The 57,174-nt window shown below is 65.2% G+C and carries 53 protein-coding genes (2 of these 53 running past the window's edge); 20 read left to right on the top strand and 33 right to left on the bottom strand.

Annotated elements, in window-relative coordinates:
- From FHS47_RS02205 to FHS47_RS02215, 3 genes are all read right to left on the bottom strand, one after another.
- Nucleotides 1–74, bottom strand: partial view of an Arc family DNA binding domain-containing protein gene (locus FHS47_RS02205; protein WP_167022349.1) — the 5' portion only. 115 nt of this gene lie to the left of the window's left edge; the window shows 74 of its 189 coding nt (coding positions 1–74); it begins with the start codon at nt 72–74; its stop codon lies off the left edge, out of view.
- 7 nt (nt 75–81) lie between these two features.
- A complete protein-coding gene (locus FHS47_RS02210) occupies nt 82–948 on the bottom strand; it encodes an SPFH domain-containing protein (protein WP_167022352.1) in 867 nt (288 codons plus the stop codon).
- A 64-nt stretch (nt 949–1,012) separates the two neighbouring features.
- Nucleotides 1,013–2,509 carry a transglutaminase-like domain-containing protein gene (locus FHS47_RS02215; RefSeq protein WP_167022355.1) on the bottom strand — a complete coding sequence of 499 codons (1,497 nt, stop codon included), beginning with the start codon at nt 2,507–2,509 and terminating at the stop codon, nt 1,013–1,015.
- 124 nt (nt 2,510–2,633) lie between these two features.
- Between FHS47_RS02215 and purT the strand changes: the two genes are divergently transcribed.
- The 5 genes from purT to FHS47_RS02240 all read left to right on the top strand — a co-directional run bounded on the left by purT (nt 2,634) and on the right by FHS47_RS02240 (nt 9,379).
- On the top strand, nt 2,634–3,815 hold the full coding sequence (gene purT / locus FHS47_RS02220) for a formate-dependent phosphoribosylglycinamide formyltransferase (RefSeq protein WP_167022358.1): 1,182 nt from the start codon (nt 2,634–2,636) through the stop codon (nt 3,813–3,815).
- Between the two features lie 66 nt (nt 3,816–3,881).
- Nucleotides 3,882–5,591, top strand: a complete 1,710-nt coding sequence (locus tag FHS47_RS02225) for a hypothetical protein (protein WP_167022361.1) — start codon at nt 3,882–3,884, stop codon at nt 5,589–5,591.
- Nucleotides 5,592–5,599: 8 nt separating this feature from the next.
- On the top strand, nt 5,600–6,433 hold the full coding sequence (locus FHS47_RS02230) for an NAD-dependent epimerase/dehydratase family protein (RefSeq protein WP_167022365.1): 834 nt from the start codon (nt 5,600–5,602) through the stop codon (nt 6,431–6,433).
- A 172-nt stretch (nt 6,434–6,605) separates the two neighbouring features.
- Nucleotides 6,606–8,864, top strand: a complete 2,259-nt coding sequence (gene mrcB / locus FHS47_RS02235) for a penicillin-binding protein 1B (RefSeq protein ID WP_167027543.1) — start codon at nt 6,606–6,608, stop codon at nt 8,862–8,864.
- Nucleotides 8,865–8,866: 2 nt separating this feature from the next.
- Nucleotides 8,867–9,379, top strand: coding sequence for a tetratricopeptide repeat protein (locus tag FHS47_RS02240; RefSeq protein ID WP_167022368.1), 513 nt, complete (start codon nt 8,867–8,869; stop codon nt 9,377–9,379).
- Nucleotides 9,380–9,531: 152 nt separating this feature from the next.
- Here the strand turns inward: FHS47_RS02240 and hemE are convergent, their stop codons facing one another.
- The 4 genes from hemE to FHS47_RS02260 form a co-directional block, all read right to left on the bottom strand.
- Complete coding sequence (gene hemE / locus FHS47_RS02245; protein WP_167022371.1) at nt 9,532–10,602, bottom strand: uroporphyrinogen decarboxylase; 1,071 nt, start codon at nt 10,600–10,602, stop codon at nt 9,532–9,534.
- A complete protein-coding gene (locus FHS47_RS02250) occupies nt 10,592–10,855 on the bottom strand; it encodes a WGR domain-containing protein (protein ID WP_167022376.1) in 264 nt (87 codons plus the stop codon). The genes hemE and FHS47_RS02250 overlap by 11 nt, the downstream gene beginning before the upstream one ends.
- Before the next feature lie 133 nt (nt 10,856–10,988).
- Nucleotides 10,989–12,065, bottom strand: a complete 1,077-nt coding sequence (aroB, locus tag FHS47_RS02255; protein WP_167022379.1) for a 3-dehydroquinate synthase — start codon at nt 12,063–12,065, stop codon at nt 10,989–10,991.
- Nucleotides 12,065–12,604 carry a shikimate kinase gene (locus FHS47_RS02260; protein WP_208381743.1) on the bottom strand — a complete coding sequence of 180 codons (540 nt, stop codon included), beginning with the start codon at nt 12,602–12,604 and terminating at the stop codon, nt 12,065–12,067. Before FHS47_RS02260 ends, aroB begins: the two co-directional genes overlap by 1 nt.
- Nucleotides 12,605–12,637: 33 nt before the next feature.
- Between FHS47_RS02260 and FHS47_RS02265 the strand changes: the two genes are divergently transcribed.
- Nucleotides 12,638–13,504: an NAD-dependent epimerase/dehydratase family protein gene (locus FHS47_RS02265; protein ID WP_167022382.1), complete on the top strand. Its 867-nt coding sequence runs from the start codon at nt 12,638–12,640 to the stop codon at nt 13,502–13,504.
- A gap of 99 nt (nt 13,505–13,603) precedes the next feature.
- On the opposite strand, the gene FHS47_RS02270 is transcribed toward FHS47_RS02265, so the two are convergent.
- Nucleotides 13,604–14,434, bottom strand: a complete 831-nt coding sequence (locus FHS47_RS02270; RefSeq protein WP_208381744.1) for a hypothetical protein — start codon at nt 14,432–14,434, stop codon at nt 13,604–13,606.
- 12 nt (nt 14,435–14,446) lie between these two features.
- Here FHS47_RS02270 and pdxH point away from each other — a divergent pair, with 12 nt between their 5' ends.
- Genes pdxH through FHS47_RS02285 form a run of 3 tightly spaced genes read left to right on the top strand, consistent with a single transcriptional unit; the run spans nt 14,447 to nt 16,315 of the window.
- The gene (gene pdxH, locus FHS47_RS02275) at nt 14,447–15,034 is read left to right on the top strand and encodes a pyridoxamine 5'-phosphate oxidase (protein ID WP_167022385.1); all 588 of its coding nucleotides are present in this window, start codon (nt 14,447–14,449) and stop codon (nt 15,032–15,034) included.
- A gap of 19 nt (nt 15,035–15,053) precedes the next feature.
- Entirely contained in the window at nt 15,054–15,494 is a 441-nt protein-coding gene (locus FHS47_RS02280; protein ID WP_167022388.1) for a secondary thiamine-phosphate synthase enzyme YjbQ, read from the top strand.
- Nucleotides 15,494–16,315: an ABC transporter substrate-binding protein gene (locus FHS47_RS02285; RefSeq protein ID WP_167022391.1), complete on the top strand. Its 822-nt coding sequence runs from the start codon at nt 15,494–15,496 to the stop codon at nt 16,313–16,315. Before FHS47_RS02280 ends, FHS47_RS02285 begins: the two co-directional genes overlap by 1 nt.
- Here the strand turns inward: FHS47_RS02285 and FHS47_RS02290 are convergent.
- The 5 genes from FHS47_RS02290 to FHS47_RS02310 form a co-directional block, all read right to left on the bottom strand.
- Nucleotides 16,312–17,013, bottom strand: a complete 702-nt coding sequence (locus FHS47_RS02290) for an arginyltransferase (RefSeq protein WP_167022394.1) — start codon at nt 17,011–17,013, stop codon at nt 16,312–16,314. The two genes, FHS47_RS02285 and FHS47_RS02290, sit on opposite strands and share 4 nt — an antisense overlap.
- An 88-nt stretch (nt 17,014–17,101) precedes the next feature.
- Nucleotides 17,102–18,613, bottom strand: coding sequence for a GAF domain-containing protein (locus tag FHS47_RS02295; protein WP_167022397.1), 1,512 nt, complete (start codon nt 18,611–18,613; stop codon nt 17,102–17,104).
- Nucleotides 18,606–19,274: a biliverdin-producing heme oxygenase gene (locus FHS47_RS02300; protein ID WP_167022400.1), complete on the bottom strand. Its 669-nt coding sequence runs from the start codon at nt 19,272–19,274 to the stop codon at nt 18,606–18,608. Before FHS47_RS02300 ends, FHS47_RS02295 begins: the two co-directional genes overlap by 8 nt.
- Nucleotides 19,275–19,667, bottom strand: coding sequence for a hypothetical protein (locus FHS47_RS02305; RefSeq protein WP_167022403.1), 393 nt, complete (start codon nt 19,665–19,667; stop codon nt 19,275–19,277).
- Between the two features lie 10 nt (nt 19,668–19,677).
- Nucleotides 19,678–20,946, bottom strand: a complete 1,269-nt coding sequence (locus tag FHS47_RS02310; RefSeq protein WP_208381746.1) for an ectonucleotide pyrophosphatase/phosphodiesterase — start codon at nt 20,944–20,946, stop codon at nt 19,678–19,680.
- Between the two features lie 52 nt (nt 20,947–20,998).
- Here FHS47_RS02310 and FHS47_RS02315 point away from each other — a divergent pair, with 52 nt between their 5' ends.
- Nucleotides 20,999–21,409: a hypothetical protein gene (locus tag FHS47_RS02315; RefSeq protein WP_167022406.1), complete on the top strand. Its 411-nt coding sequence runs from the start codon at nt 20,999–21,001 to the stop codon at nt 21,407–21,409.
- A 57-nt stretch (nt 21,410–21,466) separates the two neighbouring features.
- Nucleotides 21,467–23,137: a urocanate hydratase gene (gene hutU, locus FHS47_RS02320; protein WP_167022409.1), complete on the top strand. Its 1,671-nt coding sequence runs from the start codon at nt 21,467–21,469 to the stop codon at nt 23,135–23,137.
- Between the two features lie 12 nt (nt 23,138–23,149).
- Here the strand turns inward: hutU and msrA are convergent, their stop codons facing one another.
- Entirely contained in the window at nt 23,150–23,824 is a 675-nt protein-coding gene (gene msrA / locus FHS47_RS02325; RefSeq protein ID WP_167022412.1) for a peptide-methionine (S)-S-oxide reductase MsrA, read from the bottom strand.
- A 161-nt stretch (nt 23,825–23,985) separates the two neighbouring features.
- On the opposite strand from msrA, the gene FHS47_RS02330 reads away from it, so the two are divergent.
- Together FHS47_RS02330 and FHS47_RS02335 are read left to right on the top strand one after the other, a co-directional pair.
- Entirely contained in the window at nt 23,986–25,233 is a 1,248-nt protein-coding gene (locus FHS47_RS02330) for an HD-GYP domain-containing protein (protein WP_167022415.1), read from the top strand.
- Nucleotides 25,230–26,480: a bifunctional diguanylate cyclase/phosphodiesterase gene (locus FHS47_RS02335; RefSeq protein ID WP_167022418.1), complete on the top strand. Its 1,251-nt coding sequence runs from the start codon at nt 25,230–25,232 to the stop codon at nt 26,478–26,480. Before FHS47_RS02330 ends, FHS47_RS02335 begins: the two co-directional genes overlap by 4 nt.
- 201 nt (nt 26,481–26,681) lie before the next feature.
- Here the strand turns inward: FHS47_RS02335 and coaE are convergent, their stop codons facing one another.
- The 4 genes from coaE to pilB all read right to left on the bottom strand — a co-directional run bounded on the left by coaE (nt 26,682) and on the right by pilB (nt 31,369).
- Entirely contained in the window at nt 26,682–27,287 is a 606-nt protein-coding gene (gene coaE, locus FHS47_RS02340) for a dephospho-CoA kinase (protein WP_167022421.1), read from the bottom strand.
- Entirely contained in the window at nt 27,284–28,153 is an 870-nt protein-coding gene (locus FHS47_RS02345; protein WP_167022424.1) for an A24 family peptidase, read from the bottom strand. Before FHS47_RS02345 ends, coaE begins: the two co-directional genes overlap by 4 nt.
- A 78-nt stretch (nt 28,154–28,231) precedes the next feature.
- Nucleotides 28,232–29,497: a type II secretion system F family protein gene (locus FHS47_RS02350; RefSeq protein WP_167022427.1), complete on the bottom strand. Its 1,266-nt coding sequence runs from the start codon at nt 29,495–29,497 to the stop codon at nt 28,232–28,234.
- Nucleotides 29,498–29,641: 144 nt separating this feature from the next.
- Nucleotides 29,642–31,369 carry a type IV-A pilus assembly ATPase PilB gene (pilB, locus tag FHS47_RS02355; RefSeq protein WP_167022430.1) on the bottom strand — a complete coding sequence of 576 codons (1,728 nt, stop codon included), beginning with the start codon at nt 31,367–31,369 and terminating at the stop codon, nt 29,642–29,644.
- A gap of 167 nt (nt 31,370–31,536) precedes the next feature.
- On the opposite strand from pilB, the gene FHS47_RS02360 reads away from it, so the two are divergent.
- From FHS47_RS02360 to FHS47_RS02370, 3 genes are read left to right on the top strand one after another with little or no spacing between them, the layout of a single operon-like run.
- Nucleotides 31,537–32,394, top strand: coding sequence for a glycosyltransferase family 2 protein (locus FHS47_RS02360; protein WP_167022433.1), 858 nt, complete (start codon nt 31,537–31,539; stop codon nt 32,392–32,394).
- Complete coding sequence (locus FHS47_RS02365) at nt 32,391–33,545, top strand: glycosyltransferase family 4 protein (RefSeq protein ID WP_343203510.1); 1,155 nt, start codon at nt 32,391–32,393, stop codon at nt 33,543–33,545. The genes FHS47_RS02360 and FHS47_RS02365 overlap by 4 nt, the downstream gene beginning before the upstream one ends.
- A complete protein-coding gene (locus tag FHS47_RS02370) occupies nt 33,545–34,288 on the top strand; it encodes a class I SAM-dependent methyltransferase (protein ID WP_167022439.1) in 744 nt (247 codons plus the stop codon). The genes FHS47_RS02365 and FHS47_RS02370 overlap by 1 nt, the downstream gene beginning before the upstream one ends.
- Here the strand turns inward: FHS47_RS02370 and FHS47_RS02375 are convergent.
- The 10 genes from FHS47_RS02375 to FHS47_RS02420 all read right to left on the bottom strand — a co-directional run bounded on the left by FHS47_RS02375 (nt 34,240) and on the right by FHS47_RS02420 (nt 46,471).
- Nucleotides 34,240–35,184 (bottom strand): glycosyltransferase, encoded by a 945-nt coding sequence (locus FHS47_RS02375; RefSeq protein WP_167022442.1) that lies wholly within the window; start codon nt 35,182–35,184, stop codon nt 34,240–34,242. The two genes, FHS47_RS02370 and FHS47_RS02375, sit on opposite strands and share 49 nt — an antisense overlap.
- Nucleotides 35,181–36,410: a CDP-glycerol glycerophosphotransferase family protein gene (locus tag FHS47_RS02380; RefSeq protein ID WP_167022445.1), complete on the bottom strand. Its 1,230-nt coding sequence runs from the start codon at nt 36,408–36,410 to the stop codon at nt 35,181–35,183. The genes FHS47_RS02375 and FHS47_RS02380 overlap by 4 nt, the downstream gene beginning before the upstream one ends.
- Nucleotides 36,407–37,141 (bottom strand): FkbM family methyltransferase, encoded by a 735-nt coding sequence (locus FHS47_RS02385; RefSeq protein ID WP_167022448.1) that lies wholly within the window; start codon nt 37,139–37,141, stop codon nt 36,407–36,409. Before FHS47_RS02385 ends, FHS47_RS02380 begins: the two co-directional genes overlap by 4 nt.
- Nucleotides 37,138–38,511 (bottom strand): 2-C-methyl-D-erythritol 4-phosphate cytidylyltransferase, encoded by a 1,374-nt coding sequence (ispD, locus tag FHS47_RS02390; protein WP_167022451.1) that lies wholly within the window; start codon nt 38,509–38,511, stop codon nt 37,138–37,140. The genes FHS47_RS02385 and ispD overlap by 4 nt, the downstream gene beginning before the upstream one ends.
- The gene (locus tag FHS47_RS02395) at nt 38,508–39,794 is read right to left on the bottom strand and encodes an oligosaccharide flippase family protein (protein ID WP_167022454.1); all 1,287 of its coding nucleotides are present in this window, start codon (nt 39,792–39,794) and stop codon (nt 38,508–38,510) included. The genes ispD and FHS47_RS02395 overlap by 4 nt, the downstream gene beginning before the upstream one ends.
- Nucleotides 39,791–41,716 (bottom strand): hypothetical protein, encoded by a 1,926-nt coding sequence (locus tag FHS47_RS02400; RefSeq protein WP_208381749.1) that lies wholly within the window; start codon nt 41,714–41,716, stop codon nt 39,791–39,793. Before FHS47_RS02400 ends, FHS47_RS02395 begins: the two co-directional genes overlap by 4 nt.
- Complete coding sequence (locus FHS47_RS02405; protein ID WP_167022457.1) at nt 41,713–43,533, bottom strand: tetratricopeptide repeat protein; 1,821 nt, start codon at nt 43,531–43,533, stop codon at nt 41,713–41,715. The genes FHS47_RS02400 and FHS47_RS02405 overlap by 4 nt, the downstream gene beginning before the upstream one ends.
- A 220-nt stretch (nt 43,534–43,753) precedes the next feature.
- A complete protein-coding gene (locus FHS47_RS19665) occupies nt 43,754–44,221 on the bottom strand; it encodes a pilin (RefSeq protein WP_167022460.1) in 468 nt (155 codons plus the stop codon).
- A gap of 301 nt (nt 44,222–44,522) precedes the next feature.
- A complete protein-coding gene (locus FHS47_RS02415) occupies nt 44,523–44,960 on the bottom strand; it encodes a pilin (protein ID WP_167022463.1) in 438 nt (145 codons plus the stop codon).
- Entirely contained in the window at nt 44,957–46,471 is a 1,515-nt protein-coding gene (locus tag FHS47_RS02420; RefSeq protein ID WP_167022466.1) for a hypothetical protein, read from the bottom strand. The genes FHS47_RS02415 and FHS47_RS02420 overlap by 4 nt, the downstream gene beginning before the upstream one ends.
- A gap of 52 nt (nt 46,472–46,523) precedes the next feature.
- Here FHS47_RS02420 and FHS47_RS02425 point away from each other — a divergent pair, with 52 nt between their 5' ends.
- The 3 genes from FHS47_RS02425 to FHS47_RS02435 all read left to right on the top strand — a co-directional run bounded on the left by FHS47_RS02425 (nt 46,524) and on the right by FHS47_RS02435 (nt 50,364).
- Complete coding sequence (locus FHS47_RS02425; RefSeq protein WP_167022469.1) at nt 46,524–48,614, top strand: S9 family peptidase; 2,091 nt, start codon at nt 46,524–46,526, stop codon at nt 48,612–48,614.
- A 606-nt stretch (nt 48,615–49,220) separates the two neighbouring features.
- Complete coding sequence (locus FHS47_RS02430) at nt 49,221–49,694, top strand: hypothetical protein (protein ID WP_167022472.1); 474 nt, start codon at nt 49,221–49,223, stop codon at nt 49,692–49,694.
- Between the two features lie 136 nt (nt 49,695–49,830).
- Nucleotides 49,831–50,364, top strand: coding sequence for a hypothetical protein (locus FHS47_RS02435; protein ID WP_167022475.1), 534 nt, complete (start codon nt 49,831–49,833; stop codon nt 50,362–50,364).
- 966 nt (nt 50,365–51,330) lie between these two features.
- Here FHS47_RS02435 and FHS47_RS02440 read toward each other — a convergent pair.
- Nucleotides 51,331–52,299: a magnesium and cobalt transport protein CorA gene (locus tag FHS47_RS02440; RefSeq protein ID WP_167027557.1), complete on the bottom strand. Its 969-nt coding sequence runs from the start codon at nt 52,297–52,299 to the stop codon at nt 51,331–51,333.
- A 262-nt stretch (nt 52,300–52,561) separates the two neighbouring features.
- On the opposite strand from FHS47_RS02440, the gene FHS47_RS02445 reads away from it, so the two are divergent.
- Nucleotides 52,562–53,947 carry a hypothetical protein gene (locus FHS47_RS02445; RefSeq protein WP_167022478.1) on the top strand — a complete coding sequence of 462 codons (1,386 nt, stop codon included), beginning with the start codon at nt 52,562–52,564 and terminating at the stop codon, nt 53,945–53,947.
- Between the two features lie 20 nt (nt 53,948–53,967).
- Here the strand turns inward: FHS47_RS02445 and FHS47_RS02450 are convergent, their stop codons facing one another.
- From FHS47_RS02450 to FHS47_RS02465, 4 genes are all read right to left on the bottom strand, one after another.
- Nucleotides 53,968–55,164, bottom strand: coding sequence for a DUF4105 domain-containing protein (locus FHS47_RS02450; RefSeq protein WP_167022481.1), 1,197 nt, complete (start codon nt 55,162–55,164; stop codon nt 53,968–53,970).
- Between the two features lie 173 nt (nt 55,165–55,337).
- A complete protein-coding gene (locus FHS47_RS02455) occupies nt 55,338–56,189 on the bottom strand; it encodes a transporter associated domain-containing protein (protein ID WP_167022484.1) in 852 nt (283 codons plus the stop codon).
- An 80-nt stretch (nt 56,190–56,269) separates the two neighbouring features.
- Entirely contained in the window at nt 56,270–56,740 is a 471-nt protein-coding gene (gene ybeY / locus FHS47_RS02460) for an rRNA maturation RNase YbeY (protein WP_167022487.1), read from the bottom strand.
- Nucleotides 56,737–57,174, bottom strand: the 3' portion of a protein-coding gene (locus FHS47_RS02465) for a PhoH family protein (RefSeq protein ID WP_167022490.1). It continues 543 nt past the right edge of the window; the window shows 438 of its 981 coding nt (coding positions 544–981); the start codon falls outside the window, past its right edge; the stop codon is at nt 56,737–56,739. The genes ybeY and FHS47_RS02465 overlap by 4 nt, the downstream gene beginning before the upstream one ends.

The raw sequence follows: 57,174 nt of genomic DNA on the forward strand, positions 1-57,174 counted from the left end.
TCCGACCATGCCTGCATGGCTTCGAGCACGGCCGCACTGATACGCAGCGGGTATGCTTTTTTCTCGGCCGCCACGCGGGAGTCAGCTGTAGAGGCTGCCGGCGTTGACCACCGGTTGCGTGGCGCGGTCGCCGCAGAGGACCACCAGCAAGTTGGATACCATGGCGGCCTTCCGTTCCTCGTCGAGCTCCACAACGCCTTCGGCGCGGAGCCTGTCCAGCGCCAGGGCCACCATGCCCACGGCGCCTTCCACAATGCGCTCCCGTGCGGCGACGATGGCGCTGGCCTGCTGTCGCTGCAACATGGCCTGGGCGATTTCCTGCGCGTAGGCAAGGTGACTGATGCGCGATTCGATCACCTGCACGCCGGCCTTCTGCAGTCGTTCCTCGATCTCCTGGCGCAGATGGTTGTTCACCTCCTCGCCATGGCTGCGTAGCGAGGGCTTGGTGTCGTCGTGTGCGTCGTAGGCATAACTCTGCGCCATCTGGCGAAGGGCGGATTCGCTCTGGATCTGCACGAAGTTCTCGTAGTCGTCCACGCAGAACACGGCTTCCGCCGTATCCACCACCTGCCAGACGACAATGGCCGCGATCTCGATGGGATTGCCGTCGCTGTCGTTCACCTTCAGCCGGCTGCTTTCGAAGTTGCGCACGCGCAGGCTTACCGGCCGGCGGGAATAGAACGGGTTTGTCCAGCGCAGGCCCTCGCGACGCTCGGTGCCCGCGTACTTGCCGAACAACTGCATTACCTGGCCCTGGTTCGGCTGAACCTGGAAGAAGCCTTTGGCCAGGAAGGCGAAGACAGGCACGAGCACGATGCTGGCAGCTGCGAGGGGGTTGCCGTCATGGGCCACCTGGCCCAGCACGGCTCCCGAGATGAGAACGATAAGGACGATGAAGCCGAAAAGGGCGGGAATGCCCGGGAGGGAGGCGGCGGCGCGCTCGTTCATGACGATGGACCCCTGGTTGGTTGAGCAACGATATCACTTTGATATCACATTTCAACCAACCGGATTACGGAGCGTCGCGTCCCGCCGGCATGACGGGTCCATCGCTGGGCGCTGGCAGGTCCATGAGGTTCGACGACGGAATGGCCCGGTCGATCCGGATCCGGGTGAGTGCGTTCATCGCCGAGAAGAACCGCCACGGCTCGCCGCTGCCGGTGCCCAGGGCGATATGCGTGGAGTCGAAGCGCCGCTGCGCCGAGTCGAAGCTGACCCAGCGGTTGTTTATCCATGCCTGGGTCCAGGCATGCGGCACGAACACGCGCGTCGCGCCGCCCATGCGCTCCGCGTACACGATGCCGGTGACCACGCGCGCGGGAATGCCCAGGGCACGCGCCATGGCGGTCAGGAGCACGGCATGTTCGGTGCAGTCGCCGCGGTGTGTCGACACGGTTTCGAGGGCCGAGGCGTAGCCGACGTCCAGGCCCTTGGCGTCGATGTAGTCGGAAAGGAATGAGCGCAGGCGTCGCATGCGCTGCAGATCCGTCGAGGCATCGCCGGCCGCGCGACGCGCCAGCGCCACGACCTCCGGGCTTTCCGACTGCACCCAGGCATTCGGCGCCATGTCCTCGGGAAGCGGCCCCGGCTCGTCGCTGTGGCGCATGCCGAAGCCCACGTCCACGATGTACACGCCATCGCCCAGCGAACGCACCATCTGCTCGTCGGTGTCGACGAAGGGGTTGGCACCGGCATCGGAACCGCGCACGGTGATGGTGTAGCGCACGGGCGCTATTCGCAGCGCGGCCACCATCGGTCGCGGCGAACTGATCATCGCGGCGCGAAGCAGGTCGATGTCCTGGTCGGGCGCCTGCGCGCAGGCGGCGCTGCACGAGGCCATTTCCAACCGGAAGCCAAGCAGCGGCGCGAGGCTCCGGCGAATGAAGCCCTCGTTGTCGACCCAGATGTCCACGGCCCGGTCGGCACCCGCCCCGGCGATCGACTGGCGAAGGTGGTGCAGGGTCTCCCTGCGTTCGTCGGGCATGACCACAACCTCGTCGCCGAGCACCTGCACGTCGACGTTGGCGACCTGCTGCCGGACCGAATCGAAATTGCGCAGTCGGTAGGTGGTGCCGGCCTTGAAGCCATTCGCCACCATGGCCAGCCGCTGCCCTTCGGCGAGCGTCGCGCCTGTCGGCCAGATCAGCAGATTGACCTTCGACTGGCCGCCGACGGTGTTGGCCACCTGGAACAGGCCGTCGCCACGCACCTCGCCGGTGGCGAGGTTTTCCTGCGACGACATGCTTGTGCTGGCATAGAACGCCAGGGGAGCGCCGGACTGGGACTCGGTAGAGCGGAGTTCCGTGCGCAACGTCATCGGTGTGCGCGAGCGGGTCATGCGGAAGTCCAGGACCTGCGAAGTGACCACCTTGTCCGGCTGCACCTGGCGGTCGATGCGTAGGCTTCCGACCTTGCGGCCGTCCAACAACACGGTCATCCAGCGATCTTCCGCCGTGGAAACGGCAGGAACGGCGCACAGTACGGCGAGGACGGCAAGAAAGCGTCTCATGAGCGTACTTCCGGATTGTTGGGGACGCCGCCATCACAGCACGTTCGCGGCGCCAGTCAAGTGCCCCTTTGGTGGAATGCCGGGCAGGATAGAATCGCCCCCATCGCCTGCGAGGACGCTTTTCGTGAAAACTTTCGGCACGCCGCACTCCCATACGGCCTTCAAGGTCCTTCTGCTCGGTTCGGGCGAACTCGGCAAGGAGGTGGCCATCGAGCTGCAGCGCTTCGCCGTCGAGGTGGTGGCGGTGGACCGCTATGCGAACGCGCCGGCAATGCAGGTGGCCCATCGCAGCCACGTCATCGACATGCTGGACGGAGCGGCGCTGCGCGCACTCATCGAGCAGGAGAAGCCGGACCTCGTGGTGCCCGAGGTGGAAGCCATCCACACGCCGACGCTGGTCGAGATGGAAAAGGAAGGGGTCAAGGTGATCCCCACCGCGCGCGCGGCGTGGCTCACGATGGACCGCGAGGGCATCCGCCGCCTCGCCGCGGAAGAACTCGGCCTGCCCACGTCGCCGTATCGCTTCTGCGACGACCGCGAGAGCTTTCTTGCCGCCGTGGCCGCACTGGGCACGCCCTGTGTCGTCAAGCCGGTGATGAGTTCGTCCGGCAAGGGGCAAAGCGTGGTGCGGCACATCGAGGAAGCGGGAGCCGCATGGGATTACGCCCAATCGGGTGGCCGGGCAGGCCGTGGGCGCGTCATCGTGGAGGGGTTCGTCGACTTCGACTACGAGATCACCCTGCTCACGGTTCGCCACCGTGACGGCGTGTCGTTCTGCGCGCCGATCGGGCATCGCCAGGAGGACGGCGATTACCGCGAGTCGTGGCAACCGCAGCCGATGAGCGAGGCCGCTCTGGCGTCCGCCCGGCGCCAGGCGGACGCGATTACAGCCGCTCTGGGCGGGCGCGGCGTCTTCGGCGTGGAATTCTTTGTGCGTGGCGACGAAGTGATCTTCTCGGAAGTGAGCCCGCGGCCGCACGACACCGGGCTCGTTACGCTGATCTCACAGGACCTGTCGGAATTCGCGCTGCACGCCCGCGCCATCCTCGGCTTGCCCGTGCCCGACATCCACCTGTTCGCGCCCGCCGCGTCCTGCGCCGTGCTGGTCGATGGCGAAGGCACGGCGCCGAGGTATCACGGCGTTGCGGAAGCCCTGGCCGAGACCGGCACCATGCTTCGCATCTTCGGCAAACCGGAGGTTCGGGGCCGGCGGCGCATGGCCGTGACGCTGGCGCGTGCCGCCACGGTGGAGGAGGCGCTCGCGAAGGCCACGCGCGCGGCCAGCCGCATTCGCGTGGAGCTGTAGAGGGCCTACAACGACCGTTCACGCCCAAATGTTAAGCTGCAACGCTCCTATGGACGATCCAACCTCATGAGCGGACGCAGAGATTCCAACGACCGCGAGCTCCGCGGTCGCACCGAACCCACCCTGGGCCGGCTCGACGACCTCGACAAGCCGGCTTCGTCGATCGACGACGGGCTGCCGCACATCGTCGTGGACGCTCCTCGCCGCCGAACGGCGCCGCCGCCGGCATCGCCGCGCGGACCGCGAAAGCGCGGCTGGCTCATTCCTGTCCTCGTGCTGGTGCTGATCGGCGCAGTCACGGGCCTTTGGTTGCAGCAGGACCGCCTGCGCAACATGATGCCCGCCACCGAACTCAACGACACGCTGGCCCAGGCCAATCGCGCGCTCGACGAAGGCCGCCTGGACGGCACGAACGGCGACAGCGCGCGCGAACTGTTCGAAAAGGCGCGCGACCAGCAACCCGACAGCGACCAGGCACGCGACGGCTTGCGCCGCGTCGGTCAGGCGGAGGTGGCCAGGGCCGACGCCGCCCTGACGGCGGGGAATCTCGACCAGGCCGAGGCCGCGCTCAATGTCGCCCGCGAACTCCTGGGCGGCGGAGCCGACGTGGAGCGGCTTTCGGAGCGACTTTCGCAGGCCCGAAATCCGGAAGCGCGCACCGAAACGCTGATCGATGAGGCGCAGCAGGCGCTGGCCGCCGGACGCCTCGACGGCGAAGACGGAGCGGGGGCGCTGTACCGCCGTGTGCTCGATGCCGACAAGACCAACGCTGTGGCCGCGCGTGGGCTCGACAAGGTGGGCGACGCACTGGCCGCCCAGGCCCGTCAGGCGATCGCCGCCAACGACAAGGAAAAGGCGAACGCCATCGTCGACCGCATCGCCATCCTCGTCCCCCGCTATGGCGATCTCCCTTCCTTGCGCGCGGCACTGGCGGAAACGAAGAAGCAGGACGGTCAGGCCGTTGCCACGCTGATCCAGCAGGGCAACGAAGCGCTGCGCGCAGGACGATTCGTCGGCGACGGCGACGACAATGCGCTGTCGCGCTTCCAGGCGGCACTCGCGGCCGATCCCGACAATGCCGAGGCAAAGGCCGGGGTAGGGCGGGTAGCGCAGGCGCTGATCGTGCAGGCGAACGCGGCCATCGACAGCGAGGACGACGATCAGGCCACTCGGTTGCTCGACCGCGCGGCGAAGCTCGCGCCCAAGTCGGCGGAGTTGGCCGCGGCCCGTGCGCGCATCGCCGGTGGCGACCGGCATCCGGGTGGTGCCGACGACAAAGTAGGCGCCACTACCGGCGACGACGCCATTCCCGAAGCGTCGATGGCCGTGAGCCCGGAGCAGAAGGCGAAGGTGGCCGATCTGGTCCGGCGCGCGCAGGTTGCCGCCGCGCGGGGCGACATCATGGATCCCCCCGGGGACAGTGCCTACGACCTGTACCGCAACGCACTTGCCATCGACGGAAACGATCCGGCGGCACGCGCGGGGCTGCAGGGCCTTCCTACCCAGGTGGAGAAGCAGATGCAGCAGGCCGTGGCGAACGGCAACGTGCAGCGCGCCGAAAACCTCTACGGCACGCTGTCCGACCTGGCGCCGGGCGATGCCACCCAAGGCGAAGCACGCCACCGGCTCGGCAGCGCCTGGATCGACAATGCGTTGCAGCGCGCGGCACAGGGCGACCGCCAGGGCGCGTTCCAGGCGCTCGACCGTGCCCGCCGCTACGCGCCGGATGACCCTCGCCTGCAGAGCGCGTACGAGCGCATCGCGACGGGCCGTTGAACGCGGGCATGACGGTTCTGGTGATCGGAGCATCGGGGCAGATCGGACAATTCCTCCTGCCGCGCCTGACCGAGGCCGGCTTCGATTACCTGGCACTGAGTCGTCGGGCGACAGGAAACGATCCCCGCTGGATATGCGGCGGCCTTCCCGATGCCATGCCCGAGCTTCCGCCGCTGCGTGCGGTGATCAGCCTCGGTCCGCTCGATCACCTGGCGCCGTGGCTTGCAGCCACGCGGCTTGCCGGAACGCCGCACCTCGTGGCCACCTCGTCGATGAGTGCGGAGACGAAGCGCGACTCGGCCGTCCCTGCCGAGCGCGAACTGTCGCGCCGGCTGCGTGATGCGGAAACCACCTTGGTTGCCACCTGCGCGTCCCGTGGCATGCCGTGGACCTTGTTGCGGCCGACCCTGATCTACGGGGCTGGCGTCGACAAGAGCCTGACCCCGATCGTGAGGGCCGCCTTGCGCCGCAAGGTGTTCCCTCTGCCGGCGGGACGTGGGCTGCGGCAGCCGGTGCATGCCGACGACATTGCGGCAGCCGTCGTCGCCGCGCTCGGCTCGCCGTTTGCCCGTGGCAAGACCTTTCCGATCGGCGGGGGCGAGCGCATGAGGGCACGGGAGATGTTCGGGCGCGCACGGCGCAGCGCCGGCGCCGCCACCCTGCCTGTGCCGATCCCGCGCCTGGCCCTGCGCCTCGCCTCCCTCGTCGTACCCGGCCTGCGCGGACCGGTGGAGCGGCTCGACGACGACCTCGTCGCCGACAACGGGGAACTGGAGCGCGTCCTGGACGTTCACCCGCGCCCCTTCAGGCCCTCTCCGGACACGTGGCGGCCACGCCCCTGAGCCCCGTCGCCACACCCTTGCCAGCATCCGTTCAGATGGGTGCCGGGAAAGTGCCCCTATCATCCCCGCACGTCTTCTTCCCCAGGACTCCTCCGCGTTGGCCCTCCTGAATCGTCTCGGCTCCCTCCTGCGCGCCAGCTGGCCCTGGCTGCGCGTTCCCTTCTGGCTGTTGATGGGCCTCGTCTTTGGCTTCCTGCTGCCGTATACGCTGGTACTGAACGCACGCCTGCAGAACCGCTTCAACGACCTCGTGTTCGCCGTGCCGACGCGCGTCTATGCGCGGCCGCTGCCGCTGGCCCAGGGCCTGCCGATGACGCCGGCCGCGCTGGAGCTGGAACTCACCTTCGCGGGCTACACCACCGAGGGTGGCGGCAAGATCCAGGGCAGCTATTCGAAGAACGGCTCCCGCTTCCTCATCGCGTCGCACGGCTATGCGGGACCGGATGGCGGCGAGTTGCCGCATCGCATCCGTGTCGCGTTGTCCGGCGGCCAGGTGGCCTCGGTGGTCGACGACACGAACGACAAGCCCATCAAGGCGATCCACCTCGACCCCGCGCGCATCGCCACCCTGTACGGCGCGCAGCAGGAAGAGCGCCGCATCGTGCGCCTGGAAAACGTACCGCCGTTGCTCGTGCAGGGCCTGCAGGCCGTGGAAGACCGCGACTTCAAGAATCACATCGGTCTCGACTTCTCGGCCATCCTCCGCGCGTCGTTTGCGAACCTGCGTGCGGGCCACACGGTGCAGGGCGGCTCCACGCTTACCCAACAGTTGGTACGCAACCTCTTCCTCGACCGCAGCCAGAACATGCTGCGCAAGGTGAACGAGGCCATCCTTTCGCTGCTGATGGAAGCGCACTACTCGAAGGGACGCATCCTCGAGGCCTATGTGAACGAGGTGTTTCTCGGACAGCAGGGCAACCAGGCCGTGCACGGGTTTGCCGCCGGCGGCGAGTTCTTCTTCGGGCGCCGCCTCGAAGACCTGCGCCCGCAGGAGATCGCGCTGCTCATCGGCTTGGTGAAAGGGCCCAGCTATTACGATCCGCGTCGTTACCCGGAGCGTGCGCTGGCGCGCCGCAACCTCGTGCTACAGCAGTTCCACGACACAGGCCTGCTCGACGATGCGCAGACGAAGGCGGCGCAGGCCACGCCGCTCGGCATCGCGGCGAACGCGCAGTTGCCGCACAACCGTTTTCCGGCCTTCATGCAGTTGGTCCGCTCGCAGATCACCGCCGACTTCGACGAGGCGGCCCTGCGCGACGGCAGCCTTTCCATCTTCACCACGCTGGATCCCGCGGCCCAGCTGTACACCGAACAGGCGATCCTCACCACCACGAAGGCGCTGGGCAAGCGCGGTGCGGCGGCGCAGGCGGCGGCGGTGGTCACCGACACCACCAACGGCAGCGTGCTGGCCGTGGTCGGCTCGCGCGATCCGGGCGACCAGGGTTTCAACCGGGCGCTCGACGCGCGTCGGCCCATCGGTTCGCTGGTAAAACCGCTGGTGTACCTCGTAGCGCTGGCGCAGCCCTCGCGCTGGTCGCTGGCGTCCATCGTGGACGACACGCCGATCAACATGCGGCAGCCCGACGGCACGCCATGGACGCCGCAGAACGACGATCGCCAGATCCATGGCCAGGTGCCCATGCTCGACGCACTGGTGCATTCGTGGAACCTGGCCACGGTGAACCTGGGCTTGCAGGTGGGCGTGCAGCGCATCAAGGGCTTCCTCGAATCCTTCGGACTGGAGAACGTGAATCCCAGCCCGTCGCTGCTCCTCGGCGCGGTGGATCTGTCGCCCTTGCAGGTCGCGCAGCTTTACGAATACATCGCCGCCGACGGCCACGCGCTGCCCCTGGTGGCGGTACGTGGCGTCATGGATGCCAAGGGCCAGGCGATCAAGCGCTACGAGGTGAAGGGCGGTGAGGGCGAGTACCAGACCGCGGCGCGGCTCACCACGTGGGCCATGCAGCAGGTGGTGAACAGCGGCACCGCCGCGGCCATCGGCAATTCCGGCCTCTCGTGGCTGCATGCGGCCGGCAAGACCGGCACCAGCGACAGCCAGCGCGACAGCTGGTTCGCGGGCTTCACGAGCGACCGCCTCGCCATCGTCTGGATGGGCCGCGACGACAACAAGCCGACAGGGCTCTACGGCGCCACCGGCAGCATGCGCGTGTGGCAGGAACTGTTCCGCAAGATGCCCACGCGCCCGTTGCCCACGACACTGGGCGACGGCCTGGAAATGGCCTATGTGAACCCGCAGAGCGGCAAGCGCACCGACCCCTCCTGTGAAGGCGCGCGGCAGTTCCCCTTCGTGTCGGGTTATGTGCCGGAAGCGGAAGAGGGCTGTTTCTGGCAGCGATTCAAGGGTATGTTCGGCGGCGACGCCGAGCCCGCAGCGCCGGCGTCCCCGGTACCCAGTAATCCTACGGATTGACCATGCATCGCTTTCGTCTTTGTGCCATCGCCACCGTGACGCTCGTCGCCGCCTGCAGCCAGCCCGCGCCGCCGCAGGCCACCCGCCCCAGCAAACCCACTTACGACATCGTGGCCCAGGTTCGCGCCGCGGGCGAAAGGGAGAAATCCGCCATCGAGGTCGCGCCGCTGCGCGATCCGGGCGTGCAGGGCCTGGAGCAGGCCGCCCAGGCCGACGAACGCGCAGGCAAGTACGACGAAGCCGACGCGAAGCTGGTGCAGGCGCTGAAGCTGGCGCCGGAAGCTCCGGAACTCATCCAGGATCGCGCCGAGATCGCCATCCGCCGGCAGGACTACCCGCTGGCCGAGCAGCTATCGAAGCAATCGTTCGAAATGGGCCCGAAGTCGGGCAGCCTGTGCGCGCGCAACTGGCAGACCGTGGTGGAAATGCGGCTCCAGGCCGGCGACGCCAACGGCGCGAATGCCGCGCGCGGGGCGCTGGCGAAGTGCCATATCGCCGGGCCGAACCGGTTCTGATATTCCTGAGAATGGGGGAGCCGGCTATGCCGGCGATCCCGCGGCAGGGCAGGATGTGGGAGCCGGCTTCGCCGGCGATCCCGCGGTAGCGGGCAACCTTGCCGCGAGCACCCATCGCCGCTGAAGCGGCTCCCACACAAAGCGCGGTCGCATCAGCCTTTTCTGATCACCCGTCCGTGCTCATGCACGGCGTCCACCAGCACCTTCACGTTCTCCGGATTCACCTCCGGCGTGATGCCATGGCCGAGGTTGAACACATGCCCCGGATGGTTGCCGAAGGCGTCGAGCACGGCACGCGCCTCGCGCGCCACGATTTCCGGCGACGCCAGCAGCACCGCCGGGTCGAGATTGCCCTGTAGCGCTACGCGGTCGCCCACGCGTCGGCGAGCTTCGCCGATGTCGAGCGTCCAGTCGACGCCCAGGCCGGCACAGCCGGTATCGGCGAGTGCTTCCAGTTGGCCGCCCGCGCCCTTCGAGAAAAGAATCACGGGCAGGTCGCGGCTGGCCGCGTCGGCCTTCAGCGCCTCGACCACGTGTGCCATGTAGCGCAGGGAGAACTCGCGGAAGGGCCCCGGGCCCAGCAGGCCGCCCCATGTGTCGAAGATCATGAGGGCCTGGGCACCGGCATGGGCCTGGGCGACAAGGTAGGCGGCGACGGCACGGGCGATCGTATCCAGCAGTCGGTGGGCGAGTGCGGGCTGGTCCCACGCCAGCGCCTTCACCCGCGCGAAGTCGCGCGAGCCTTGCCCCTCCACCATGTAGCAGGCCAGTGTCCACGGGCTGCCGGAGAATCCGATCAGCGGCACGCGGCCGTCCAGTTCCCGGCGGATCAGGCGCACCGCGTCCATCACGTAGCGCAGTTCGCCGTCCATGTCGGGCACGGCAAGTGCCTCGATGGCGGCCGCGTCGCGCAACGGGCGCGCGAAGCGCGGGCCCTCGCCCTGTGCGAAGGACAGCCCAAGGCCCATCGCGTCAGGGATGGTGAGGATGTCGGAGAACAGAATGGCGGCATCCAGTTCGAACCGTTCCAGCGGCTGCAACGTGACTTCGCACGCGTACTCCGGATTCGTCGCCAGCCCCATGAAGCTGCCCGCGCGGGCACGCGTGGCCCGGTATTCCGGCAGATAGCGGCCGGCCTGCCGCATGACCCAGATGGGCGTGGTGTCGGTGGGTTGGCGGCGCAGCGCGCGAAGGAAGCGGTCGTTGCGGAGTTCAGCGGCCATGCGCCGACTCCTGTCCCTGGCTGAACATCACTTTGAAGCCTTTCTTGATCTGGGCGTCGCGCGCTTTGGTGAACGCGGCCAGCGCGGCGTCGCGGTCGACGAAGACCTCGCGCTTGAGCATGGCCTTGCCGCCCTGCACGCCGCTCTCGCGGTACAGGGTCCAGCCGCCGAGCAGGTCCTGCTCGAGCGTGATCTGCACGTACCGGGGCGACTCCGCCCCCGCTTCGGGCATGGTTTGCAGGTAGATCCGCATCAGCGATCCGTGACAGGCGCAGGGCCGATCATTGTAGTGCTTTTTGTAGGAGCCGCTTCAGCGGCGATGGGTGCTCGGGGCAAGGTTGCCCGCTGCCGCGGGATCGCCGCTGAAGCGGCTCCCACAGGATGAGTCATCCGTGTGCGAGCAAGACGGCAAGTATTTCTTCGGCGGGGATGTTGGACACGATCTCCGCCTTGCCGATACCGCGCCAGAGGATGAGCCGCAGCGTGCCCGCGCTGTTCTTCTTGTCGAGCCGCATCAATTCGACCAGCTGGCTCGCCGGGTACTGGCGTGAGGTTTCGGTCGGAAGGCCCAGCCGGCGGAGCAGGGTGACCAGCCGTGTGGTGTCTTCGGCAGCGGACATACCCAGGCGCTCGGAGAGCCTCGCGGCCAGCACCATGCCCACGGCCACGGCCTCGCCGTGCAGCAGTTCGCTGTAATTCCCCGCGGTTTCGATGGCATGGCCGAAGGTATGGCCGAGGTTGAGGAGGGCGCGTTCGCCCTGTTCGGTTTCGTCGCGCGACACCACGCCCGCCTTGTAAGCGCATTTGCGCGCTATCGCCTCGATGAGGGGCGCGGTCTCGCGGGCGGCAAGCGCGTCGGCATGGGTTTCGAGCCAGGCGAAGAAGGCGGGATCGCCGATGGCCGCGCCCTTCACGACTTCCGCCAGGCCCGCGCGGTATTCGCGCTGCGGCAGCGTGTGCAGCAGATCGATGTCGGCAACCACGGCGCGCGGCTGATGGAATGCCCCGGCGAGGTTCTTGCCTACCGGGAGGTTCACGCCCGTCTTGCCGCCGACCGAGGAGTCGACCATCGCCAGCAGGGTGGTGGGCATCTGGATGAAGTCGATGCCGCGCATCCAGCACGCTGCGGCGAATCCGGCGAGGTCGCCCACCACGCCGCCGCCGAGGGCGACGACGCAGGCGTCGCGCGTGGCGCCGAGCGCGCCCAGGGCTTCGAGCACCTTGCCCACGTTTGCGAACGTCTTGTGCGTCTCGCCGTCGTCCAGCAGGAACGAGGACCAATGCAGGCCCTCCAGCCCTTTCGCCACCCGGTCGAGGTAGAGCGGTGCCACGGTGGTGTTGCTCACCACCAGCACGTGCCTGCCGCGGATGAGGGCTCGCCAGTGAGCGTGGTCTTCCAGCAGGCCCGGGCCGATCCAGATCGGATAACTGCGACCGGCGAGGTCGACGTGCAGGGTTTCCATCAGGTGCGTTTCCAGTGGCGGTCGAGGAGGGCGATGGCGCGGGGAACCGCTTCGTCGACGCTTTCGCGGCGTCCGCGGAAGATCAGGTCCGCGATTTCCTCGTACAGGTGATTGCGGTGTTCGGCCAACGATTCCAGCCTGCCCCTGCGGTCGCCGCCGGCGATCATGGGGCGAGCCGTGTCGTGCTGGAGCCGGTCGAGCTGTTCCTCCACGTCCACCCCCAGCATGAGCACGGTGCCGCGCGACATCAGCGCTTCGCGATTCGCCGGATCGAGCACGGCGCCCGCGCCGGTGGCGAGAACGATGCCCTGGCGCAGGCTGGCCTCGCCAAGCTGCGCGCACTCGCGGGCGCGGAAGGCCGCTTCGCCCTCGGCCGCGAAAAGTTCGGCGATGGTCGTGCCGCAGCGCGCTTCGATCTCCACGTCGAGATCGACGAAGGGCAGTCCGTAATGGGCCGCGAGGCGCTGTCCGATCGAGGTCTTGCCGGCGCCCGTGGGCCCGACGAGAAAGAGGTTGGGCGAAGGATTCATTACGCCCATGATAGGGCACTCCGTTCGAATGTCGCAGGCGCCATGTCCGCAGAAAGCACCGCCGAAAGGCCAGTCCCACGTTCCGTGCTGATCGCGGGCGCCGGCGACGTGGGCACGCGGCTGGCCCACCGCCTGCTGGCGAAGGGGCGCAAGGTGTTCGCCCTCCGCCGCGGCGAAACGGCCGGCGGCGATGGCATCCACTGGCTTCGTGGCGACCTGACCCGGCCGGGCACGCTTTCCGGCTTGCCGGCGGTGGATGCGGTGGTCTTCTCGCCGAGTCCCGACGCCCGGGACGAAGCCGCGTATCGCGCGGTGTTCGTCGATGGACTCCGCCACCTGCTGGACGCGCTGCCGGTGCCGCCGCAGCGGACCTTGTTCGTTTCGTCGTCCGCCGTCTATGGCGAGCACGGGGGGGAGTGGGTGGACGAAGACACCGTGCCGAACCCGCCGGGCTTCAACGGCCGTGTATTGCTGGATGCGGAGCGTAGCCTTGCCGCGCGGCAGGTGGGCGGTGTGTCCTTGCGGCTGGCGGGCCTATACGGCCCCGGCCGCACGCAACTCTTCAAACGCCTGCGCGAGGGCAAGGCGGCGGTGCCGCGCGGACGCGAGGTTTACGCCAATCGCATCCACGTGGACGACGCCGCAGCGGCGCTCGCCTTCCTCCTGGAACTACCCGCGCCGGAAGCGGTGTATGTTGGCGTGGACGACACGCCGCTCCCGATCGACGCGCTTTACGATCACCTGGCCCGGCTCATCGATGCGCCGCGGCCGCCCGACGGCCCCGGTCCAGCCGGGATCGGTAACAAGCGCCTTTCGAACGCGCGCCTGCGCGCTGCGGGCTTCAGATGCGCGTGGCCCGATGCGCGCGAGGGCTACGCCGCACTGCTCGATTCGCACCCAGAAGGGTAGGAGCGCCCCCTGCGCGCGACAGCTCTTCGCGCCAGTCTGCAAATTCGCGCGCCAGTTCCCGGTCCCGGCCTCAAAACATGTCGCGCGCAGGGCGCGCTCCTACCCCGGGGCGATGGCATGACGGCGCGCATCCAGGTGGATCACGAGGTCCGCTTTCGCGCTCAATGTCTCCAACGCCCTGCGGCTGATCCGCTCGTAGTGCTGCAGGAAACGCGACAGCGCGGCAGCATCCATCGCTGCCGGATCCCCACGCCGGCGCAGGAGCTCCTCCGCTTCGTCGCGCCATGTCGCCACGATGTCCCACGAGGGCGCCTGAAGGAGCACGAGCGCATCGATGCGAGCCCAGATCGGCAGGTACGCGGCGAGACGCCCGTCGACCCATCGTCGCCACCGGCCGTCGGCGTCCTCGACACGTTCCAGTGCATTGGCTGGCTCGACCAGCTCGGAGGTATCCGTGGCAGGTTCCACGCCCAGGCACCATCCCTCGAACACTACAAGTCGCGGCGGTTGCGTTACGGCGGGCCACGACGACGGCTCCTGACGGTCGTCACGGCCCTTGTCGAAACGCGGGAGGCGCACCGGCGCATCCGGCGATGCCTTGCCGAGGCCGTCCAGGGTGGAGGCGAGCAGCGCGAGGTCGTGCGTGCCGGGTACGCCGCGGGTGCGCAGCAGCGGGTGAACGTCGACGGCGAGCGCCTCGCGCTCGGCCCGGGTCAGGTACACGTCGTCCAGCGATAACGACACGGCGTCCCAGCCACGCTGGCGCGCGGCATCGACGAGGCTGGCCGCAAGCGTACTCTTGCCGCTGCCCTGCAAACCCGAGATGCCGAGCACAAAGGGACCTTTCGCATGCCCGATGGGTGCGGCAAAACGATCGAGGACAGCCGCCGCCTGCGTGCTAGCATCGAAGGACTCCATGGCCGACAGCATAGTCCCCTCGTCATGCTTACTCCCATCATCCTCGACACCTTCCGTGGCCTGCTCGACGAAGCCAGGGGCAGCGGCGATCCCGAGCCCACCGCGATGAACCTGTCCACCGTCGACGCCGGCGGCAGGGTGCATTCGCGCATCGTGCTGCTCAAGGCCATCGACGAGCGAGGGCTGCGCTTCTTCACCAATTACGAGAGCGCCAAGGCCAACGAGATCGCGCAGCATGGGCAGGTGGCGCTGTGTTTCCACTGGAAGCAGATCCGCGAGGGCATCCAGGTGCGCTTCGAGGGGCGCGCCACGAAGACGGATGCCGCCGAATCGGACGCCTATTTCGCGACCCGGCCGCGCGGCAGCCAGATCGGCGCCTGGGCTTCGAAGCAAAGCCAGGAACTACCCGACCGGCAGACCTTCGAAGACAGGGTGGCGCATTACGAGAAGGAATTCGCCGGCCGCGACGTACCCCGACCCCCGCACTGGGGCGGTTACCTCGTGGAACCGGACCGCGTGGAGTTCTGGTACGGCGCCACGTTCCGCCTGCATGAACGCATCGTGCACGCTGCGGACGGTACACACTGGACCAGCTGCCTGCTTTATCCGTAACGCATCCCGGGAGTTCGCCGTGAGCCGAGCCCAGCCTGTCCAGCACATCGCGCAGAGCACCTTCACGGTGCACACGCGGGGCCGTTCCCTCACCGAGGTGACCGCTCGCATCGCCGAGGCCATCGTCGCGAGCGGCGTCGGCACGGGTATCGCGCACGTTTTCGTGCAGCACACGAGCGCATCGCTGCTTGTGGGCGAGAATGCCGACCCGACCGTCGTGGCCGACCTGGAACGTTTCTTCGCGCGCCTCGTGCCCGACGGCGACCCGTTGTTCCGCCATCGCGATGAAGGTCCCGACGACATGCCTGCGCACGTGCGCACGGTACTGACGGGCGTGTCGCTCTCGCTGCCCGTGCACGGCGGCAAACCGCTGCTCGGCACCTGGCAGGGCGTGTTCCTCTACGAGCACCGGCACGAGGCGCACCAGCGGAAGATCACCGTCACCGTTTCAGGTCATTGATGTCCGACGCCTATCCGCAGCGTATCGTCTGCCTCACCGAAGAACCGACCGAAGTCCTCTACGCGATCGGCGAGGATCATCGCATCGTCGGCATTTCCGGCTTCACCGTGCGGCCGCCACGGGCCCGCAAGGAAAAACCGAAGGTATCCGCGTTCACCAGCGCGAAGATCGGCCAGATCCTCGACCTGAAACCGGACCTCGCCATCGGTTTTTCCGACCTGCAGGCCGATATCGCGCAGGAACTCATCCGCGCGGGCGTGGAGGTATGGATCAGCAACCATCGTAGCGTGGACGGCATCGTTGCCTACATTCGCCGCCTGGGCGCGATGGTCGGGGCGACCGCGAAGGCTGAAGCGTTGGCGCAGCGCGCGGAGGAGCACCTCGCCAGCGTGGCGGCGCAGGCCGCCGCGTTGCCGCGCAGGCCAAGGGTCTACTTCGAGGAGTGGGACGAGCCGCTCATCACCGGCATCCGCTGGGTCGGCGAACTGGTGCGTATCGCCGGCGGCGACGACGTATTCCCCGAGCTACTCGAAGAACCGCTGGCGAAGCAGCGCATCCTGGCCGACCCCATGGAAGTGGTGCGCCGTGCGCCCGACATCGTTTTCGGTTCCTGGTGCGGCAAGCGGTTCCGACCGGAACACGTGGCGGCTCGCCCTGGCTGGGCCGACATGCCCGCGGTGCGCGACAGCGAACTGCACGAGATCAAGTCGCCGATCATCCTCCAGCCCGGGCCCGCCGCGCTGTTCGACGGCATCGACGCGTTGCACTCGGCGATCGCGCGCTGGGCGCACCGCCAGGAACAACCTTCCCAGGGGGCCTAGGGCATCGGAATCCAACGGCCGTGCCTGCGGATCTCCAGCGGCTTGAAGCGCCGTTTGTAATCCATCTTGGGATGCCCGGCGATCCAGAAGCCCAGATATACATAGGGGATGCCGCGGCGCCGTGCCAGTTCCACTTGCTGGATGATGCCGAAAGTGCCGAGGCTGCGCGCGTCCTCCTCGGGGTCGAAGAATGTATAGACGGCCGAAAGCCCCGCCAGTGTAACGTCGGTGACTGCGACGCCCAGCAATCGACTCCCGGCCCTGAATTCGAGGAATAGCGTCGGACTCCAGGGGGCCGCGAGGAAACGCTGGAAATCCTCGGCGTCCGCGGCATCCATGCCGCCGCCGCTGTGCCGGGCGTGCAGGTAGCGCCGGTAGAGTGCATGGCGCTCGCGTGTGAAGCCGGGCATCTGCTCGCTCACTTCGATGTCGGCATTGCGCTTCAGGCAGCGGCGCTGCGAGCGATCGGGAGAGAAGGCGCCCACGTCGATGCGACACGGTACGCATGCCTGGCACGCAGCGCACTGCGGCAGGTACAGATGACCGCCGGCGCGGCGGAACCCTTTTGCCAACGCGGGGCCGTACAGTCGGTCGAGGTTCGGCGCGGCCGGATCGACCACGAGGTTCTGCGCCGTCCGCTCGGCAAAGTAGCCGCAGGTGTGCGGCAAGGTCTGGAACAGGCGGACGCGATCGGTCATGGCCCGATCTTATAGCGCCGCGGCCGACGCCGCGTCACCGCGGCGTGGAGACTGTTCCGGAGGCGATGCGCGGGCGCATCGCGGACGGTCAGTCGGCGGAGGCGTCCGTCGATCCCCGGATCATCGAGCGCAACGCGAGCGCCGACTCGAGGTGCTGGCGCGACCACGGACGCGAGCGTCCGCGAACGGTTTCCTGCCAGGTCTCGAAACTCTGCCGGGGCGACAGCCGGGCACCTGGGATCGTTTCGAGCTTGGCGAGGGAAGGATTGCCACCCCAGCGCACCTGGCGAACCTGCTCGGTGCGGGTCCACACGATCGCAGCGTCGTGCCCAATGGGCAGCGGGAGGTACACGAGGCCCGCGGCCATCTGGGTCACGGCGGGATCCGCCAGATCCGCACACCATGCGCCGATGTCGTCCGTATGCACCACATCGGCGAACGTGGCCGGTGCTTTTTTCGCCTTGTCGAGAATACGGAGCAGCACCGTGTCGCCGGGCAGTTCGCCGTGCCGGACCATGCGCCCGTCGGCGGCGATCGCGATGCCGTCCGCGTCCAGCATTTCCAGCAGTTCCGGCGCGACGCGGCCAAGGAGTGCGGGATCGATCCGGTCGCTCTCCTCGAAGGCCGTGATCAGCTTCTCGCGCACCGTGAGCAGGGCGCTTTCCAGCTCGATCTCGCCCAGTTCCTCGATGGCGGCCACGCGCGCCGCGAGCGCGGTAGCGATCCCATCGGCGGCCCCGCGCATGCGGTGATCGGCGAAGAACGGACTGTAGTGGTGGCAGGAGATGAGGCCCCACAACTTACCGCCCACGATGATCGATGCCACCAGGGTTCCCGTGACGCCCATGTTGCCCAGGTATTCCAGGTGCACGGGCGACACGCTGCGGAGTGACACGTCGCTGAGGTCGGTGGCCTCGGCGGTGACGGGGTCGTAAGCCGGCAGGATGCGCGCCGGCACGTATTTGCAGTCGCTGATCTGGCGCACGCGGTTGCGCAGGTAGAGCGCGCGGGCCTGGGCGGGGATGTCCGTGGAGGGATAGTGCAGCCCGAGGTACGCCTCCAGGTCGTCGCGCCGCGCTTCGGCGATGATCTCGCCGTGCCAGTCGCGGTCGAAACGATAGACCATGACCCGGTCGTAGCCCAGCAGGCTGCGGATGGTTCGCGCCACGCGCGCACCGGCCCGCTCGACATCGAGGTCGTTTTCCATCAGCCGTGCAAGCTCGCGTGCCACCTGCCGGGGATCGTCGTCGAAATGGACGTCGCGCCTTTCGATCTCGATCAGCCAGCGAGTGTCGTAGGCGTGCACGGACGCGTACCACGGGCCACCGGCACTCCCGTGCGGGAACGTCACGGGAGCCCATGCGCTATGCGCCGGCCGCGTGTCGTCGAACAGACCGGAGGGAAGTTCGACGATCTCGTGCAAGGGTGCGTCGAGCGCGGTTTCCACGTCGACCCCGGTCACGTCGCCGATATTCTCGCTGACCTGCAGGACGGTTTTCGTGGTGGCGTCGACGACGAGCAGTACGCCGTGCGGCTGGATGGAGCCGGGAATATGGATCGGCTCGCGATCACAGATGGTGAGGTCGGGCAGCTCAGACATGCGAGGCGTGATCCTGTAGTGTCTTTCGATAGCGCGCAAACATGCGCAGTGCGCCTTCCACGGCGCGGCGCAATGCGGCGGGTTCGGCCAGCACGCGGTCGAGCATCGCCTGGAAGCGGTGCCACGGCGCGGCGGCGTTTTCGCCGATGGCGTAGAAGTGGTGGGGCAGGGCAGGAAACCGCTCGCGAAGGCGCTTTACGATGACGCGGCCGCCGAGGGCCGAGCCTTCGATGACGTAAAGCTCACCCCAGGCCTGTAGGAGCGCGCCCTGCGCGCGACGGCTGTTCGCGGAAAGCGACAGGTCCTGTGGCTCACGGCCCCAAAGGGTGTCGCGCGCAGGGCGCGCCCGTACGCGGGCCGGGTTGCCAGTCAGGTCGCGGGGCAAGCCATTGGCCAGGTCGTGTTCCAGAGCCGTGGCGCGGGAGGTGTAGTGCCAGCCATGGCTTGCAGCGATGCTGGCCAGCCACGCCGACCGGTCGGTCTCCCATTCGCTCAGCAGATGCCACTGGGCCGCCAGCAACGCCCGGTATCCCGTTTCATCCAACGCGCCGGCGAGCAGCTGTTGCATGAGCGGCGACGCCTCGGCCGCGTCGTGTGCGGCACGCGTGGACTCGCGGAGAGCGACATGGGCGGGAGGGCGAACTGCACGAGCGCCCTCCACTCAGAGCACCTGGGTGGCCTTGAGCACGACCACCAGCATGACGCCGGCGACGATCGCAAGCACCATGAGGCGAACGCGCGACGCGGTGCGCTGCGCCGGGGGCCGGTAGTCCGGTTGCCGATGCAGGCGCAATTCCTCCTGGAAACGCACGACGGGCTCGATGCCGATGTCTTTCAGCAGCCCGCGCGCCTTCGGGAAGTCGTCGGCGCTTTTCACCCAGACCTGTGGCCAGGAATCGCGGTCGTTGTTCCTCTGCGAATAGCTGAATCGCTGATAGGTGGGCCGGTTCCAGCTCGAGCGGTTGGTCACCGTGGTTTCGATGCCCTGCTCGGTGAGCAGGGCGACGACCCGGTCGATGTTGTCCTGGCGTGGCGAAGTGTAGATCTGGCGCATGCCCCCGATTCTACGGGAATCGGCCCGTGCCGGTTGCCGGGGTGCGCAATGCGCCCTTCACGTCGTCGAGCTTGCCGTCGTTGGGCAGCGGCTGCAGTCCCAGCAGGTGCATCAGAAGCGGGTAGATGTCCACGTTCGGGAACGGCGCTATGCGTGCGCCGCTCGCCATGTCCGGGCCACGGGCGACGAACAGGGCGCGCATGGTGGGATCGAGGTTGTCGTACCCGTGCTCGCCGCGCGACATCGGATCCTTCCGTTTCGCCAGTACCTCATGGCTGGTGATCGACCAGCCCGTCTCGGCCAGGCAGAGATAGGCCGGCACGCGGGGGTTCTTGCCGTAATCGAGCCGGGCCGGCAGGTCCTCCTTGCGATAGCAGCGCATGTGCGCATGGGGGCCGAGCAGGCGTGCCACCGCGCGCGACGCGTCCACGCCCGGCTTTGCGTTGAACGTGGCCATGACGCCGTAGGACACGGCGTTCAGCGACGCCAGATCGGTTTCCTCGTCGGCGAATACGATGTTGCCGCGTGGCACATCGGCCATGCCATGGTCCGACACGATCACCAGGTTGGTGGTGTCGTAAAGTCCCCGGCGGCGCAATTGCGCCACAAGGTAGCCCAGGGCATCGTCGACTGTGCGCAGGGCGTCGTTCAACTGCGGCGAATCCGGTCCGAACTCGTGGCCCGCATGGTCCACGTCATCGAAATACAGCGTGTCGAACGCCGGTTTGGGGCCGGGTTCGTCGATCCATGACAGGAGCTTGTCCACACGCTGGCGGGCCGTCAGCGAGTCGTCGAAGGGGATCCAGTGATCCGGCCTCATCCCGTGGATTTTCGCTTCCGTGCCGGGCCAGAACATGGTCGCGGTGCGCAGGCCGTGCTTCTGCGCCGTGACCCAGATCGGTTCCGCTTCCGTCCACCACCGCCCGTCGCCCTTGGCTCCGAGATCTGCGGTGGTGAATGTGCCCAGGCTGTCGTCCCACATCGTGTTGTTGATGATGCCGTGGCGGTCGGGTACCCGACCGGTCACCAGCGTGTAGTGATTAGGGAACGTCAGTGACGGGAACGACGGCAGGATGTACGGCGCGCTGACGCCATCGCGAGCCAGGGCGACCAGATTCGGTGTGAGGCCGCGGTCGATGTAGTCGGCCCGGAACGCATCGATCGACACGAGCAGCACGGGGTGGCGGGCAGGGGGCGTGGCCGGCTGGGCGGCACAGCCGCACAGGAACAGCAGCAAAAACGTGAGCAGCGCACTCCAGCGCGACAACATGGTGTTCATGGGGAAAGACGTAGGCTCGTGCACAGACAATCTCCCATGATGGACGAGTCCCATGACCAATTCATCACGCAAAATCCTGCTGGGTCTCCTCGCCGCCTCGCTGCCCGCCCTGGCACTGGCCCAGAGCCAGCCCGCGAAGCCCGCGCCGCCGCCGCGTCCGAGGCCGATCGTGATCACCACGCCCACACCCAACCAGCAATGGCAGCGGCAGGTCGACCGCCAGCAGATGCAGGACAGGCAGAACCAGAACGCGCTGCGTGAGCAACTGCGTCAGGGTTCGCTCGACCGCCAGCGCGCCAACACGACCGACCCGGCGCTGCGCAACCAGCTCGACGCCGCGGATCGCAGCCAGCAGCAGCTTTATCGCGCCCGGCAGGATGCGGCCGCCCGCCAGTACCAGACCTCGCCGCAGCCCGACCAGACGCGCACCGTCCCCGCACGAGCCGGTACCGCCGGCCGCTAGCGGCAGCCCCGGGCACGGGACCATAATCGGGGATTCCCAGGATCGACGGAGTCCCCGATGACCGCAGTCACGCGCATCGACACCACCCGGACCGTTCGCGCGCCGCGCGGCAGCGAACTCACATGCCGCAGCTGGCTTACGGAAGCGCCGTTCCGCATGCTGCAGAACAACCTCGACCCCGACGTGGCCGAGAATCCGGCGGAACTGGTGGTGTACGGCGGCATCGGCCGCGCGGCGCGCAACTGGGAATGCTTCGACGCCATCCTTCGCACCCTGCGCGAGCTGCGCGACGACCAGACGCTGCTCGTGCAGTCGGGCAAGCCGGTGGGCGTCTTTCCGTCGCACCCCGACGCTCCGCGCGTGCTCATCGCCAATTCGAACCTCGTGCCGGCATGGGCGAACTGGGAACACTTCAACGAGCTCGATCGCAAGGGCCTGATGATGTACGGCCAGATGACGGCCGGCTCGTGGATCTACATCGGTTCACAGGGCATCGTGCAGGGCACGTACGAAACCTTCGTGGAAATGGGGCGGCAGCATTACGGCGGCAACCTCGCCGGCCGCTGGATCCTCACGGCGGGCCTCGGAGGCATGGGCGGCGCGCAGCCACTGGCGGCCAGCCTGGCAGGCGCCTCGTCGCTCACCATCGAGTGCCAGCAAAGCCGCATCGACTTCCGCCTGAAGACGCGCTACGTGGACGAGCAGGCCGCGGACCTCGACGACGCGCTGGCCCGGCTCGAACGCTACGGCAAGGAAGGGCGGGCCGTGTCCGTTGCCCTGCTGGGCAATGCCGCTGACATCCTCCCCGAACTCGTTCGCCGCGGCGTCCGTCCGGACGCGGTAACCGACCAGACCAGCGCGCACGACCCCGTGAACGGTTATCTGCCGTCCGGATGGAGCGTGGAGGAATGGTTCGAGCGCCGTAAAGCGGATCCCACGGGTACCGCGCGCGCGGCCAAGGCGTCCATGCGGCGCCACGTGGAGGCGATGCTGGCCTTCCACGCCATGGGCGTTCCCACCTTCGATTACGGCAACAACATTCGCCAGATGGCCAAGGACGAGGGGCTTGCAGAGGCCTTCGCGTTCCCGGGCTTTGTCCCCGCCTTCGTGCGGCCCCTGTTCTGCCGTGGCGTCGGCCCGTTCCGCTGGGTGGCGCTGTCCGGCGATCCGGAAGACATCTACAAGACCGATGCCAAGGTGAAGGAGCTGATTCCGGATGACCCGCACCTGCATCGCTGGCTGGACATGGCCCGGGAGCGCATCAGCTTCCAGGGCCTCCCGGCCCGCATCTGCTGGGTGGGCCTGGGCCAGCGCCATCGTCTCGGCCTGGCCTTCAACGAGATGGTTCGCAACGGCGAGCTGAAGGCACCCGTGGTGATCGGCCGTGACCACCTGGATTCCGGCTCTGTGGCCAGTCCCAACCGCGAGACGGAAGCCATGCGCGACGGTAGCGACGCGGTGAGCGACTGGCCGCTGCTGAACGCCATGCTCAACGTGGCCGGAGGCGCCACCTGGGTCAGCCTGCACCATGGCGGCGGCGTCGGCATGGGCTACAGCCAGCACAGCGGCGTAGTGATCGTTTGCGACGGCACCGAGGCCGCCGACAAGCGCATCGCGCGCGTGCTCTGGAACGACCCCGGCACGGGCGTGATGCGTCACGCGGACGCGGGCTACCCCGAGGCCATCGCCTGCGCGAAGGAGCAGGGCCTGGACCTGCCGATGCTCTGACCTGCGAATCGATCAGCGGCCGTTGGCCCATTCGGGGGTGTAGCGCTCGGGGTAAAGGCGCTGCAGCGCCAGGACCTTCGGCCGGTCGTTCACGGCGATGTACATCGAGTCCGGATTCAGGCGCATGTAGTCCTGGTGGTAGGCCTCCGCAGGGTAGAAAGCCTTCAGCGGCGTGACCTCGGTGACGATCGGGGCGGCGAAGGCATGGGCGGCCTTCAGCTGGGCCACGTAGGCCTCGGCAACCTTCTTCTGCTCCGGTGTGGCATAGAAGATGGCCGACCGATACTGCGTGCCCACGTCCGGGCCCTGACGGTTGAGCAGGGTAGGGTCCTGCGCGACCGAGAAAAACACCTGCAGCAGTTGGCCGTAGCTGACCTTGGCGGGGTCATACACGACCCGCACGGACTCGGCGTGGCCGGTGTCCCCGTCGCTCACGTCGTCATAGTTCGCGTGCGCGGCGTCGCCGCCCGAGTAGCCCGAGCGCACGCTCTTCACGCCCCGCACGTGCTGGAACACACCCTGCACGCCCCAGAAGCAGCCACCGGCGAACACAGCCGTGGCATCTCCGGCGGCGGCCGGACTGGCGTCGACGACCGGGGCGGGCAGTTTCACCCCCTCCTCGCCGGCGGACGCGGCGGAACAGGCGGTGAGGGCAAGGAACAGGGAGGGAAGCAGGCGAAGGCGCATGGGGAGCTCCTGGGGTGGGCCTGTCCGATCAGACCGGCCGCCCCGCGTTTTCCTGACAGTCCGGACGGCACAGGCTTTCACATTCGGCGCCCCGAGTCCTAAAGATCCGGTAAACGACGCCGATATCCCATCGGATGGGCAGGTGCGGTGGAGAGGGGCAAGTGGCTTACGACCTGGTAGAGAGACGCGTCTTCGTTGCCGACCTGGAGGTGGGCATGTACGTGAGCCGTCTCGATTGCGAGTGGTCGGACACGACGTTCCCCCTGCAGGGCGTGCCGATCACGTGCCAGGACGACATCGACAGGCTCGCCCGGTTCTGCAAGTACGTGTTCGTGGACCTGCATCGGCAGGTGGCTCGCGAGCGGCCGGCCTTGCGCCCGGCACACGTCGCGGCACCGCCACGGCCGGCACCGGTGCGCCCTGCCGTGAACCCGCGCCTTGTGTCCCGGCACGTTTATAGCGACACCGTTCGTTTCGAGGACGAAGTGCCGCATGCCCAGGCGGCGTTCGACAAGGTGACGCGCTTCGCGGAACGCCTCGTGGACGATGTCCAGCATGGCCGCAGCATCGAGCCGGTGGCGGTGGAGGAGGCGGTGCGCCCCCTCGTCGCGAGCGTGCTGCGCAGCAGCGACGCCTTCGTGTGGGTCGAGAGCCTGCGCCGTCGCGACAGCTATACCTATCAGCATGCCGTGGGCTGCAGCACCCTGGCGGCCGCGTTCGGTCGGCACATGGGCTTCGCCAGCGACGCCATCGTGAGCCTTGCCGCGGGTGGCCTGCTGATGGACGTGGGCAAGGTGCGAATCCCGGAGGAACTGCTCTCGCGCAACGGCCCCCTCAACGACGACGAGTGGACGCTGGCGCGCCAACATGTGGACGAGGGCATCGCGATCCTCGACCACTCGGGAGTGACCGACGCCGAGGTGCGCGACATGGTGCTCACCCACCACGAGCGCTTCGATGGCAGCGGCTATCCCGCGGGGTTGGCGGGCACGGAGATACCGCTGCCCGGGCGCATGGCCGCCATCATCGACACCTACCACGCCATGTCGTCGTCACGCCCGTATCGACCGGCGGTTTCCCAGCATGTGGCCCTGCGCCAGTTGTATGCGGGCCGCGAAGCCGCCTTCCAGGGCGAGCTCGTCGAACAGTTCCAGGCCTGCCTGGGCGTGTACCCCACCGGCTCCATCGTCGAACTCAACACGGGTGAAGTCGCCGTCGTGATGGTGCAGAATCAGGCCCGCCGCCTGCAGCCGCGGGTAGCGGTTCTGACGCATGCGGACAAGGGGCAGCGCGAGGATTTCCTCATCGTGGACCTGATGAACCAGGTGGACACCGTCCGCCGAGAAATCCTGCGCACCCTGCCGGCAGGCAGTCATGGCATCGATCCCAGGGAGTTTTTCATTCAGTGAGTGAGCGTGCCGATATCCTGCCAGCGGTGCAGATGATCCTCGACCGGGTCGTTCCGGATTCCGGCTGGCGTGCCGTGCTAGTGGTGCGATTGCAGGGGATGCGCGAGGCGCAGCTGCGCTTCGGATACGAATTCGGCAACCAGATCATGCTGGCGGCGCGCGAACGGCTCGTGGAAGCCGTGCGTCATTTCGACACGGTCTTCGTCGCCGGCGACGACACCTTCGTGGTGGTGCTGCCCTCGGTGCGCAACCGCACCCATGCGTTGCTCGCCGCCACCCGCATCGTCGGCGCCTTCGACGCGCCCCTGCTGCGCGGCGACCGCCCCTGGCACGGTCGCCCCATCGTCGGCGTGGCGGTACACCCCGAGCACGGCACCTCCGCGGAGCTGCTCTACCGCCGCGCGGAGCTCGCACACGACGAAGCCTTGCGTGTGGGCGAACCTTTCGCGCTGTACCAACCCGATGCCACGCCAGTCGAAATCCTCTATGGGGAACTGCGCGAGGACATCGAGGCCAATCGCCTTCATGTGGCCTTCCAGCCGCTGCGCGACCTGCGCTCCGGGGAGATGGTGCGGGTGGAGTCCCTGTCGCGCTGGACCACCACCGCCCAGGTGCATGTGGCGCCCACCGATTTCATCCAGTTCGCCGAGCGCAGCGACCTCATCGTTCCCCTGACACGGTGGAGCCTCAACGCCTCCCTGCGCCACGCGGCCGCCTTGCATCGCGGCGGGTGTCCGCTGGACGTCGCCATCAACCTGTCCCCGCGCGTTTTCGCGGAATCGGGGTTCGCGGAGCAGATGCTCGGCGCCATGGACATCTGGGGCGTGCCGCCCACGGCGGTGATCGTGGAGATCACCGAGACCGCCCTGCTAACCGACCTGGACATGAGCGTGCGCGTGCTGCGCTGCCTGCGCGATCGCGGCGTGCGCGTGGCCATCGACGACTTCGGCACCGGCTATGCCTCGTTCGCCTACCTGCGCCACTTCCCGGCGACGGAACTGAAAATCGACCGGACCTTCGTCGATGCGATGAACACGGACAGCCGCACCGAACTGCTGGTGCAGGCGATGGTCGACGTGGCCCATCGCCTGGGCATGGAAGCCGTCGCGGAAGGCGTGGAGAACGAAGCCACGCTCCTGCGCCTCGTGGAAATGGACTGCGACCTCGTCCAGGGCTATCACATCGCCGAACCGATGAAAGCCGAGGACTTCGTGTCCGAACGGCTCGCGGCGGCCAGCCTGATCTGAAACCAACTGTCTCCGCGCTTTTGTGGGAGCAACTGTCTTTTTCAGAAGCCCACCCCAAGCACAGAGGTTTCCCCACAGACATGCGAGCTTTGTGTGGGAGCCGCTTCAGCGGCGATGGGTGCTCGCGAGAGTGCCCGCTGCCGCGGGTTCGCCGGCATAGCCGGCTCCCACAAGGTGCGATGCAGTAGCCGTGGTGCGCGGTCAAACGCCGCCGGCCAGCATCCTGTAGTGCGCGTCCAGTTCGCGCACCGCCACATCCAGCTTCGCCTCGTCGCCGTCGTTGACGATCACGTCGTCGGCCATGGACAAGCGGTGTTCCCGCGACGTCTGGGCCGCGATCATCTTTGCCGCCAGGGCCGCGTCGATGCCGTCGCGCCGCGTCAGGCGTTCGATGCGCACGGCTTCCGGGGCATCTACCACCAGCACGCGATCCACCCACGCGTAATGCGCGCGGTTCTCCGCCAGCAGGGGAATCGACAGGATGCAGTAAGGGCCGTCGTCGGCTTCGACAGCGTCGCGCAGCCAGGTGCGGATGCGCGGGTGGAGGATGCCTTCGAGCGTGGTGCGGGCCGACGGGTCCTCGAACACGCGCTCGCGCATGGCCGCGCGATCCAGCCTCCCGTCGCTATCCAGGGCATCGGGCCCGAAGGTACGGGCCACTTCCGCCAGCGCCTCCGACCCGGGCTCGACCACGGCGCGTGCCGCCGCATCGGCATCGTAGGCGTGGATGCCCAGCGCCTCGAAACGGCGCTCCACGGCGCTCTTGCCCGACGCGATGCCGCCCGTGAGCGCGACGACGAAGCTCATCGCAGCCCGGTGAATTGCAGGTAGGCCGCCAGCAGGCGATCGCCGGCGAGGAACCACACCCAACCCGCGGCGGCGATATAGGGTCCGAAGGGAATCGGCACGTCGCGCTGGTGATTTCGGAAAAGCATGAGACCGCCGCCCACCAGGGCGCCGATGAGGGACGACAGCATGATGACCGGCAGGATGGACACGGGCCCCATCCACGCGCCGAGGGCGGCCAGCAGTTTGAAGTCGCCGTAGCCCATGCCTTCCTTGCCGGTCAGCAGCTTGAACAGCCAGTAGACGCTCCACAGGCTCAGGTAGCCGATCAGGGCCGCCAGGATGGCCGAGGAGGGCGCCACCGGCAGCGGCTGCCAGGCGGGAATCAGCGACAGGCCCAGGCCGATCCAGAGCAACGGGTAATTGAGTTCGTCCGGCAGGAATTGTGTCCGGGCATCGATGCCGGAGAGGGCGATGAGGAAAAACGTGAAGACCAGGCCAGCCAGCGCCGCCGGCGTGGGGCCGAAGTGCCAGACCACCAGGGCGCTGGCCACGCCGGTGAACAGTTCCACCAGCGGATACTGTGCCGAGATTTTCGAGCCGCAGTAGCGGCAGCGCCCGCGCAGGAACAGCCAGCCCAGTACGGGAACATTGTCGTAGGCGGCCAACCGGTGCTTGCACTTCGGGCAATGCGAGGCTTCCAATGCCACGCCCGGCGGCTTCGGGTCGTCCACCGGTTCCAGTTCCAGCACCTCGCGCGCCTGCCGGCGCCATTCCCACTGCATGCGCGCGGGCGTGCGCAGGATGACGACATTGAGGAAGCTGCCCACGAGCATGCCGAAGACGGCGGCGAGGGCGATCGAGAGGGCGGGCGGGAGTTCGGGCATGGACGGTCCGTGGTCAAGAAAAACCCTCCGCCCGCGAAGGCGAAGGGTTCTTATTGTGCCTGCTTGCGGCGGCGGGGATCAGACCGTGCCGGCGAGCTTGAAGATGGGGAGGTAGAGGGAGATCACCATGCCGCCCACGAGGACGCCGAGGATGATCATGATGAACGGTTCGAGCAGGCTGCTCAGCGTGTCCACCGCCGTGTTCACCTCCTCCTCGTAGAATTCCGCGACCTTGAACAGCATGTGGTCGAGGGAACCCGATTCCTCGCCGATGGCGGTCATCTGCACCACCATGTTCGGAAAGAGGTTGGTCTGGCGCATGGATAGCTGCAACTGGTGGCCGACCGCGATGTCATCGCGCATCTGCTTCACGGCATCGCCATAGACCACGCTGCCGGTGGCCCCGGACACGGCGTCCAGAGCCTCGACGAGTGGCACACCGGCGTGGAACGTGACGCCGAGCGTGCGGGCGAAACGGGCGATGGCCGACTTGTGCAGCAGATCGCCGATGACCGGGATGCGCAGGGAGAAGCGGTCCAGGAAATGGGCGAACTTCTCGGAGCGCTTCTTGAAGAAGATGACTAGGAACACGGAGCCCACGATGCTTCCGATCACAGCCCACCAATACGACTGCATGAACTTCGACGCCGCGACCACGAACTGGGTAGGGGCGGGAAGCTCAGCCTTCGCTTCAGCGAATGTCTGCTGGAATACCGGCACGACGAACAGCAACAGGATCATCGAGACCAGCAGCGCCACCACCAAGACCATGACGGGGTAGAAGAGCGCCTTCTTGATCTTCGACTTAATGCTCTCCATGCGCTCTTTGTAGGTGGCAACGGTGTCGAGTACGGTGTCGAGCACACCCGCCGATTCACCGGCATGGACCAGGTTGCGATAGAGCTCGTCGAACTGCACCGGATACTGCGCAAGGGCCTCATGCAGGGAGGCGCCGCCTTCGATCGAACTCTTCACGTCGATCAGCATGTTCTTGAAGCGGACGTTCTTCTGCCCGTTGGCGATGATGTCGAACGCCTGCACCATGGGCACGCCGGACGCCATCATGGTGGCGATCTGGCGGCTGAAGATCGCGACGTCCCGCGGTTTGACCGCGCTACCGGAAGACCCGAAAAGTGGTTTGGCCTTCTCGCGCACCGTTTGCGGGTTCATGCCCTGACGGCGCAGCTCCGCCTTCACCAGCGCGGCGTTTTTCGCCTGCATCTCGCCCTTCATGCGCTTGCCGCGCTTGTCGAGGGCGGTCCAGTCGTACATGACCAGCTTGTTGACTTCGGCGCGCGCGGCGCCAATGGCGCGCGCGTTCTTAGTGGCGGTGGCGGTAGCCATGGCGCGGTGTTCCCCCCGGGTTGATGCGTCGTGGCCGCCCCTGACGGGACGGCCCCTGTTCTTATTCTAGTTTGAACGGTAGGGCTGGTGCCTTTCTGCCGTCTGGCGCACATCTTCACATGCCGCGGCGACCGCGGGCAGCCGTCAGTCCTTGGTGACGCGGTTGATCTCCGCCAGGCTGGTGACCCCGTTCCGCACCTTCAGCAGGGCCGAGGCACGCAGGTCGTTGATGCCGGCCTTTTTCGCCACTTCAGCGATCTGCATGGCGTTGCCGCCCTCCAAGACGATCTTCTGGATGTCCTCGACCATGGGCATGACCTGGTAGATGCCGACGCGGCCCTTATAGCCTTCGTTGCAGCTGTCGCAGCCGACGGCCTCGTAGATGGTGATGCCCTGGTCGATTTCTTCCTGGGTAAAACCCTCGGCCAGCAAGGCCGCCGGCGGCAGCTGGATCGGCCGCTTGCAGTCGTGCAGGCGCCGCGCCAGGCGCTGGGCGATGATCAGGGTGACCGACGACGTGATGTTGTAGGGCGCGATGCCCATGTTCATCAGGCGCGAGATGGTCTGCGGCGCGTCGTTGGTGTGCAGCGTGGAAAGCACCATGTGGCCGGTCTGCGCCGCCTTCACCGCGATTTCGGCGGTTTCGAGATCGCGGATTTCGCCGACCATGATCACGTCCGGATCCTGGCGCAGGAACGAGCGCAGGGCCGCCGCGAAGGTCATGCCGCGTTTGGTGTTCTGCTGGACCTGGTTGATGCCCTCGACGCGGATTTCGACCGGGTCTTCCACCGTGGAGATGTTGCGCCCCTCGGTGTTGAGAATGTTGAGGGCGGTGTAGAGCGACACCGTTTTGCCCGAGCCGGTGGGGCCGGTGACCAGCACCATACCGTAAGGTTTTTCGATGGCGTCGAGGTACAGCTTCTTTTGCGCGTCCTCGTAGCCCAGCTTGTCGATGCCCAGTTTGGCCGAGGAGCCGTCGAGGATACGCAGCACGATCTTCTCGCCGAACAGCGTCGGCAGGGTGCTCACGCGGAAGTCGATGGCGCGGGTCTTGGTCAGGTTGAGCTTGATGCGGCCGTCCTGAGGCACGCGGCGTTCCGCGATGTCCAGGCCGCTCATGACCTTGATGCGCGAAGCGATGCGGTTGCCCAGCTTGATCGGGGCGGTGGCGACGACGCGCAGGATGCCGTCCATGCGCAGGCGCACGCGGTAGACCGTCTCGAAGGGCTCGAAATGGATATCCGAGGCGCCACGCTTGATGGCGTCCACCAGGATCTTGTTCACGAACTTGACGACCGGTGCGTCGTCGTTGGCGTTGGCATCGATGCCCGTGGCGCCTTCGCCGTCTTCCTCGCCGCCTTCCAGCGCCAGGTCTTCCAGGCCATGGTCCTCGAACCCAGGGACGTTGGCACTCATGGCGGAGAGCGCGGTATCGATGATCCGGCGCAGTTGCCCGCGCTCGACCAGGACCGGCTCGACCATATGGTTCGAGTGGAACTTGATCTCGTCGAGGGCGTGCGACTGCATCGGATCGGCGATGCCGACGAACAGGCGCTTGCCGCGCTTGAAGAGAGGCAGGGCCTGGTGCTTGGTGATGAGCGCTTCCGTAACCAGATCCAGCGGCATGTTCGCCGCAGCCATCCCCCCGATGTCCATCAGGGGCATGCCGAATTCGGCCGAGGCCACCTGGGACAGCTTGGCGCTGTCGACCAGGTTGTGGTCCACCAGCCAGGCGGAAAGGGAGACACGCTTCTCGGCGGCGTCCTGCACAGCCTTGCGGACGTCGGCCTCCGGCAGCACGCTCTCCGTGACGAGGCGGCGCGCCATGCCGGTCAGGCCAGCCAGGATCGGCGTATGCATTTGTGAAGCCATCTGGACGTTTCCCCGAGATACGCGCCTGAATCTACTCTAGATTATAGGATTGGTCACGCTAGGCGGTGTGATGGGGCGAGGGGGCCGATGGGCTCGCGGTCCGCGGTGCCCTTCTCGTTTCCCGACGCCGATATCCCTTATGATTCAACGACCATGGGGGAGATATCTTGAGCCGTATAAGCATCATCCTGCCCGCCAAGAACGAGGCGGCAGCCCTGAAAGATCTTCTGCCCCGATTGACTGCTGCCCAGCCTGGGGCGGAGATCATCGTGGTTGATGATGGGTCGACGGACGATACCAGGGCCGTGTGCGCAAGCAATGGCGTCGCCTGCCTCTCGGCTCCCTATTCCATGGGTAACGGTGCCGCGATCAAGCGTGGCGCCCGGGCGGCGGCGGGGGACATCCTCGTGTTCATGGATGGGGACGGGCAGCACGATCCGGCCGATATCGCGCGCCTGCTGGCGCGCCTGGACGAGGGCTATGACATGGTTGTCGGCGCGCGCTCGTGGGAAAGTCAGGCGGGTGTCGGGCGTGGCCTTGCGAACACGCTCTACAACTGGCTGGCCAGCCGGATGACAGGGCAGGTCGTGGCAGACCTTACGTCAGGATTCCGCGTGGCGCGCGCCACCCGATTCCGCGAATTCATCCATCTTCTGCCGAACGGCTTCTCCTACCCCACGACGAGTACGATGGCGTTCTTTCGCAGCGCCTACGGCGTGGCCTACGAGCCGATCAAGGCGGCGGAGCGAGTCGGCAAAAGCCACATCAGGCCGATCCGGGACGGGCTTCGCTTCCTTCTGATCATCTTCAAGATTGCTACGCTGTACTCTCCTCTCAAACTGTTCGTGCCGGTGAGCGCCGCGTTCTTCTTGCTCGGCTGCGCCAACTACGCATTCACGTTCCTCACCCATGCCCGCCTGACCAACGGCAGCACGTTGATGTGGAGTGCCGCCGTGATCGTTTTCCTCATCGGTCTGGTCTCCGAGCAGATCACCGCGTTGACGTACCGCCCCACCGACTCGTGAGCGCGGCGCGGCCCACGCTAATTCTGATCACCCGGAACCTGCCGCCGTTGCGTGGGGGCATGGAGCGCCTGAACCTGCACATGGCAATGGGTCTGGCCGATCGTTTCCATGTATTGGTACTGGGACCGCGGGGTGCTCGGGCGGCACTGCCCGCGACCATCGAGGTTCGCGACTGCGGCGGCGGAACCCTCATGTCCTTTCTTGTCGCGGCGTGCGCCCAGGCTCTGCTCGCGGCACGGCGGTCGCCGCCGGCCTGGGTGGTCGCCGGTAGCGGCCTGACGGCGCCGCTCGCATGGCTGGCGTCCCGTGCGTCCCGCGCGCGTGCCGCCGTTTACGTGCACGGCCTCGACATCGTCGTCCGGCATCCGGTTTACCGCACCCTCTGGCTTCCCTTCATTCGCCGCATGGACCTATGTATCGCGAACAGCGCAAACACGGCCCGGCTCGCACGCGAAGTGGGGGTTCCGGCTGATCGCATAGTGGTGATCCATCCGGGGGTGACACTCCCAGAACACATGCCGTCGGCTGATGCGGGCGCCGCCTTTCGCCACAAGCACGCACTGGAAGGACGGCGCGTGCTGTTGTCCGTTGGCCGCATGACCGAACGGAAGGGCTTGCGGGAGTTCGTCCGCGGCGCCTTGCCCGCGATTCTGCGTGCGCATCCCAATACCTTGTTGGTGATCGTCGGCGACGAAGCGCCCGACGCACTTGCCGGCGCGGCACCAGGCGCCTGGTGCCGACTGCTCGATGAGGCCAGGGACGCTGGCCTGGGGGAAGCGCTCGTGCACCTGGGGCCCATCGACGACGAGCACCTGGCCATCGCGTACGCAAGCAGCGACGTTCATGTGTTTCCCGTCAGGGATCTGCCCGGCGACGTGGAGGGATTCGGCATGGTCGCCGTGGAAGCGGCGGCGCACGGGTTGCCCACCGTGGCGTTCGCGGTCGGCGGCGTGCCAGACGCGGTGTCCGACGGCGTCACGGGGTATCTCGTCGACGCCAACGACTACGACGCATTCGCTCGCCGGGTGATCCGGATCCTGGACGGCGAGAGGAGCCGGCCCGACGTGCTGGTCGAGCGTGCTCGCTCTTTCGCCTGGTCGGAGTTCGATCGCCGCATGCACCACGCACTGGCGAGCGACGGGAAGCTATGATGCCGGAACGCCAGGGCCACGTCGTTTCCGATCTCGCATCGCGACGCCTGAAGGGGCTGAAGATCGAACGCTTGCTGGGCCTCGTTCCAGGGGCGCGCCGTCGGTTACTGGAAATCGGATGCGGCTCTGGCGGTATTTCGCATTACTTCGCCACGCATCCGCAACTGGACCTGGACGTGGACGCTGTCGACGTGACGGACAGCAGAGGAATCACGGACGGATATCGCTTCCATCAAGTCGACGGTACGGCTCTTCCTTTTCTCGACGGCGAATTCGATATCGTGCTCAGCAACCACGTCATCGAACACGTGGGCGAGCGTTCCGAGCAGATGCATCACCTGCGTGAGATCTGGCGCGTACTGCGACAAGACGGTACGTGCTACCTCGCCGTACCCAATCGTTGGATGTTGGTGGAGCCCCACTATCGCCTAGCCTTTCTCAGCTGGCTGCCGATATCCATGCGCACGGCATACCTGCGACTGTCCGGCAAAGGAACATTCTACGACTGCCTTCCGCTATCGATGGGGGAGCTGGAAGACATGCTGGACGAAGCCGGATTCGCATACCGCAACGTCTGCGTGGACGCCCTGGGCGAGACGCTGTCCATCGAACGTCCCGGCGGTGTGCGGAAGTTGCTTAGGCGTGTCCCGCGCAAGGTGTGGGAACGGCTGCGTCCCGCCATTCCAACGTTGATCTACGTCCTTCGTAAGGATAGTCCGCCGTTGACGGTACCGCACAGGTAACAGGCGGCCACTACCGCGCGAACCAGTGCGAGGCGCCATGCGAGCGGTATCCACGGGCTGTTCAGGCGTTTGTCGAGCATCGCGATCGCGGCCTTGGCCAAGCGGGTCGATAAAGGCTCGATCGATCGGAGCCATGGGCGGCATCGCGCGTCGAGCTTCCCGTAACCAATCAGGCGATAGGCCTCGGGATGCTTTTCCTGGAAGCGTATTGCAGGTGCGCCGCCGGCTTCCGCCATCTTCTCGCAGACCTTGCGAAGCTCCAGCGCGTCGCGATGGACGACCCGGGCGCAATGCGCCCACTGGAAAGCATGTCCACTGTTTGCCATGCGCAGGAACAGATCCCTGTCCTCGAATCCGTAACCCTGGTAACCCTCGTCGAATCCACCCGTGTCGATGAACAGCTTCCGGGTAGTCATGACGTTCTGCGAGGACCCGCCGATGGCGATCCCCTGCGCTTCCGACGCACGCACCCTGCGCCGGGTCGCCCCCGCCTGGTACGCATGCCAGAAGCCGTCGTCGGCACCGTCGACGAGGCCCATCGACACGTTTGCTCCGCTTTCCAGCACGGCAAGGTGCGCCTCGAGGAATCCGGGATCGGATGGAACGCAGTCGCTGTCGAGGAAAAGCAGGTATCCGTCCTGCGCATGCGCGGCTCCGTGGTTTCTCGCCGCGCTTCGACCGGCGTTCCGTTCCAGAGTCAGTACATCGACGGTCGGAAGGCCCAGGCGACTGACGAGTGCGCCGCTTCCGTCGCCCGACGCGTCGTCGACCACGATTATCTTCAGCCGGTAGTCCGGGGGCAGGCGGCAGGCGTGCAGCGCTTCGACCACGGCAGCCGTGAGGACGCCGCTACGAAACATGGGAATCACGACAGTGATGGCGGCCGCGGTGTTCATGCTCGATGCCCGCCTGGCTGTCGCAAGTGGCGAAGCACGGCGTCCACTGCGTCCGCGGGGTCATGGTCGTCGAAAGCGATCGCACGAAGGCGGGCTCGCTCGTCGCGGTATCCATCGTGTCGCAACTGCTCGTCGAGGTTACGGAGCAAGTCGTCCCATGTGGTCGACCGGGCCCCGGGGGTCATATCCGTCAGTTCGAACTGGATGTCCCGATGCGCCACATAACGCTCAAGGTCGGGCATGTGGAAAAGAATGGGACGATCCGCCATCAGGAAATCCATGTAGATGGAGGAATAATCAGTGACCAGCGCGTCGACCAGCCTAAGCAGCGGGTATACGTCCAGACGAGGCGCATAGACGGCGGCAATCTCGCTGTCGATCGACACATGGGTGCGGTCTAGCGGGTGCATCTTGACGATGAGTCGGACGCCCCGCGCACGGCAGAATGTCTCCAGCACCTCTCGCTCGCCTGTCGACATGGGCAGCGAGTCGCTGCCGTCGTCGCGGAAGGTGGGGGCCACGAGCACCAGCTTCAGTCCACGCTGCGACCATGACGCCGCGCGGGCAAGCGTATCGACGTCGGTGCCGATCGATACCAGCGTCGTATGCGCGATCGGCTGACGGCCGAAGGTGTTTCGTGGGTAGTTCGCGGCCAGCAAGCCGTCGCTGAGGAAAGCCCGCTCGAAGAGTTCGCGCGCGTAGAAACGCGAGGTGGCGAGCACGGCGTCATAGCGGTATAGCCGCCCCGCCAGTTGGTAGAGCACGCATCGCAGCCGGAACAGCGCCGGGTTCGGTTGCTCCATGCGCCAGCGATCGAGTTCGATGCGCTTGAAGCCGACCCCATGCCACAGCTGGACGACCCGGGCATCGGCCAATAGTCCGTAGCGCCCACGCTGGCTCCACTCCGTGGTATCGACCACGGCTGCGCCCGCACGCAGCAGAAACCATGCCGCGCCGAGGCTCGGATAGCGAACCACCTGGGCGCCGGCCCGCTGCAGGGCCTTGGCGACGTTGGCGTGCGAGGTGACATAGACGACGCGCCACGTCGGGTCCGACTGCGCCCCGATGAAGAAATACTTGCAGTTGTCGACGAAGTGCCCGTCGCCGCGCCCCAGAACGGCGATCCAGTCCGTCCGCCTGGGAATGAGCAAACGCAGCGGCAGGAACAGCAACCAGATCAATGCCCCGGCCGCGGCACGCGCGACCACGCCGGTCGCGCCCTTCATGGTTCGCGCCGTACCAGCAGCCCGTCCATCTGCAACAGGCGCCCGCTGCCGGCGTCGAGGAATCCGGCTTCCACGCCCGCGAGGTCGAAACCGAGTTCGGCCAGGCGCAGTAGCATGGGAAGGTACGTTGTCTGTCCCTTGTACAGCGGCGCCAGCGAAAGTTCGAGCTGAATGCATGCCACGCGGTGCAATGTTTCCGTGGCACCAGCCAGTACGCGATCCTCCAGGCCCTGCACATCGATCTTCAGCCAGATGCGACGAGCATCCGTGGCAATCGCCGTCATGGCTTGGTCCAGCGTGGTCAGGACAATCTCTTCGCTGGCGATATATTCCGATGCTGGCGCAACTGCGCTGTGCAGGCGCTCCATGTCCAGGACGGAACTGCTGATGGAATTCTTCGCGATATGCAACTGAGTGGTGCCGGACCTATCGGAGACACCCGCAGGAACCACCTTCCAGTTCCCGTCGGCGGTCGCGGCTGGCTCCAGCTCGCTGAGCGCCGAGCGCATGGGTTCGAACGATACGATGGGGCCGTGGTAACCCAGCCTGCGCATCTCCCGCGCGTATTGCCCTACGTTGGCACCGACATCGAGAAGCAGATCCGCGTCGAGCGAGGCCAGCAGCTTGCGGCGACGCTCGAGTTCAAAGCCATTCTTTCCTTTCAGGCGAAAGTAGCCTTTCCGTTCGAGCAGGCGTTTCAACGCGTCGTCGACGAAACGAGGGAAAATCATGCGGGCTCCTTACGCACGTCGAGCACTTCGCCCGTCACGTCACTTGTGGCAAGCGCCAGCGTGGCCTCGGCCACGACGACCGCGTCGAGGAGCTGCGCCGTGGGCTCCACGCCGAAATTCTCGCTGCGCATCGGCGTGGCAGTACGTTCCGGGTTGACCACGTTGATGCGGACGCCGGCACCAGCGAATTCCTGCGCCAGTCCCTGTGCGAGATTGACCACGGCGGCTTTCGTCGCCGAATAGACGCTTGTGCGGGCCCTGCCACGCGTATAGGAGCTGGAAGTGAAGAGAATGAGCGAACCGCGCCGGTCGGCAAGGTACGGAAAAGATTCCTTGGCGACAACGATCGCACCGACGAGATTGGCTGAAACCTGTTCCTCGATCTTCTCGTAGGAACTGCCTTCGAGCAGGCCTTGTCGCAGGACGCCCGCCGCATTCACCACCATGTCAATGGCGCCCGTGTCTCCGGCAGCAAGCTGCAGCGCCCGCCGTACGTCGGCCGGGCGGGCGATGTTCACCCCATCCCTGGTCGAAAAGGCATGGACGGCCGCGCCGCGGCTGCGGGCAAGCTCGACCACGGCTTCGCCGATGCCGCGATGGCCTCCGAACACGACGACCGTTTTTCCCGAGAGGCTTGTGTCGTGTGGTGTCTCGGCGCGTGCGCGCGAGCGCAGTTGGAACAGGCGGTCGGCAAGGTAGATGTCCGACGGGTAGGTAATCTTGATGTTGTTTACATCGCCATCGACGATGGCCACCGAGGCGAGCCCATAGTTCACCACCAGGCCACAGTCATCCGTGACCTTCACCGACGCATCGCCGGCAGCGCGGCGGTGAGCCTCGCGCAGCAAGCCGGCACGGAACGCCTGCGGGGTTTGCCCAAGGCGGAGCGTGGAACGGTCGGGTATATGCGCGATGGTTCCCTCTGGGGTGCGTTCAATGATGGTGTCGGCCGAGGGGATGGCGGTATCCACGGCGTCGTAGGTGTCCAGCGCATCGAGGCAACGCTGAATCGTGGCCGAGTCGAGCAGCGGGCGAACGATGTCGTGGACGAGCACCTTGGCGTCGTCGTCGCGCACGGCCGCTATCCCTGCCGCAGAACTCTCGCGGCGGGTGGCGCCGCCGAGCACGATTTCCCTGACCTTGGCGTAGCGCCCGCGTACCACCAGTTCCTCGGCGACGAGCCGGCTGTCGGTGTTGACCACGAGAATGATGTCATCGATTTGCTCGTGTGCCTCGAACACGTCAAGTGTGTGCTCGAAAACAGTTTTGCCCGCCACTTTCAGGAATTGCTTCGGGATATCGAGTCGAGCGCGTTCGCCGGTGCCCGACGCGAGCAGGATGGCGATGCGGGGTGGGGTGGCAGTCGTCATCGGGACGTGGTCTCGGTGGGCTCGGTTGGAACGGTAGGTCGAAGGAAGACGGCAAGCCACAGTAGCGTGGCGGTCACTGCCAGCGCACCTTGCAGCATGACGGCCGCGCCGAGTATTCCGTAACGGGGAATCAAGGTTGTGGCCAGTCCATACAATACGGCAAGCCCGGAGACTTGTGCTGCCATGCGGAGTGCACGCCGGTCGCTGGTGACGAGCACATTCGCGCCGGTGGCGGTCAGGCCCATCAGTAACGGCGCGAGACAAAGCATTTGCGCGGCGTGAGCGGCATTGGCGAAGGTCGGGCCGAGCAACCAGGGCAGCAGCGCGGCACCCGCCAGCATGCCGACGGCCCCTACCGATCCGAATGCCAATGAGGCTATGAGCAGGCCTGTTACCAACCGGCCGTCGTTAAGCCGCCCCCTGGCGCGGAAGAGTCGCGGCAGGGCGGCCATGGCCAGCGCCGACACCGGGATCGACAACACCGAGACCAGGCGAAAAGCCACGGTGTACCATCCTGCAACCTCGGCGCCTGCCAACCTCAGCACCAGCGACTTATCGAGGGACACCATCGCCGTATCGATGACTCGCATCAACGAGTAGCTCGCGCTCTCGACGGTTTCGCCGCGAGTTGGGAGCCGACGATCCGCGGCTGGCGGGCGTAGCTGGTGACGCATGAAGCACCATGCCGTGGCCGATGCAGCGCATGCGACCGCAGCGTGGTAAGGGGCGTACGCAAGTAGAGAATCCCCTTCTCCAAACAGGAAGTAGAGTGCGACCGCGAGCAGATTTCCCAACGGCACGATGGTGTACATCACGCCCGCCATGCCGGGCCGCTCATGCGCCTGGTATGCGTAACTGGAAAGGATGGTTGCAGGAAACGCCACAATTTCAGCAACGCCGATGCAGGCGACTGCCAAGGCCGACACCGCATGACCGAGCAACGTGTTCGCGATGGCGGTGAACAACAGCCATAGCCCCAATCCGCTCAGCAGCGTAGCCATGCCTGCGTGGCGCAGCGAGCTGCCGAATCGCGCGCGCTCACGCGATACTTCCTGGAGCAAGGTGAGGCCGAAGCCGAGCCCGGTGAACGCACCCAAGGCGGACGCGAGGCCCGCGTACCCCGCGAATATGCCGTAGCTCGCCGCCCCCAGCAGGCGGGCGATGAGTACCATCCACAGCGCCTGCAGGCCAACCCGCCCAAATTGCCAGAACGTGAGGAGGAAAGCGCCGGTGCGCAGCGCCGGTTGCGGCGAGGTCGGTTCGGTGGCTGGCGCTCTGGTCACGGTTTCCGAGCGCTCACAAGTGATTTCTTCAACTTGCCGATGTCCGTGCTGAGCGAACCGCCGATATTGAGATCTTCCAGACGCTGTATCTGTACCTCTGCATCCTGCAACTGGCCGAGTTGGATGGCAATGCGCGTGCGGGTGATGATGTAGGCAGGTTCTGCCGGCGCCGCCGCCGTGGCGTCCTCGATTGTGCGGTACGCCAGGTCGAGGTCGCCGAGCTCGCCCCATGCGTAGTCGGAATACATAGCAAGGAGACGGGCCGTAGGGTTCGGATGCGACAGCGCAACGCTGAATGCCTCCACCATCCTGTCTTTCGGAAGATCGCAGAGATCCTGGATCGCGCAGGTACTCAGCGCGCCCAGGCTGCTTTCGTCCTGGACACTTGGGCGGCGGACCTTGAGCTTGCGCACTATGCTTTCCCACCACGAGTCCTTCAGCGGGACATGCATGCGCGCGTTGAGGAAAATGAGAGCCTGTTCGGGAAGGATCGACGAACCTGGAAGTTCCATCGCACGTTCCAGCGGCGCGTAGGCCAGGCGCGTAAAGGGTGAATGCGGATCGTAATGCGAAAGGATGATGTACGTGCGGCCGAGTTCATATTGCGCGCGCGGCGAATCGGGTGCCCGCTCTGCCAGCTCTCTTGCGAGCCCGAGTGGACTTCCCCAGGCGCTCGCCGTCATGGCTGTCTGCAGAGCCCAGTACGCAACCAGCGCGCCTAGCGCCGTCCTGCGGGCGAGCACGAGCCGTGAGGTGCCGCCGCTCGCCGCGAGGGACGGGATCAGTGCCAACATCAGCCCATAGCTGGAGAAATAATTGCGGTGTTCGTAGATCAGTTCCAGCGGAACGACTGTGGCCGTGAGCACATGGCAGGCGAAGAACAACCCGAGGCCCAGCGCCATTAGCGGTCGCTTATTGCGAAGGACGACGGTCAGTGCCAGGAGCGAGGCGATGGCAGCTGCGCCCAGTAGCGTTGTCGGGGGGCTTAGCCACCCGCGGGAGATGACGAAATCGTCGTGATAGAACGACAGGTCGCTGGCACGGGGAAAAATGGTCCACACCACGTAGTCGATCACGATCCGGCATTCACTCAGGAGCCGTGTGCCGAGCGTGAAATCACGGCTGGCCCATGCCCTCGGATTCGACAACTTGATGGCCATCCATGCCGAACCGAGGACAAATGGAACGGCCAGCACCACGATAAACAGGTTGCGTACGCGCCTATCGAAAACGGGCTGACCGTCGAGTGCCCGGCTATCGCCCTTGAGCAAAGCCCACTCGATCAGTAGCGCGTATAACGGCACCAGCACAGCGGTTTCTTTTGCCAGCAGCCCGATGGCCGGCAAGATCGTGATGGCGGCAGCGGCTATCGCCAGGTCGCTCCAGCTGTTCCTGCGCATGGCGGTTCGCGCCTTCACGTAACCGATCAGGGCCAGGAAGACGAAGAGGTTTGCCAGGCTCTCCATTCGCTGCACAACGTAAAGTACGGAGGTCACGTTGATGGGAAGCAACAGCCAGGCCGTGGTGACCAACGCGGCCACAACACCATCGTTGGACGGAGCCGGGTCCCGCGCTCGCGAGTGCGCCGCTGACAGCAATAATCGTGTGAGAAAGAAGCAGGCGAGCCCGTTCAGCAGGTGGATGACGATGTTCGTCACCTTCATCGGTGCAGCATCGACGCCGGTAGCCAGGATGTTCGCCGCAAAGGTAAGGGAAGCAAGGGGGCGCTTGAATTCGCTGGAGGGCGACGACAGCGACGCACGCACCAGTGATCCCACGGTTACGGATTTAGGGTGCAGTCCGGTGTTGTCGACGATATTCGGATAGTCGTCGAAGATAAATCCGCCGTTCGTGCCGGGTATGTAGACCGCCAACGTCAAGAGCAGTCCCGCCGCGAGAATGATGTACGGAATCCACTTCACGGGCGTCGGCCCTGGCGCGCCGCTGCGTCGGTTGCCAGGGTCTGTCTGAGCGCGGCCATCTCGTTCCGCCAGTACCCCTGCCGAGCCAGGATCGTTTCGTGTAGCCACTTCATGCCTTCGCCAGGCCGCGCGGCCGGAGCCTGCAGCGTATCGTAGTGATCCAGGTGCCTCTGCCCCTCAGCAGGATGGCCGCTTCGCCCCAGCGCGGCGGCCTGTTCGAGCGCCACGCCTGGCGAAACCTGGAGGTCCAGGGCCGCATTGAACCATGACAGGGCAGCCGCCGGGTCGTCGCGAGCCAATGCGATCTCGCCGCGAAGGTGCGCGATATCCTGCATACGGCCGGGGATGGCAGCGACGACGGGATTCGCAGCGGTTGCTTCGAGCAGGCGTTCGATCCCGTCGAGACCAAGGCCGGTGCACGGCCTTGCGACGATCTTCCCCTCAATCCAATAGGTGAGGAGGGCGCCTGGATCGTGCTTCGCATGGCGCAGCGCGTGCGCGGCAGCCTCGTAAGTTGCTTCGGTCAGCATGTGTCGGCGGCATGCGATATCGATCGCGGTGAAGGCGATCTGCGGCTCCAGTGGGAATCGTTCCAGGGCTGTTCCCAAGCGAGCCGCTGCCGCCGCGTGTTCGCCTGCCTCGTCCTCCAACTGCGTGGCGTAGGCCTGTGCGCGGGCCGAGCCGGGCGCTTCCTCCGCCCACACCCGGGCCCGGGCGAGTGGCTCTCTCCACAACGACACTGTTTGCGATGTGAGGATCGCTTCACCGAGGAGAAGGGCTGCACCGAGTACCAATGCCCCCGCCCGGTGTGAGCGACCCGCGAGCCACGCTCCTATGGGCCAGAACAGCAGCATTGCCGGCAGATAATTGCGATGTTCGAAGTAGAGTTCCAGCGCCAGTGAGCTGGACTCCAGCAGGTGACCGGCGAAGAAGAACAGCAGAGCCGCCACCGGAATGGGAAATCGCCGCCGCCACCGCCACGCCAGGGCGCAGGCGGCAGCACACGCGATGCATGTAGGCAGGGTGTACCAGGGGTGGAAAAGGTCGGTGGCCGCCTGATACTGGTCGTGGAAAAGGCTGCCGTAGTGCGAGTCCGCCAGGAAAAGTAGCTTAAGGTAGTCGAGCAGGATGGCCGGCTCGGTGATGACACGCTGGACAATCGTGAACGATCGCGCCGTGGCCGGACCATGTCCGATCGACTTCAGTAGTACCCAGAGCACCCCTGCCACGACCGCGACGGCGAGTGGCATGGCCAGCGCGTTCCGCCACCGGACATAGCGCCGCGCCTCATATCGCGCCACGTCGCCGATCGGCAGGGTGGCGTCTATGATCAACGCGAGCAGGGGAAGGAGGATGCCGTTCGGCTTGGAAAGCGCGGCGAGGAGCGTGCAGAGACCGAAGGCGGCCAGGAGAAAGAGCGGCCCCGAGCGCTCGCCCGCCAGCATACGCCGGCGCCCCGACAGCCAAAGGTGCAGGCCGGCTAGCACGAAGCAGGTTGGCAACATCGCTTCGCGTTGCACGATGTACAGCACGGTGGAAACGAAGAGCGGATGCAGCAGCCAGGCACTTGCGCCGAACACGGCGGCCCATCGGGAGCGTTCGGTCTGCAGGCCATGGAGCCGCCCCAGGTGGTTCAGCAGCGCGAACAGCAGCGCTCCGTTAAGAAGGTGCAGAAGCAGATTCGTGCGCTTGAATGGGTAGGGGGCGGCAGGCCAGTAGTTGGCGTCGAGCAGGAAGCTCAGGAGAGAAAGAGGCCTGCCCGTAGGATCGGCCCGCCCCGCCGTCAGGTATCGAACAAGCGTGGTGCCGTTGTCCACGCGACCGAATTCGCCGAGCACGGGGAGGTTCGCCGCGTCGTCGAAAAAGTAGCCGGTAGCAAGGCCAGGTCGGTACACGGCCGCGCACGCGAGCAGCGCCAGGGCGACGCAGAGTATCGGGAAAACCAGGGGACGCAGTCGGGACGGCAAAGTAGGGGTTCCGGAAAAGAAAAGGGCCGTCGAAACGGCCCTTTTCCAACCTTGCGAGGCTAGCTGCGAATTACTGCGCGCGGCAAGCGGTCGGGAGGTACGCTTCGGGAACGTTGGTCTTGGTGGCGCCCTGTGCCGTGGAACGGCAGTTCCAGGTGATCGTACCGCCGAGGTCCACGGGGGACAGCGAAACGTTCTTGCCGTCGATCTTGTCGTTCGCTTCCTGCGGAGACGTCTTCGAGAAGTTAGCCGTGATCACGCCGTTCGCAACGACAGTGCTGCTGACGTACTTGCCGGCGGTCGACGCAGCAAGGGTCGGAAGTCCGGCGGAGGCACCCGTCTTCGGGAAGTGGCCCTTGTTGTTATAGAACTCCGAAACGGCAGTCTTGGCGCCGTCTGCGAGGTTCATGCCTTCGGAAACCTGCGTGCGGATGAGGTAGTTCTGGTACTGCGGGATGGCAATGGCAGCCAGGATCGCAATGATGGCGACGACGATCATCAGTTCGATGAGCGTGAAGCCCTTCTGGACGTTCTTCATGGAGTTTCCTCGTTACGTGTGATCTAACCGAAAAAGTGATGCCCCCTGAGCCCTAGCACGTCGGCCTGTTTGCAGGCCGACAGCTCCCTCACTTGCTTTGGTCAGGAACCGACCAGGAAGCTCGCCGCAAAGCGTGCACTGAACATGCCATTGCGTTCGCGACCGACATATTCCCTCATATTTGCCGGTGACGGGATTGTGCATCCGGTCACGCTTGCGAGCAACAGGAAAATTTCGAGGATTCAGTGCATTGCGCCGAAACATGGATGTGACGCAAAAGGTCAGAAGTTGACGTGGCACGTCAGGTCTTGCGGCATGCACTGGGCATGTATTTGCTGTCCACCGTGCCACGGCAGGCCCAGCTGATGCTGCCGCCATTGGCCACAGGAGAAAGAAGGAGGGTCTGGTTCTTTAGCTTATCGTTCGTATCGGCATGGTCGAAACTGACGGTCACCAATCCCCCGGTGGAAACGCTCAGGGCCGATACGTACTTTCCGGAGATCGACGAGGCGCGCGGAAGCCCTGCGGACTCGTTCGAGCGAGGGAATTCGCCCTTATTGGTCATGAATTCCCAGATGGCGGTCTTCGCACCCGACGCGATCGTGAATCCTTCCGATGCCTGGGCGCGGATCACGTAGGCCTGGTATTGGGGGATGGCGATAGATGCGAGGATGGCAATGATCGCGACCACGATCATCAGCTCGATCAAAGTGAATCCGCTGGAATTCCGGCGAGTCATGGTGTGTCCCCTGTGGATGGCGAGGTTTCAGCAGGTTTCGTACCAAGGTCGGTTTGTGAGCCTTCGGGGAGCTTCGAAACGTGATTCAAATCACGGGCCGTCCGTTGCTTGCGGAGTCGGCTGGCCAGCCAGAACACTCCGCCGCTGGCCAGAAGGATCTCGATGCCGCGGAATGGGATCGAATAGCGAGGCTCCGACTGGAGGATGCTATAGATGAGGGTCACGTATAACGCCAGCACGGCACAGGCGAGTCCTACGATTTGGCGGCGCTGCAAAAGCGCACTGACCGCGCCAACCAGGGCCAGTAACATCAGCAGCGGATTGACCAGGAAGCAGGCCGCTTCCATCGGAGCCCATGGCCCGCCCTTTTCGAACGGGGAGGAGCGCGTCGCATAGACGTAGATATCCCCCTGGCCGATGCGGATATCCCATTCCCAAAGGAGCTTTGGCTTACCCAGGTACCAGCGCAAATAAGGCAGGGGTAGCTCACTCATGCGATGCCTCATGAGCGCCAGGCCGGCAAGTGGGTCCTTCTGTAGAAGGTCCATCTCATACTGCATGCCCCGGAGCTGGTCCATGCTCTCCGGGTCGCCCTCGGTCGCCGCGAGTTGGTAGGCCACGTGATAGGTTGGCCAGGACCCTTGAACGAGGTTGGTGATCGCTCGACTCGTTGCACTCGTGGAGGGCGGGAGTGTCAGCGACCGCAGGCCCCAGGCCATCGGTAACACGAGCGAAGCGAGCGCGAACGCAATCGCTAGCTTCCGTGCTGCGAGCTTCCGCCACCATAGGATGACGGCAAGCAACGCCCCGAAGGGAATCAGCACGGCGTTCGTCATCGCCGCGAGGCCGAAGGCCAGGCCGGTGAGCAGGTGGCGGCCAAGCGAAGGCCGATGCACGCTGGAACTCAGCACCAGCAGTGCGCTTGCGCAGAGAAAGCCCACCAGTGTTTCGGAGAGTAGGTACGCCGTGATGGAGATGCTGTGAGGCCAGATCGCCATGAGGACAGCGGCCGCGGCAAGACCGGCCGTGGGTAGCCAGCGGCGTGCCGCGAGTATGAGGAAAGAGACGGTAAGGGCTCCAAGGAACGCCTGCACCAGTAGCATGGCTCCATAAAACGCCGGGAAGCTGCCGGTTGCGGTCAGCACCGCTGCCATCAGGAGCGGATAGCCCGGATCGCGGAAACTGTTCGGTACTGCTATGGCCGTGGCCGGCGACGCGCTGGAGTACACGCCGCGATGAACCATATTCCACGCGTAACGATAATACTGCACTGCGTCGCCGCGGATATTTTCCTGATTGACGTCCTGGAGCACCTGGGCGTGCGTGACGAAATACCAGCGAAGCAACAGGGCGAGCACGCCTCCGAGCACGGCGATGAGGATGCCGGCGCGGTTCCGCCGCGCGTTCTCGGCATGATCGGTGTGCATCTTGGCCCCCAGTGGTTTGGTAACTCGTCGAGTCTGGTCGACAAGGATACGCGATGGGCTCGAGGTAACAATGCGAACTTGCATGCGCTTGTCCACCCCCGTACCGTGCCCACCAAGCACACCCAAGGGAGCCCCCATGAAACCTCTGTTCGCCGCGCTAGCCCTGGCCCTAGCCTCCGGCCCCGTCCTGGCCGCCGACGCCGACAACGCCGCCCCGCACCCGTTCTCCATCCGCGACCTGGTGATGATGGACCGCGTGAGCGACCCGCAGCTGTCGCCTGACGGGCGCTATGCGCTGTTCTCGGTTCGGGCCACCGATTACGCGGCGAACAAGGGTGTGAGTTCCATCTATATGGTGGACCTCAACAAGCCGCCCCAGCCCGTGATGGTGGTGGAGAAGGGGGCCTCCCCGCGCTGGGCTCCGGATGGGAAATCGATCTATTACACGGCGCCGCAGGACGGCACAGCCCAGGTGTGGCATCGCGCCTTCGACGCAGACGGCACGGGCAAGGGGCTCTCGCTGAGCGCCCGGGCCGGCGAGCCGGTGACGAACGCACCGTTGGACGTCAATGCGTTCAAGCTCTCACCGGACGGCTCGAAGCTTCTCCTGAGCTACGACGTGTTCACCGACTGCCCGGACCTGGCCTGCACTAAGGAGCGCCTGGACGGACGGGAGAAGGACAAGTCCACCGGCACCGTCTACGACAAGCTCTTCGTCCGCCACTGGGACACCTGGGCGGACGGGCGGCGCTCGCAGCTGTACATCGCCGACGCAAGCGCTCCGTCGCAGCCGGTGCTTCTCAGCCGCGACATCGATGGCGACGTGCCGAGCAAGCCCTTCGGCGGTGACGACGAGTTCGCTTTCTCGCCCGACGGCAAGACCGTCTATTTCGATGTGCGCATCGCCGGCAAGGCCGAGCCTTGGTCGACTAACTTCGACATCTACAGCGTGCCGGCTGACGGCTCGGCGGCTCCGGCGAATCTCACCGCCGAAAACCTGGCCTGGGACGCGAACCCGCTCGTGTCGCCCGACGGCAAGACCCTCTACTACACAGCCATGAAGGAACCGGGGTCCGAGGCTGACCGCTTCGGCATCATGGCCCTTGACCTGGCTTCCGGCGGCAAGCGGGAGGTGGCTCCCACGTGGGACCGTTCCTCCGGAGCGTTGCAGATTTCGCCCGACGGCAAGACCCTCTACACCACGACCGACGACAACGGTCAGCACCCGCTTTTCGCCATCGATACGGCAACCGGCAAGGCCACCATCCTGGTGACCGATGGCTCGGTGTCGGCGTTCTCGGCACAGGGCAAGAAGATCCTGCTGAGCCGCGACGACCTGAAGCGGCCGGCCGACCTCTACACCGCCGACCTCAACGGCAAGGGTCTCAAGCAGGTGACCCATTTCAACGCCAAGCGGATCAAGGGCGCGCAGACCGGCGACTTCGAGTTCTTCACCTTCAAGGGCTGGAACAACGAGACCGTGCAGGGCTACGTGGTGAAGCCGGTGGGCTTCAAGCGCGGCAAGTCCTACCCGGTTGCCTTCATCATCCACGGCGGCCCGCAGGGCGCGATGACCAACAGCTGGAGCTACCGCTGGAACGCCCAGACGTACGCGGGCCAGGGTTTCGCGGTAGTCACGATCAACTTCCACGGCTCCACCGGCTACGGCCAGGCCTTCACCGAATCCATCTCCGGCGATTGGGGCGGCAAACCGCTGGAAGACCTGAAGGCCGGCTGGAACGCAGCACTGTCGAAGTACAAGTTCCTCGACGGTGATCGTGCCTGCGCGCTCGGCGCCAGTTACGGCGGCTACATGGTCTACTGGATGGCCGGCAACTGGAACCAGCCGTGGAAGTGCTTCGTCGACCACGACGGCGTGTTCGACGCACGCGCTATGTATTACGAGACCGAAGAGCTGTGGTTCGAGGAAAAGGAAAACGGCGGCACGCAGTTCGACCACCCGGAGAACTACGAGCGCTTCAATCCGGTCAACCATGTAAAGGACTGGCGCGTGCCGATGCTCATCGTGCACAGCGGTAAGGACTTCCGCATTCCCGACACGCAGGGCCTTGGCGCCTTCACTGCGCTACAGCGTCGTGGTATTCCCAGCAAGCTCCTGCACTTCCCCGACGAAAACCATTGGGTGCTCAAGCCGCAGAACAGTGTGCAGTGGCATGAGACAGTGAATGCGTGGTTGAAAGAGTGGACGGAGCCGCAGGCGAAGTAGGCTTTAGAGGAGGGCGGCGGCCGGCGGCCGCCCTTTCTCGGGGCAAGCCTCATGCGGCCTTTCGCTAGCCGATGAGGAATACGGGGCGAGCTACACGCTTCGACGAGATACCTCTAATGCTCGACCATGGTACTTGAGAACCTGGCCTCGCAACTGCCTCTGCACCTAGACAAATAACCATGCTGACGTTGCCGCGATTTTGGATCTATCTCTTTTGGTCAGTCGGGGTGTTGTGTCTGGCGGCACAGACAGCTCTCAGATTCCGTCTGGTCCATATCCTCTCAACAAGATATCCGGCCTTATACCTGCAGTTAAGGTCGCCGCCATTTTTTGCTTCGTTGATGCCCTCGAGCCGCCCGGAGCTAATATCGGCTCTTGCGGCGATGCCGATAACGACCTTGACGAGTTCTGAGTGGCATATAGTCAGGGCAATCAGGATTATTGGTGTCGTCGGCCAATTGCTTACCTTAGGCGTTATTGCAAGTGCAGTCTTGAGTATTCGCTAGCTGCTATATCGCTTTGGGGCTGAGAGCGGGGTGAATATCGTTGCCCTTCATCGTGGTATGGCCAATCCAATCGTTCTTCGCCACCACCAAGAGGTAGATCTTGAGGCGCTACATTGTCAAGACTGTGCTTCTAATGGGGCTGGGGGCGTCGAGCGGATGCTCGCAAGGAGGGGCGCAACTTGATGCGTTGTTGCCAGCCGCCGCGACGAGCATCACCCATACTCAACATTCCGAGGCGGGCGACGGGGTTGCATTTAACCTGGAGACGCCCCCCTTTTCCTATGAATACATAGAGGGACTCAGGAGCAAGCTACGTAGCTCAGGCTACACGCTGTGTGAGAAATCGGCGATAAAGAACTGGGAGCGTAAGCCATCCGATGCTCAACCTCATGGAGAAGAGGGCTTCTGGATGGTGGATCTGTATGAAGCTAAGCACTACACAAGTTTCCTCATCGTTCGTGTTTTGGCGACGCCGACAGATAGAGGTACGTGGAGACAGCACTTTTTTCTCGCGGTACAGGAAGTCCCAGAAGGGCGTCAGGATATGAAATCCATCGGTAAATTCTGTGACTGAGTTCAGGGGCTCCTTGTTCGTAGCGGGGCGTCACCAGCCGCCTGGTCACTCGTCTACAGTGCATATGCGCCAGCCAAGCCCGATGGGTGGGGCGATCACAACCAATTTCCACGGCTTGGCTTTTTAAAGGGTCTCCATGTCGATCAAAATACCTCCTGTTCTAGCCGAAAGCGATGAATATGCGGATCTTTCCGAGGAGGATCGCGCTGCATTCGTCAGGCGCTTAGAAAGCGTTCAAGAGTTAGGGGTATCGCTTGCTCAAGGTGATAGAAGGGGATCTTATCCCGACTTCTTTCAGTTTGTTGAAGATCTTGAGCTGGATGCAAGTCATCTACAAGAGTTCGATGCATCGACCAGTGTTTATCTCAGTCGCTGGGCAATTCACTATTCCTGGTCGTTCTACACAACGCCTGGAGATATGCGACATGTCCTTACGGAAGATCTCCTCCAGCTGATCGATGCGAGCGAGCCATCGACCGATGCCCCGCTTGGCGCATCGGAGTACTGGTTCAGCGAACTTGGTCGAGGCTTAGCCGTATCGGTGGATGCGATCGTCAATGCGAAGGACTATGGGGTGGCAATAGCCCATCACATCGCGCTGGATATTTTATTGTCCAGATTGCTGACGTCTTCCTATCGGCTTCGGCTAAATCGTCTTGTCCCAAGATGAAACTCGTTTACAGTCACGCTTGTATAAGCGGTCGCGGATTCGGTGCCCATGATGCAGAATTCGTGGTTCCCGCCGCAGGAGCAATGACAGCTCGCAAGTTTGTTGGGGCGCCAATCGACGATACGCCGTTCCCATAGTCACGCGAGGCCCGCATGTACTCACATCTTGAATGACACTTGTCCGGACTGCGAAAGTGAATAGCCTTAATCCATTCATCGTCGTGCCACTAGCGCTGCTTGTTGTCCTTTCGGTTGTCTATTTACTGCGGTCAAAGCGAGCCAGATCGAACGGTCGCACGAAAGGCGTGATCGATGTCTTGTTTCTCTGGCCATTGGTTCTTCGCGGGCGTCGAACGAGGAGGGAAAAGGTCTTCCTTTTGGCGGCTGGAATCGTCGTGACCACTTTGATCTTCTTGTCCTTCCTTTTTCCCAATCCGTAGAGGGAATGGAGGCCTTTTGGGTTAAAGTTTGGATTCGGAACTGACTGCTCAGTTGGAGATTGCTCGGAGCGGATGAGTGATGTATCGATGCTGCGGCATAGGAGTTCGCGCGCCCCTGTTTTTGGCAGCCGGTCGGTGCGGTCTCTGCCAGCGATTCCAATTGAAGAATTTGTGGAGTGAGTCGGTGAAGTATTGCGATGGTCAAGTCAGCCGGATAGGGGATATCGTTTCCTTGGGGGGAAAACTCGGGAAGGTAGTTAGTGATATCGACGGCGGCCAGTACGGAACTGCCCCAGAATATTCAGCCGCTCAGTGGGCGTACCTTGGGGCAGGCGTCATGATCGAATTTGAAAGTTACGGTCTGATCCATTACACGGAGCCCGAGCACGACTTGGTGTTGGTCCGTCGCGCGGGGGGTAGTGAATAGCCAGAGACGAACAGGCGTCGCGGGGTGCAGGCATTTGATTTCACTGTTGGCGGCAGCCCTGCCCCGAAAACGGATTCGCTCTTTCTGCCCATGGATGTCGTCAAAACCACCGGTTCCTCTTCAAAGCAATAAAAATCCCACCCACAATACATGCCACCAGACACGTAATGGCCGGATAAGCCCAAGGCTTATCCAACTCCGGCATATGTGCGAAGTTCATCCCGTACCAGCTTGTAATCAGGGTAGGCGCAGCCAGCATGGCGGCCCACCCCGCAAGCTTCTTCATCACCTCGTTCTGGCCGAAGGTCACGAGCGCAAGGTTCACGCTGATCGCCGCCCCGAGCATTTCCCGCATCGCCGAGATGGATTCGTTTACCCGGAACACATGGTCGTAGATGTCGCGGAAATAGGCGCGCAACTCGTCGTGGATGAGGTGCGGGTGCAGGCGCACCAGCTGCGCCACGACATCCTGTAGCGGCACCACTGCCAGGCGCAGCGTCATCAACTCGCGCTGCATGTCGTACAGCCGCTTGATGGTCTGCCGGTTGTAGGTTTCCGCGAAGATGTCGTTTTCCAGTTCGTGCACTTCTTGCCGGAAGTCGCGGACGATCGGCAGGAAGTTGTCGACGATGAAATCCAATACCGCATACAGCGCGTAGCTCGGCCCCATGGCCAGCAGTTCGGGTGTCTGCTCGCAGCTTCGCCGCGCCGGGGCATAGGAGAGCGAAGCCCCGTGGCGCACCGTCATGAAATAGCGCTGGCCGAGGAATATCTGCGTTTCGCCGAAGGCGATGTTGCCGCCAACCAGTTGCGCCGTCTGCGCCACGATGAAGAGGGAGTCGCCGTACGCCTCGATCTTGGTGCGCTGGTGCGCGTGCTGCGCGTCCTCGATGGCCAGGTCGTGCAGGTTGAACTCTTCCTGGAGTTTCAGCAGCAGGGCCTCGTCGGGCTCATGGAGGCCGACCCACACGAAGGTGTCGGGTTCTTTCAGTACGTCGCTGATCGCATCGATCGTGATGTCCCCGATGCGCGAGCCATCGGTGCGGTAGGCAACGCAGTTGATGACCATGCCGTCTGAAGACGGAACGGTTACCGGGTCGGGGACGAGCGGAAGCAAGGACATTGCGGGTTCGAATTCCTGGGCGGTGTGGCGGAAGCGGCATCGGGCGGGTGGCCGGAAGTGTAAGTCCAATGCGGATGCCACGCCCGGCACCGGCCCGATGTCGGGCCTGAAGTGGCCGTTATACCTTGAAGTTGCGGAAAGCGTGCGACACGGGCCTTGCCCGGCCCACGCTCTGACGCCAAGGACGCCGCATTCAAGGAGAAAAACCATGGCAACAGCTACGCTTCCGTCCCTTCCGTTCGATTACAAGACCTGGAAGAACGGAACCTCGATCACCCTGCCACCCCTTTTCGATAAGGTTTCCCGTGCGAAATTCGAGGCCCTGGACCGGGCTGTCGAGACCTACTTCGCGAAACCGACGTCGTCTTCGCTCAACGTGCTCCGGGCGGCCCTGCAGGACTGGATGAAGCACAAGGACGCCGTCGACGGCCCGGGCGCCTGGGCGGAAAGCAAGCGCAATCGCAAATTCCTGATCGCGCACCTCAACGCAGCGATCAACGGTGGTGACACCGACGCGTCTCTTGGCATCCCAGCGTTCATGTCACCAGGCATGATCAACGCGCGCCTCGGCATCCTTTACCTGTTCGCGAACATCACGTGGGACGAGAAGGTCCTTCGCTTCGTGACCAACGGCGTGGTCGATTTTGCCGGGAAGGGCAACGGAGCACCTGCTCGCCGCGTCGTCGACGCGAGCCAGTGGCTTGCCAAACCCAGCCCCGATTCCACGGATCCTGCACGTCGGAGCACGCGCGACCGCTTGGTCGCGCATCTGGAAAGCCTCTCGCTCAGGGTCGTGGAATCCATCGTGGCGCAGGCTCCGAAAATGCCTGGCGAAACCTTCGACGCAACGCAGGTACTCGGCCTATGGGATACGGTGCCGGGCGGGACGAAATCCCTGTGCCGCTACGTGGTCGACAAGGTTCTGGATCACGCCGCTCCGTTCCTCGCCAACGGCGTCGGCGTGGTCGAAGGACTGGTGAAGGCCACGTCGGCGGGTGTCGACCGCTATCGCGCCCACGCCCTCGGCAGAGGCGTGGCCATCGTTCCCGGTACGCCGCGTACCACCGTCGACGGCATCAAGCGTGCGATGGACCTGCAGTTGGCGACCGAGACGTATGGCGTCCTGAAGAGCGCGGGTTCGCTGACGCTCGAAGGCCTCAGTGCCGGCGTGGCCGGGGCCATTGTGGACATCGCGTTTTCCCTGGTGGAGGCCTTCGTGTCGCTGGTCTGGCGCGTGTACGACTACTACCGCCTGCGCGTGTTTCGCCAACAGGCGACGTCGCATTGGGAGGCGCGCGAAGGCAAGAACCCGCTCCATGAGCGGCCCTCCGCGTTCAACGAATGGTATCGGGGCGTGGCGCTCAAGGTGCCCGCCGTCCCTTGTCTTACGCTGGCCAGCGGCATCTGCGGCGACAAGATGCGCCTGCTGCGCATGTTCGACAAGGAAGGCGAAACCGTGACGCAGGCGAATTTCGACGCGGGCGTGAAGCACCTGGACAACCTCAAGGCATGGGGCGCCGGGTACCTCGCCGATCTCGGCTATGGCTTCGGTAGCGACGATCCGGTGATCGCGAAGCTCATCGCCGCGAAGTAAGTTCCCACGCCGCCGGCGCCTCAGTCGTGCCGGCGGCAGAAACTCCAGGTCAAGGCAGCCCAGCATGGAAGGGCGAAAAGGAGCCAGGGAAGGTTCCGCTGGGGAAAGTCGGGCCAGAGGTGCAGCAGCAAGGCGATGACGCACGCGGCGAACGAGAGCGCCGTTACCCGCGATGCCAGCCTGCTCACCGTACGTCCGGCGTGACGCAACCGCCAGATGCCCGGCACGATCAGCAGGGCGAACGGTGAAAAGGCCAGCAGATTGAAGTTGCCCCACGCGGAACGGTGCAGGGTCAGGGTCCACAGGCCGAGCATGAAGAGGCCGGCGATGCCTGCGAACACGGCGAACACTGTGCCGGCGGCGACGAAAACGGCACGTGCGCCAGTTCGGCGGGTGAGGGCGGGCAAGGCAAGCGGCAACGCGAGTGCCACGCCCGCGATCAGCAAGGGCCAGCGCAGGTCGGGTGCCTTTTCCGGTGGTGGCGCCAGCTTCGCGGGCACCAGGAGCGTGTCCTCGGAAACCAGCGGCCGACCGTCGACGTCGACGTGGCGCAACCCCTCTTCCAGCGTCATCGGCAGAAAGGCCTCTTTCCACGCCGTCATGGGCTGGTCGGCGAAAGGACCGAGCCCGAGATCCATCCCGAGCATCAGCCATGGCTGGTTGCTCATCAACCGCGCGGTCTGCTCCCGGAAGGTCATGCCGCCCGGCTTGCCCATCCATTGGGCGCTCAGCGCGCCGCCCAGGGCATCGTCCAGCACGTCGCGCACGCGCGTGGTGCAGTTGTCGCTGTAGTAGTCGTAGCGATAGCCCGCGTTCTCGGGACGGATGTTCCAGAGGAGGAAGCGCCGCAGGTGTTCCTTCTGGGCGTCGTTGAGCGCCAGGCGCTGACGGCGCACATAGCGGCCCTCTCCGGCGTAGAAGTCGATGTCGGACTGGGTGGTTTCCGCATCCATCCGGTACGCCATGATCCCGCGCGCGAAGTTGAGCAGGAAACCCTTCTGGTCGAAGTCGAACACGCCGTAGTTGAAGGCGATGGATTCGCCGCTTACGGTGTCGCGAACCTCCAGCGCGTCGTGACCGAAGCGCTCCCAATAGATGTCGCCGGGACCGTAGGTCATCAGCGATATCTCCAGGTTGGCGGCCGGTGCGTCGACGATGCCCGCGCGGGCGAGGGGGGCGACGCACAGGGCAAGAAGAAGGATCAGGGTGTATCGCATCGGTTCAAGCAAAGTCCGTCGATGAGCGCCATGGGGGGCGCGTGTCTGTGGGAGCCGCTTCAGCGGCGATCCCGCGGCAGCGGGCCTTCTTATCGCAAGCACCCATCGCCGCTGAAGCGGCTCCCACATAAGGAATCGCCGGCGGAGCCGGCTCCCCAGGATCGCGATGACGATCAGGCCGCGTTGCCTGCGCGCGCCACGTGGAACTGCTGCACGCGGCGGTCGTCGGCCTCGGTGACGCGGAAGACGAACTGGCCGACGGTGATCTCTTCGCCCGCGGCGGGCAGGTGGCCGAACTCGGACGTGATCATGCCGCCCACCGTGTCGAACTCCTCGTCCGAGAAATGCGCGCCGGCCACTTCGTTGAAGTCGGCGATGGGCGTGAGCGCGCTGACGGCGAAGCCGCCTTCTTCCAGCGGCCGCACCAGCACGGGATCTTCCTCGTCGTCGTGCTCGTCGTCGATCTCGCCCACGATCTGCTCGAGCACGTCCTCGATGGTGATGAGGCCGGCCACGCCGCCGTATTCGTCCACCACCAGCGCCATGTGGTTGCGCGTGAGGCGGAACTCGGCCAGCAGCACGTTGAGGCGCATGGACTCGGGAATCAGCACGGCCGGACGGAGCAGGGCGCGCACGTCGCAGCCGTCGCTCTGGCCGAAATACTTCAGCAGGTCTTTTGCCAGCAGGATGCCCAGAACTTCGTCCTTGTCTTCCCCATGCACGGGGAACCGGGAATGGCCCGATTCGACCACGGCGGCGAGAATTTCGGGAAGCGGCGCATCGACGGGCAGGCTGACGATCTGGGCCCGGGGCACCATGACGTCGTCGACGCTGAGTTCGGTAACCTTGATCGCACCCTCGACCATGGTCAGGGTGTCGTTCGAAAGCAGGCCGTTGGCCTGGGCGGTGCGCAGTTCCTCGATCAGTTCGTCGCGGTTGCGCGGTTCGCCGGAAAACAGATGGCCCAGTCGGTCCCACCAGGAACGGTGGGCGGGGCCATGGGTACTACTAGGGTCCTCGTTCATTACTCTTTGTGGTTCTGCCCAGTGGGGGCGGAAGGGGCAGTCTACTGGAATTCGTGTGACGGTTCAGGGCAACCCGGCCCCTACGGAACCAGATAAGGATCGGCGATGCCGAGGCCGGCCAGGATGCGGGTTTCGAGGGCTTCCATGGCCTCGGCCTCGCCCTCCTCGATGTGGTCGTAACCCAGGAGATGCAGTGTGCCGTGAACGGTCATGTGGGCCCAGTGCTCGGCCGGTTTCTTGCCCTGTTCCGCGGCCTCCCGGGCAACCACGGGCGCGCAGATCACCAGGTCGCCGATCAGCGGCAGTTCCACGCCCGGCGGGAAGTCGGCCGGGAAGGAAAGCACATTGGTGGCATAGTCCCGGTCGCGGTACTGCCGGTTCAGGGCCTGGCCCTCGTCGGCGTCCACGATGCGAATGGCCACTTCGGTGGCCTTGCGTCGCCGTGCACCCTTCAGCGCGGCCTCCACCCAGCGGCGGAACGTGGCCGGGGCCGGCACGCCCTTGCGCGAGGTGGCGTAACCCACCGCGACGTCGGTCCGCGAACCGCTCAACGCTCTTCGTCCTGCTTCTGCTCGAACGCCTCGTAGGCGCGCACGATCTTCGCCACCAGCGGATGACGCACCACGTCGCGCGAGGTGAAGAAGGTGAAACTGATGCCGTCCACGCCGCGCAATACCTCGATGGCATGGCGCAGTCCGGAGCGGATGTTGCGCGGCAGATCCACCTGGGACACATCGCCCGTGATCACCGCCACCGAGCCGAAGCCGATACGCGTCAGGAACATCTTCATCTGCTCGACGGTGGTGTTCTGTGCCTCGTCGAGGATCACGTAGGCGTCGTTGAGCGTGCGCCCGCGCATGTAGGCCAGCGGGGCGATTTCGATGACATTGCGCTCGATCAGCTTGGAGACCTTTTCGAAACCCACCATCTCGTACAGCGCGTCGTACAGCGGGCGCAGGTACGGGTCGATCTTCTGGCTCAGGTC

The sequence above is a fragment of the Luteibacter sp. SG786 genome (assembly GCF_011759605.1).
Lineage (GTDB): Bacteria > Pseudomonadota > Gammaproteobacteria > Xanthomonadales > Rhodanobacteraceae > Luteibacter.

Coding starts and splice junctions, on each gene's coding strand:
- FHS47_RS02380 (WP_167022445.1), bottom strand. CDS start 36,410: ATGAAGGGCGCGACCGGCGTGGTCGCGCGTGCCGCGGCCGGGGCATTG.
- FHS47_RS02440 (WP_167027557.1), bottom strand. CDS start 52,299: ATGGTCATCAACTGCGTTGCCTACCGCACCGATGGCTCGCGCATCGGG.
- FHS47_RS19665 (WP_167022460.1), bottom strand. CDS start 44,221: ATGAAGAACGTCCAGAAGGGCTTCACGCTCATCGAACTGATGATCGTC.
- ispD (WP_167022451.1), bottom strand. CDS start 38,511: ATGACGACTGCCACCCCACCCCGCATCGCCATCCTGCTCGCGTCGGGC.
- msrA (WP_167022412.1), bottom strand. CDS start 23,824: ATGCGCCTTCGCCTGCTTCCCTCCCTGTTCCTTGCCCTCACCGCCTGT.
- FHS47_RS02420 (WP_167022466.1), bottom strand. CDS start 46,471: ATGCAAGTTCGCATTGTTACCTCGAGCCCATCGCGTATCCTTGTCGAC.
- hutU (WP_167022409.1), top strand. CDS start 21,467: ATGACCGCAGTCACGCGCATCGACACCACCCGGACCGTTCGCGCGCCG.
- coaE (WP_167022421.1), bottom strand. CDS start 27,287: ATGAGCTTCGTCGTCGCGCTCACGGGCGGCATCGCGTCGGGCAAGAGC.
- mrcB (WP_167027543.1), top strand. CDS start 6,606: ATGGGCCTCGTCTTTGGCTTCCTGCTGCCGTATACGCTGGTACTGAAC.
- FHS47_RS02285 (WP_167022391.1), top strand. CDS start 15,494: ATGTCCGACGCCTATCCGCAGCGTATCGTCTGCCTCACCGAAGAACCG.
- FHS47_RS02270 (WP_208381744.1), bottom strand. CDS start 14,434: ATGCTGTCGGCCATGGAGTCCTTCGATGCTAGCACGCAGGCGGCGGCT.
- FHS47_RS02455 (WP_167022484.1), bottom strand. CDS start 56,189: ATGAACGAGGACCCTAGTAGTACCCATGGCCCCGCCCACCGTTCCTGG.
- FHS47_RS02385 (WP_167022448.1), bottom strand. CDS start 37,141: ATGATTTTCCCTCGTTTCGTCGACGACGCGTTGAAACGCCTGCTCGAA.
- FHS47_RS02310 (WP_208381746.1), bottom strand. CDS start 20,946: ATGAACACCATGTTGTCGCGCTGGAGTGCGCTGCTCACGTTTTTGCTG.
- FHS47_RS02215 (WP_167022355.1), bottom strand. CDS start 2,509: ATGAGACGCTTTCTTGCCGTCCTCGCCGTACTGTGCGCCGTTCCTGCC.
- FHS47_RS02375 (WP_167022442.1), bottom strand. CDS start 35,184: ATGAACACCGCGGCCGCCATCACTGTCGTGATTCCCATGTTTCGTAGC.
- FHS47_RS02230 (WP_167022365.1), top strand. CDS start 5,600: ATGACGGTTCTGGTGATCGGAGCATCGGGGCAGATCGGACAATTCCTC.
- FHS47_RS02240 (WP_167022368.1), top strand. CDS start 8,867: ATGCATCGCTTTCGTCTTTGTGCCATCGCCACCGTGACGCTCGTCGCC.
- pilB (WP_167022430.1), bottom strand. CDS start 31,369: ATGGCTTCACAAATGCATACGCCGATCCTGGCTGGCCTGACCGGCATG.
- FHS47_RS02435 (WP_167022475.1), top strand. CDS start 49,831: ATGTCGATCAAAATACCTCCTGTTCTAGCCGAAAGCGATGAATATGCG.
- pdxH (WP_167022385.1), top strand. CDS start 14,447: ATGCTTACTCCCATCATCCTCGACACCTTCCGTGGCCTGCTCGACGAA.
- hemE (WP_167022371.1), bottom strand. CDS start 10,602: ATGGCCGCTGAACTCCGCAACGACCGCTTCCTTCGCGCGCTGCGCCGC.
- aroB (WP_167022379.1), bottom strand. CDS start 12,065: ATGGAAACCCTGCACGTCGACCTCGCCGGTCGCAGTTATCCGATCTGG.
- FHS47_RS02260 (WP_208381743.1), bottom strand. CDS start 12,604: ATGGGCGTAATGAATCCTTCGCCCAACCTCTTTCTCGTCGGGCCCACG.
- FHS47_RS02210 (WP_167022352.1), bottom strand. CDS start 948: ATGAACGAGCGCGCCGCCGCCTCCCTCCCGGGCATTCCCGCCCTTTTC.
- FHS47_RS02445 (WP_167022478.1), top strand. CDS start 52,562: ATGGCAACAGCTACGCTTCCGTCCCTTCCGTTCGATTACAAGACCTGG.
- FHS47_RS02415 (WP_167022463.1), bottom strand. CDS start 44,960: ATGACTCGCCGGAATTCCAGCGGATTCACTTTGATCGAGCTGATGATC.
- FHS47_RS02250 (WP_167022376.1), bottom strand. CDS start 10,855: ATGCGGATCTACCTGCAAACCATGCCCGAAGCGGGGGCGGAGTCGCCC.
- FHS47_RS02350 (WP_167022427.1), bottom strand. CDS start 29,497: ATGGCTACCGCCACCGCCACTAAGAACGCGCGCGCCATTGGCGCCGCG.
- FHS47_RS02425 (WP_167022469.1), top strand. CDS start 46,524: ATGAAACCTCTGTTCGCCGCGCTAGCCCTGGCCCTAGCCTCCGGCCCC.
- FHS47_RS02295 (WP_167022397.1), bottom strand. CDS start 18,613: ATGTCTGAGCTGCCCGACCTCACCATCTGTGATCGCGAGCCGATCCAT.
- FHS47_RS02225 (WP_167022361.1), top strand. CDS start 3,882: ATGAGCGGACGCAGAGATTCCAACGACCGCGAGCTCCGCGGTCGCACC.
- FHS47_RS02315 (WP_167022406.1), top strand. CDS start 20,999: ATGACCAATTCATCACGCAAAATCCTGCTGGGTCTCCTCGCCGCCTCG.
- FHS47_RS02305 (WP_167022403.1), bottom strand. CDS start 19,667: ATGCGCCAGATCTACACTTCGCCACGCCAGGACAACATCGACCGGGTC.
- FHS47_RS02345 (WP_167022424.1), bottom strand. CDS start 28,153: ATGCCCGAACTCCCGCCCGCCCTCTCGATCGCCCTCGCCGCCGTCTTC.
- FHS47_RS02450 (WP_167022481.1), bottom strand. CDS start 55,164: ATGCGATACACCCTGATCCTTCTTCTTGCCCTGTGCGTCGCCCCCCTC.
- FHS47_RS02290 (WP_167022394.1), bottom strand. CDS start 17,013: ATGACCGATCGCGTCCGCCTGTTCCAGACCTTGCCGCACACCTGCGGC.
- FHS47_RS02265 (WP_167022382.1), top strand. CDS start 12,638: ATGTCCGCAGAAAGCACCGCCGAAAGGCCAGTCCCACGTTCCGTGCTG.
- FHS47_RS02370 (WP_167022439.1), top strand. CDS start 33,545: ATGCCGGAACGCCAGGGCCACGTCGTTTCCGATCTCGCATCGCGACGC.